54 protein-coding genes and 1 riboswitch (2 of these 55 cut by a window edge) are annotated in these 56,831 nt (G+C 71.8%); of the genes, 47 read left to right on the forward strand and 7 right to left on the reverse strand.

Going from position 1 to position 56,831, the window contains the following annotated elements; all coding sequences use genetic code 11:
* The 8 genes from ACIGW4_RS20895 to mutM form a co-directional block, all read left to right on the forward strand.
* Window positions 1-2,561 carry the 3' portion of a helicase-related protein gene (locus ACIGW4_RS20895; RefSeq protein WP_399582194.1) on the forward strand. It extends 646 nt beyond the left edge of the window, so the window shows 2,561 of its 3,207 coding nt (coding positions 647-3,207); the start codon falls outside the window, past its left edge; it ends in the stop codon at window positions 2,559-2,561.
* A 66-nt stretch (window positions 2,562-2,627) separates the two neighbouring features.
* Window positions 2,628-3,209, forward strand: a complete 582-nt coding sequence (gene rsmD, locus ACIGW4_RS20900) for a 16S rRNA (guanine(966)-N(2))-methyltransferase RsmD (RefSeq protein WP_123455583.1) — start codon at window positions 2,628-2,630, stop codon at window positions 3,207-3,209.
* A gap of 26 nt (window positions 3,210-3,235) precedes the next feature.
* Complete coding sequence (gene coaD / locus ACIGW4_RS20905; RefSeq protein WP_185094788.1) at window positions 3,236-3,715, forward strand: pantetheine-phosphate adenylyltransferase; 480 nt, start codon at window positions 3,236-3,238, stop codon at window positions 3,713-3,715.
* A gap of 110 nt (window positions 3,716-3,825) precedes the next feature.
* Window positions 3,826-4,857, forward strand: a complete 1,032-nt coding sequence (locus tag ACIGW4_RS20910) for an ATP synthase F0 subunit B (RefSeq protein ID WP_359589273.1) — start codon at window positions 3,826-3,828, stop codon at window positions 4,855-4,857.
* A gap of 137 nt (window positions 4,858-4,994) precedes the next feature.
* Window positions 4,995-5,657 (forward strand): DUF177 domain-containing protein, encoded by a 663-nt coding sequence (locus ACIGW4_RS20915; protein ID WP_123457511.1) that lies wholly within the window; start codon window positions 4,995-4,997, stop codon window positions 5,655-5,657.
* Between the two features lie 2 nt (window positions 5,658-5,659).
* Window positions 5,660-5,833, forward strand: a complete 174-nt coding sequence (rpmF, locus tag ACIGW4_RS20920) for a 50S ribosomal protein L32 (protein WP_015036448.1) — start codon at window positions 5,660-5,662, stop codon at window positions 5,831-5,833.
* A 19-nt stretch (window positions 5,834-5,852) separates the two neighbouring features.
* Window positions 5,853-6,647: a ribonuclease III gene (gene rnc, locus ACIGW4_RS20925; RefSeq protein ID WP_123455586.1), complete on the forward strand. Its 795-nt coding sequence runs from the start codon at window positions 5,853-5,855 to the stop codon at window positions 6,645-6,647.
* Window positions 6,648-6,948: 301 nt separating this feature from the next.
* Window positions 6,949-7,824, forward strand: a complete 876-nt coding sequence (gene mutM / locus ACIGW4_RS20930; RefSeq protein WP_123455587.1) for a bifunctional DNA-formamidopyrimidine glycosylase/DNA-(apurinic or apyrimidinic site) lyase — start codon at window positions 6,949-6,951, stop codon at window positions 7,822-7,824.
* Here mutM and ACIGW4_RS20935 read toward each other — a convergent pair.
* Window positions 7,814-8,200: a helix-turn-helix domain-containing protein gene (locus ACIGW4_RS20935; RefSeq protein WP_123455588.1), complete on the reverse strand. Its 387-nt coding sequence runs from the start codon at window positions 8,198-8,200 to the stop codon at window positions 7,814-7,816. The genes mutM and ACIGW4_RS20935 overlap by 11 nt on opposite strands.
* Before the next feature lie 123 nt (window positions 8,201-8,323).
* Between ACIGW4_RS20935 and ACIGW4_RS20940 the strand changes: the two genes are divergently transcribed.
* Entirely contained in the window at window positions 8,324-8,908 is a 585-nt protein-coding gene (locus tag ACIGW4_RS20940) for a flavodoxin family protein (protein WP_123455589.1), read from the forward strand.
* 73 nt (window positions 8,909-8,981) lie between these two features.
* Here the strand turns inward: ACIGW4_RS20940 and ACIGW4_RS20945 are convergent, their stop codons facing one another.
* The gene (locus ACIGW4_RS20945; RefSeq protein ID WP_399582199.1) at window positions 8,982-9,935 is read right to left on the reverse strand and encodes a CAP domain-containing protein; all 954 of its coding nucleotides are present in this window, start codon (window positions 9,933-9,935) and stop codon (window positions 8,982-8,984) included.
* A 201-nt stretch (window positions 9,936-10,136) separates the two neighbouring features.
* Here ACIGW4_RS20945 and ACIGW4_RS20950 point away from each other — a divergent pair, with 201 nt between their 5' ends.
* The 4 genes from ACIGW4_RS20950 (at window position 10,137) to ACIGW4_RS20965 (ending at window position 16,409) form a co-directional block, all read left to right on the forward strand.
* Window positions 10,137-10,418, forward strand: a complete 282-nt coding sequence (locus ACIGW4_RS20950) for an acylphosphatase (protein ID WP_030690661.1) — start codon at window positions 10,137-10,139, stop codon at window positions 10,416-10,418.
* A gap of 389 nt (window positions 10,419-10,807) precedes the next feature.
* Complete coding sequence (locus ACIGW4_RS20955; protein ID WP_030690660.1) at window positions 10,808-11,026, forward strand: hypothetical protein; 219 nt, start codon at window positions 10,808-10,810, stop codon at window positions 11,024-11,026.
* Window positions 11,027-11,258: 232 nt separating this feature from the next.
* Entirely contained in the window at window positions 11,259-14,795 is a 3,537-nt protein-coding gene (gene smc, locus ACIGW4_RS20960; RefSeq protein ID WP_399582203.1) for a chromosome segregation protein SMC, read from the forward strand.
* A 180-nt stretch (window positions 14,796-14,975) separates the two neighbouring features.
* A complete protein-coding gene (locus tag ACIGW4_RS20965) occupies window positions 14,976-16,409 on the forward strand; it encodes a sugar porter family MFS transporter (protein ID WP_398707681.1) in 1,434 nt (477 codons plus the stop codon).
* Window positions 16,410-16,514: 105 nt separating this feature from the next.
* Here ACIGW4_RS20965 and ACIGW4_RS20970 read toward each other — a convergent pair whose 3' ends face one another.
* Together ACIGW4_RS20970 and ACIGW4_RS20975 are read right to left on the reverse strand one after the other, a co-directional pair.
* Window positions 16,515-17,486, reverse strand: a complete 972-nt coding sequence (locus ACIGW4_RS20970; RefSeq protein WP_123455598.1) for an LLM class flavin-dependent oxidoreductase — start codon at window positions 17,484-17,486, stop codon at window positions 16,515-16,517.
* A 52-nt stretch (window positions 17,487-17,538) separates the two neighbouring features.
* Entirely contained in the window at window positions 17,539-18,996 is a 1,458-nt protein-coding gene (locus ACIGW4_RS20975) for a cytosine permease (protein WP_398707683.1), read from the reverse strand.
* 271 nt (window positions 18,997-19,267) lie between these two features.
* On the opposite strand from ACIGW4_RS20975, the gene ftsY reads away from it, so the two are divergent.
* A complete protein-coding gene (gene ftsY, locus ACIGW4_RS20980) occupies window positions 19,268-20,500 on the forward strand; it encodes a signal recognition particle-docking protein FtsY (protein ID WP_123455600.1) in 1,233 nt (410 codons plus the stop codon).
* Between the two features lie 77 nt (window positions 20,501-20,577).
* On the opposite strand, the gene ACIGW4_RS20985 is transcribed toward ftsY, so the two are convergent.
* Window positions 20,578-21,231, reverse strand: a complete 654-nt coding sequence (locus ACIGW4_RS20985; protein ID WP_399582209.1) for a bifunctional DNA primase/polymerase — start codon at window positions 21,229-21,231, stop codon at window positions 20,578-20,580.
* Window positions 21,232-21,657: 426 nt separating this feature from the next.
* On the opposite strand from ACIGW4_RS20985, the gene ACIGW4_RS20990 reads away from it, so the two are divergent.
* The 6 genes from ACIGW4_RS20990 (at window position 21,658) to ftsH (ending at window position 31,483) form a co-directional block, all read left to right on the forward strand.
* The gene (locus tag ACIGW4_RS20990) at window positions 21,658-23,133 is read left to right on the forward strand and encodes a hypothetical protein (RefSeq protein ID WP_123455602.1); all 1,476 of its coding nucleotides are present in this window, start codon (window positions 21,658-21,660) and stop codon (window positions 23,131-23,133) included.
* Between the two features lie 355 nt (window positions 23,134-23,488).
* Window positions 23,489-24,835, forward strand: a complete 1,347-nt coding sequence (locus ACIGW4_RS20995) for an ammonium transporter (RefSeq protein ID WP_123455603.1) — start codon at window positions 23,489-23,491, stop codon at window positions 24,833-24,835.
* Window positions 24,832-25,170 (forward strand): P-II family nitrogen regulator, encoded by a 339-nt coding sequence (locus ACIGW4_RS21000; protein ID WP_015036464.1) that lies wholly within the window; start codon window positions 24,832-24,834, stop codon window positions 25,168-25,170. The genes ACIGW4_RS20995 and ACIGW4_RS21000 overlap by 4 nt, the downstream gene beginning before the upstream one ends.
* 26 nt (window positions 25,171-25,196) lie before the next feature.
* Complete coding sequence (locus ACIGW4_RS21005; RefSeq protein WP_399582214.1) at window positions 25,197-27,644, forward strand: [protein-PII] uridylyltransferase; 2,448 nt, start codon at window positions 25,197-25,199, stop codon at window positions 27,642-27,644.
* A gap of 119 nt (window positions 27,645-27,763) precedes the next feature.
* The gene (gene ffh / locus ACIGW4_RS21010) at window positions 27,764-29,317 is read left to right on the forward strand and encodes a signal recognition particle protein (RefSeq protein ID WP_399582217.1); all 1,554 of its coding nucleotides are present in this window, start codon (window positions 27,764-27,766) and stop codon (window positions 29,315-29,317) included.
* Between the two features lie 237 nt (window positions 29,318-29,554).
* Window positions 29,555-31,483, forward strand: a complete 1,929-nt coding sequence (gene ftsH, locus ACIGW4_RS21015) for an ATP-dependent zinc metalloprotease FtsH (protein WP_123455606.1) — start codon at window positions 29,555-29,557, stop codon at window positions 31,481-31,483.
* A gap of 56 nt (window positions 31,484-31,539) precedes the next feature.
* Here the strand turns inward: ftsH and ACIGW4_RS21020 are convergent, their stop codons facing one another.
* Complete coding sequence (locus ACIGW4_RS21020; protein WP_359589266.1) at window positions 31,540-32,265, reverse strand: methyltransferase domain-containing protein; 726 nt, start codon at window positions 32,263-32,265, stop codon at window positions 31,540-31,542.
* A 376-nt stretch (window positions 32,266-32,641) separates the two neighbouring features.
* On the opposite strand from ACIGW4_RS21020, the gene ACIGW4_RS21025 reads away from it, so the two are divergent.
* From ACIGW4_RS21025 to ACIGW4_RS21105, 17 genes are all read left to right on the forward strand, one after another.
* A complete protein-coding gene (locus ACIGW4_RS21025; RefSeq protein ID WP_030690647.1) occupies window positions 32,642-33,235 on the forward strand; it encodes a hypothetical protein in 594 nt (197 codons plus the stop codon).
* A gap of 154 nt (window positions 33,236-33,389) precedes the next feature.
* Entirely contained in the window at window positions 33,390-33,833 is a 444-nt protein-coding gene (gene rpsP / locus ACIGW4_RS21030) for a 30S ribosomal protein S16 (RefSeq protein ID WP_015036470.1), read from the forward strand.
* 2 nt (window positions 33,834-33,835) lie between these two features.
* Window positions 33,836-34,075, forward strand: coding sequence for an RNA-binding protein (locus ACIGW4_RS21035; protein ID WP_020868149.1), 240 nt, complete (start codon window positions 33,836-33,838; stop codon window positions 34,073-34,075).
* A gap of 111 nt (window positions 34,076-34,186) precedes the next feature.
* On the forward strand, window positions 34,187-34,762 hold the full coding sequence (rimM, locus tag ACIGW4_RS21040; protein WP_399582224.1) for a ribosome maturation factor RimM: 576 nt from the start codon (window positions 34,187-34,189) through the stop codon (window positions 34,760-34,762).
* Window positions 34,759-35,580, forward strand: a complete 822-nt coding sequence (trmD, locus tag ACIGW4_RS21045; protein WP_123455609.1) for a tRNA (guanosine(37)-N1)-methyltransferase TrmD — start codon at window positions 34,759-34,761, stop codon at window positions 35,578-35,580. Before rimM ends, trmD begins: the two co-directional genes overlap by 4 nt.
* 126 nt (window positions 35,581-35,706) lie before the next feature.
* A complete protein-coding gene (rplS, locus tag ACIGW4_RS21050) occupies window positions 35,707-36,057 on the forward strand; it encodes a 50S ribosomal protein L19 (protein ID WP_015036473.1) in 351 nt (116 codons plus the stop codon).
* Between the two features lie 69 nt (window positions 36,058-36,126).
* Window positions 36,127-37,047, forward strand: coding sequence for a signal peptidase I (gene lepB, locus ACIGW4_RS21055; protein ID WP_399582228.1), 921 nt, complete (start codon window positions 36,127-36,129; stop codon window positions 37,045-37,047).
* Window positions 37,040-38,065: a signal peptidase I gene (lepB, locus tag ACIGW4_RS21060; RefSeq protein WP_399582231.1), complete on the forward strand. Its 1,026-nt coding sequence runs from the start codon at window positions 37,040-37,042 to the stop codon at window positions 38,063-38,065. Before lepB (ACIGW4_RS21055) ends, lepB (ACIGW4_RS21060) begins: the two co-directional genes overlap by 8 nt.
* Window positions 37,986-38,921 (forward strand): signal peptidase I, encoded by a 936-nt coding sequence (lepB, locus tag ACIGW4_RS21065; protein WP_123455612.1) that lies wholly within the window; start codon window positions 37,986-37,988, stop codon window positions 38,919-38,921. The genes lepB (ACIGW4_RS21060) and lepB (ACIGW4_RS21065) overlap by 80 nt, the downstream gene beginning before the upstream one ends.
* Before the next feature lie 74 nt (window positions 38,922-38,995).
* The gene (gene lepB / locus ACIGW4_RS21070; protein ID WP_123455613.1) at window positions 38,996-39,763 is read left to right on the forward strand and encodes a signal peptidase I; all 768 of its coding nucleotides are present in this window, start codon (window positions 38,996-38,998) and stop codon (window positions 39,761-39,763) included.
* Window positions 39,764-39,894: 131 nt separating this feature from the next.
* Window positions 39,895-40,398 carry an NUDIX hydrolase gene (locus ACIGW4_RS21075; protein WP_123455614.1) on the forward strand — a complete coding sequence of 168 codons (504 nt, stop codon included), beginning with the start codon at window positions 39,895-39,897 and terminating at the stop codon, window positions 40,396-40,398.
* Between the two features lie 55 nt (window positions 40,399-40,453).
* A complete protein-coding gene (locus tag ACIGW4_RS21080) occupies window positions 40,454-40,762 on the forward strand; it encodes a DUF2469 domain-containing protein (protein WP_005311352.1) in 309 nt (102 codons plus the stop codon).
* A 135-nt stretch (window positions 40,763-40,897) separates the two neighbouring features.
* Window positions 40,898-41,263 (forward strand): YraN family protein, encoded by a 366-nt coding sequence (locus ACIGW4_RS21085; protein WP_123455615.1) that lies wholly within the window; start codon window positions 40,898-40,900, stop codon window positions 41,261-41,263.
* The gene (locus ACIGW4_RS21090; protein WP_359589261.1) at window positions 41,263-42,876 is read left to right on the forward strand and encodes a YifB family Mg chelatase-like AAA ATPase; all 1,614 of its coding nucleotides are present in this window, start codon (window positions 41,263-41,265) and stop codon (window positions 42,874-42,876) included. The genes ACIGW4_RS21085 and ACIGW4_RS21090 overlap by 1 nt, the downstream gene beginning before the upstream one ends.
* On the forward strand, window positions 42,873-44,051 hold the full coding sequence (dprA, locus tag ACIGW4_RS21095; protein ID WP_398707702.1) for a DNA-processing protein DprA: 1,179 nt from the start codon (window positions 42,873-42,875) through the stop codon (window positions 44,049-44,051). The genes ACIGW4_RS21090 and dprA overlap by 4 nt, the downstream gene beginning before the upstream one ends.
* Window positions 44,052-44,290: 239 nt before the next feature.
* Window positions 44,291-45,127, forward strand: coding sequence for an RNA polymerase sigma factor WhiG (whiG, locus tag ACIGW4_RS21100; RefSeq protein WP_030690634.1), 837 nt, complete (start codon window positions 44,291-44,293; stop codon window positions 45,125-45,127).
* Window positions 45,128-45,179: 52 nt separating this feature from the next.
* Window positions 45,180-45,746 (forward strand): helix-turn-helix domain-containing protein, encoded by a 567-nt coding sequence (locus ACIGW4_RS21105; RefSeq protein ID WP_359589286.1) that lies wholly within the window; start codon window positions 45,180-45,182, stop codon window positions 45,744-45,746.
* Window positions 45,747-45,830: 84 nt separating this feature from the next.
* Here ACIGW4_RS21105 and ACIGW4_RS21110 read toward each other — a convergent pair whose 3' ends face one another.
* A complete protein-coding gene (locus ACIGW4_RS21110) occupies window positions 45,831-46,280 on the reverse strand; it encodes a murein hydrolase activator EnvC family protein (RefSeq protein WP_399582238.1) in 450 nt (149 codons plus the stop codon).
* 255 nt (window positions 46,281-46,535) lie between these two features.
* On the opposite strand from ACIGW4_RS21110, the gene rpsB reads away from it, so the two are divergent.
* The 10 genes from rpsB to ACIGW4_RS21160 all read left to right on the forward strand — a co-directional run.
* Entirely contained in the window at window positions 46,536-47,408 is an 873-nt protein-coding gene (gene rpsB / locus ACIGW4_RS21115) for a 30S ribosomal protein S2 (RefSeq protein WP_123455621.1), read from the forward strand.
* 102 nt (window positions 47,409-47,510) lie between these two features.
* Window positions 47,511-48,347 (forward strand): translation elongation factor Ts, encoded by an 837-nt coding sequence (gene tsf, locus ACIGW4_RS21120; RefSeq protein ID WP_123455622.1) that lies wholly within the window; start codon window positions 47,511-47,513, stop codon window positions 48,345-48,347.
* A gap of 164 nt (window positions 48,348-48,511) precedes the next feature.
* Entirely contained in the window at window positions 48,512-49,276 is a 765-nt protein-coding gene (gene pyrH / locus ACIGW4_RS21125) for a UMP kinase (RefSeq protein WP_123457513.1), read from the forward strand.
* A 94-nt stretch (window positions 49,277-49,370) separates the two neighbouring features.
* Complete coding sequence (gene frr, locus ACIGW4_RS21130) at window positions 49,371-49,928, forward strand: ribosome recycling factor (protein ID WP_026057589.1); 558 nt, start codon at window positions 49,371-49,373, stop codon at window positions 49,926-49,928.
* Window positions 49,928-51,019, forward strand: a complete 1,092-nt coding sequence (locus ACIGW4_RS21135; protein ID WP_123455623.1) for a phosphatidate cytidylyltransferase — start codon at window positions 49,928-49,930, stop codon at window positions 51,017-51,019. Before frr ends, ACIGW4_RS21135 begins: the two co-directional genes overlap by 1 nt.
* Window positions 51,020-51,098: 79 nt before the next feature.
* Window positions 51,099-52,205 (forward strand): 23S rRNA (adenine(2503)-C(2))-methyltransferase RlmN, encoded by a 1,107-nt coding sequence (rlmN, locus tag ACIGW4_RS21140; RefSeq protein WP_123455624.1) that lies wholly within the window; start codon window positions 51,099-51,101, stop codon window positions 52,203-52,205.
* Between the two features lie 29 nt (window positions 52,206-52,234).
* A riboswitch (TPP riboswitch) is annotated at window positions 52,235-52,344 on the forward strand.
* Between the two features lie 76 nt (window positions 52,345-52,420).
* A complete protein-coding gene (locus ACIGW4_RS21145) occupies window positions 52,421-53,512 on the forward strand; it encodes a thiamine ABC transporter substrate binding subunit (protein WP_399582244.1) in 1,092 nt (363 codons plus the stop codon).
* A gap of 38 nt (window positions 53,513-53,550) precedes the next feature.
* Window positions 53,551-55,164 (forward strand): ABC transporter permease, encoded by a 1,614-nt coding sequence (locus tag ACIGW4_RS21150; protein WP_399582318.1) that lies wholly within the window; start codon window positions 53,551-53,553, stop codon window positions 55,162-55,164.
* Complete coding sequence (locus ACIGW4_RS21155; protein WP_398707709.1) at window positions 55,164-56,186, forward strand: ABC transporter ATP-binding protein; 1,023 nt, start codon at window positions 55,164-55,166, stop codon at window positions 56,184-56,186. Before ACIGW4_RS21150 ends, ACIGW4_RS21155 begins: the two co-directional genes overlap by 1 nt.
* A 92-nt stretch (window positions 56,187-56,278) precedes the next feature.
* Window positions 56,279-56,831, forward strand: partial view of a dihydrofolate reductase family protein gene (locus tag ACIGW4_RS21160; RefSeq protein WP_399582247.1) — the 5' portion only. It continues 95 nt past the right edge of the window; 553 of the gene's 648 nt are visible here — the first part of the coding sequence; its start codon is at window positions 56,279-56,281; its stop codon lies off the right edge, out of view.

Consider the following 56,831-nt stretch of genomic DNA (forward strand, 5'->3'; position numbering starts at 1 on the left):
CGGACGTCGCCGCCGCCCGCGAGCGGCTCAAGTGGGACGAGGCCTTCGTCCTCCAGGTCGCCCTCGCCCGCCGCCGGCACGCCGACACCCAACTGCCCGCCGTCGCCCGGCGACCGGCCCCCGACGGCATCCTCGACGCCTTCGACGCCAAGCTGCCCTTCACCCTCACCGACGGCCAGACGAAGGTCTCCCAGGAGATCTTCGACGACCTCGCCACCGAGCACCCCATGCACCGGCTCCTCCAGGGCGAGGTCGGATCGGGCAAGGCGCAGCCCCTGGACTCCCTCGTGTTGACCTCTGTGGGATTCCGACGGATGGGCGACATGAGGGTGGGGGACGAGGTGATCGTGCCCACAGGAGAGACCGCAGTCGTCGACGGAGTCTTTCCACAGGGGGAGCGGGAGGTGTGGCGGATCCTTCTCTCGGACGGAACCGCCGTGGAGTGCGACGACGAGCACCTGTGGATCGTAGGAACGAGTTGCGCATGGCACCGCGGCCAGGCCCCCAAGGTGCTGACCACAAGGGAGATCCGCCATGACCTCTTGAAGGCGAACGGCTCCTCGAAGTGGTACATCCCCCCCGCCGCCCCGGTCGACCTCGGAGACGGCGCCACACTGCCGCTCGATCCGTACCTGCTCGGTGTGCTCCTGGGCGACGGCTCGTTTCGGCACAACCTGCGGCTCTCCACAACCGACGCCGAGATCCACGACGCCGTCGCGATGTCGGTGGAGCCGGGCTGCAGGCTCACCCCGGTGGTCGGCTCGCGCTGCGACTACACGATCCAGCTTGTCCGGCGTGCGGGCGGCGTCCGGAATCCGGTGATCCAGGCGCTGCGAGACCTGGAGCTGTGGGGTGTCACATCGCATGACAAGTTCATCCCCGAGCAGTTCAAGAACGCCACGATCAAGGACCGTCTCGCGGTTCTCCAAGGGCTTCTGGACACTGACGGCACGGTGCACCAGGACGGCATGAGTGTGTCGCTGTGCTCCGCTTCCCGCTCGCTCGCGGAGGACGTTGCGTGGCTCGTGCGCTCGCTCGGCGGACGAGCGCGGGTTCTGCCGAAGAAGACCGCCTTCAACGTCTCCGTGGCTCTGCCCGACGAGTACCCTCCGTTCCGGCTCGTCCGCAAGGCCGAGCGGATGCGTCCGAGGCCCAAGTACAACACCTTCCGGCGTGGCATCCGTGCTGTGGAGTACGTCGGCCGGAAGGCCGTGCAGTGCATCAGCGTCGCGCATGCCGACCATGCCTACGTGACGGATCACTTCACCGTGACGCACAACACGATGGTCGCGCTGCGCGCCATGCTCGCCGTCGTCGACTCCGGCGGACAGGCCGCCATGCTCGCCCCCACCGAGGTCCTCGCCCAGCAGCACCACCGCTCCGTCACCGAGATGATGGGCGAGCTCGCCGAAGGAGGCATGCTCGGCGGCGCCGAGCGCGCCACCAAGGTCGTCCTGCTCACCGGCTCCATGGGCGCCGCCGCCCGCCGCCAGGCCCTGCTCGACCTGGTCACCGGCGAGGCCGGCATCGTCATCGGCACGCACGCGCTGATCGAGGACAAGGTCCGGTTCCACGACCTCGGCCTGGTCGTCGTCGACGAGCAGCACCGCTTCGGCGTGGAGCAGCGCGACGCCCTGCGCGGCAAGGGGAAGCAGCCCCCGCACCTCCTCGTCATGACCGCGACGCCCATCCCGCGCACGGTCGCCATGACCGTCTTCGGCGACCTGGAGACCTCCGTCCTCGACCAGCTGCCCGCCGGCCGCTCGCCGATCGCCAGCCACGTCGTCCCCGCCGCCGACAAGCCGCACTTCCTCGCGCGCGCGTGGGAGCGGGTCCGCGAGGAGGTGGAGAACGGGCACCAGGCGTACGTCGTCTGCCCCCGCATCGGCGACGAGGAGGACCAGAAGAAGAAGGCCAAGGCGTCCCCCGAGGACGAGGCCGAGAAGCGCCCGCCGCTCGCCGTCCTCGACGTCGCCGAGAAGCTCGGCGCCGGCCCCCTCGCGGGCCTGCGGATCGCCGTCCTGCACGGCCGCATGCACCCGGACGACAAGGACGACGTCATGCGCCGCTTCGCCGCCGGCGACCTCGACGTCCTCGTCGCCACCACGGTCATCGAGGTCGGCGTCAACGTGCCCAACGCCACCGCCATGGTGATCATGGACGCCGACCGCTTCGGCGTCTCCCAGCTCCACCAGCTCCGCGGCCGCGTCGGCCGCGGCTCCGCCCCCGGCCTCTGCCTCCTCGTCAGCGAGATGCCCGAGGCCAGCCCCGCCCGCCAGCGGCTGAACGCCGTCGCCTCCACCCTCGACGGCTTCGAGCTCTCCCGCATCGACCTCGAACAGCGGCGCGAGGGCGACGTCCTCGGCCAGGCCCAGTCCGGCGTCCGCTCCTCCCTCCGGGTGCTCGCCGTCATCGACGACGAGGAGGTCATCGCCGCCGCCCGCGAGGAGGCCACCGCCCTCGTCCTCGCCGACCCCGACCTCGACGCCCACCCCGGCCTGCGCACCGCGCTCGACGCGCTCCTCAGCGAGGAGCGGGAGGAGTACCTGGAGAAGGGCTGACGCCAGGGTGCCGACGGCGCCATAAGCTATTGCGTACGCAATGGTTTATGGAGAACGAGGACACCGATGACCCGCGTGATCGCCGGCAGCGCCGGCGGACGGCGCCTGGCCGTGCCCCCCGGCAACGGCACCCGCCCCACCTCCGACCGGGCGCGGGAAGGCCTCTTCTCCACCTGGGAGTCGTTCCAGGGCCTGGCCGGGGCCAGGGTCGCCGACCTGTACGCGGGCTCCGGCGCCGTCGCCCTGGAGGCGCTCTCCCGGGGCGCCGCCCACGCCCTCCTCGTGGAGGCCGACCCCCGCGCCGCGAAGACGATCCGGGACAACATCCGCTCGATCGGCCTGCCCGGCGCCGAACTCCGCACCGGCAAGGCCGAGCAGATCGTGACGGGACCGGCCCCGGCCGACCCGTACGACCTGGTCTTCCTCGACCCGCCCTACGCCGTCGGGGACGACGATCTCCGCGAGATTCTCCTCACACTGCGCTCGGGGGGCTGGCTGAGCGAGGATGCCCTCGTCACCGTGGAGCGCAGCACCCGAGGCGGGGAGTTCGGCTGGCCCGAGGGCTTCGACCCCCTGCGGTCCCGTCGTTACGGCGAGGGAACGTTTTGGTACGGTCGCGCCGCCTCTACGTGCGAAGACGCACGATGACCGGACCGGAGAGCGAGGGACCCAAGTTGCGCCGCGCCGTCTGTCCGGGGTCATTCGACCCCATCACCAACGGACACCTCGACATCATCGCCCGCGCCTCCAAGCTGTACGACGTCGTACACGTGGCCGTGATGATCAACCAGTCGAAGAAGGGCCTCTTCACGGTCGACGAGCGGATAGAGCTGATCCGCGAGGTCACCGCCGACTTCGGCAACGTCGAGGTGGAGTCCTTCCACGGCCTCCTCGTCGACTTCTGCAAGCAGCGCGACATCCCCGCGATCGTCAAGGGCCTGCGCGCGGTCAGCGACTTCGACTACGAGCTGCAGATGGCCCAGATGAACAACGGCCTCTCGGGCGTGGAGACCCTCTTCGTCCCCACCAACCCGACGTACAGCTTCCTCTCCTCCTCCCTGGTCAAGGAAGTGGCCGCCTGGGGAGGCGACGTCTCCCACCTGGTCCCGCCGACGGTCCTCCCGCGGCTGACCGAGCGGCTCGCGCAGAAGTGACGCGCGGCCACCGCCGCTGACGCTCCGTCACCTGGTGTCGGACGGGCGCCGACTGCCCTTACAGTCGTCCCGTCCGTCTCCATCCAGCTGTAGAGAGTGGCGAGCACCAGGTGGACGTGCAGAAGAAGCTCGACGAGATCGTCGCGACCGTGCAGGGCGCCCGTTCCATGCCCATGTCGGCATCCTGCGTGGTCAACCGCGCCGAGCTGCTCGCCCTGCTCGAAGAGGTGCGCCAGGCCCTGCCCGGCTCCCTGGCCCAGGCCCAGGAGCTGATCGGCGGCCGCGAGCAGATGGTCGAGCAGGCCCGCCAGGAGGCCGAGCGGATCATCGAGGCCGCCCACGCCGAGCGGGGCTCGATCGTCTCCGACACCCAGGTCGCCCGCGAGTCCCAGGAGGAGGCCGACCGGATCCTCGCCGAGGCCCGCCGCGAGGCCGAGGAGGTGCGGGCCGAGGCCGACGACTACGTGGACTCCAAGCTCGCCAACTTCGAGGTCGTCCTCAACAAGACCATCGGCTCCGTCGACCGCGGGCGCGAGAAGCTCCTCGGCCGCGGTCCGGGCCTCGACCGGGACGGCTACGCCGACGCGGACGCCCCCGAGTACAGCGCCGACCCCCAGACCCTCATCCAGCGGGCCGACGAGTACGTGGACGCGAAGCTGGGCGCCTTCGAGGCCGTCCTCACCAAGACCCTGGAGGCCGTCGGCCGGGGCCGGCAGAAGCTGCACGGCCGGATCGCCACGGACGCCCTCGGCGAGCACATGGCTGCCCAGGACGGCCTCGGCGGCGCGGTCCACACCAGCGACGCGGACTACCTCGCCGGGCTCGCGGAGCTCTCCGACCCCGAGCCCGCGCAGGCCCCGCAGATCCCCGCGCAGCAGCCCGACCCGTACGGCTACCCGCAGCAGCCCCGGCAGGACCCGGCCTACGCGTACCAGCAGCAGACGGACGCGTACGGCTACCAGCAGCAGGATCCGTACGCGTACCAGGGGCAGTACGGCTACGAGCAGCAGCAGTATGACCCCCACGCCCAGGCCCAGGCCCACGCGCAGCCGCAGCAGGCCGCCGCGCTCGACGAGACCAGCTTCTTCGACACGAGCATGATCGACCTGGAGCAGCTGCGCCGGTACGAACAGGGGCAGTGAGGGCGGGGAGCCCGGATTGGGCCCTGAGCGAAGCGTCCAGTATCCTGGCTCTTCGGTCGCGCTATGTCCGCGATCCCCGCTGCCCACGTCCGGCAGCCTCCTCCACGCCGCAGAACGATCCGAAAGCAGGAAGAGCCCTGAGCACGCGCCTCGACCACCGCAACCCCCTCGTGTTCGACACGCACGAGCTGGGGCGGCGTCCTGGCGCCCTGCAGCGGCTCTCGCGTTCGGTCGAGGCGCCCGGCGGCAACGCCGCGTTCGGCGTCGAAGGAGTGATCGGAGTGCCCGAGGGCTCTCCGGTGGAAATCGATCTCCGTCTTGAGTCGGTCATGGAAGGGGTGCTTGTCACAGGCACCGCCCGTGCATCGGCCGAGGGGGAGTGCGTAAGGTGTCTGGAGCCCGTCGAGCTGGAGCTCGACGTGGACTTCCAGGAGATGTTCTCGTACCCCGACTCCGACGACCGGGGCCGCTCCAGGGCGGCCGCGGACGACGAAGCCGAGGACGACGAGGACATGATCCCCCTCGAGGACGGCATGTTCGACCTCGAGCCCGTGCTGCGTGATGCGGTGGTGCTCGCACTGCCGATGCAGCCGGTGTGCCGGGAGGACTGTGCGGGTCTGTGTTCCGAGTGCGGAACCAACCTGAACGAGAACCCGGACCACCACCATGAAGCCGTCGACATCCGTTGGGCGGCACTGCAGGGACTCGCCGGTTCGCTGGGAACCGATGAGAAGGACAACATGAGCGGCAAAGCCTCTGACGGGGACGTCCGAAGCGCCGCCGAGAAGCAGGAGAAGTAGCCGTGGCTGTTCCGAAGCGGAAGATGTCGCGCAGCAACACGCGCCACCGCCGGTCGCAGTGGAAGGCTGCGGTCCCCACCCTGGTTTCGTGTGAGCGTTGCCAGGAGCCGAAGCTGCAGCACATCGCGTGCCCGAGCTGCGGCACCTACAACAAGCGCCAGGTCCTCTCGGTCTGAGTGGCTGGTGAGAGGCACGATGTCTGAGAACATCAGCGCAGCCTCGTCCCACACGCTTCTGGAAGGGCGGCTCGGGTATCAGCTCGAGTCCGCCCTTCTGGTGCGTGCGCTGACCCACCGCTCGTACGCGTACGAGAACGGCGGCCTGCCCACCAACGAGCGCCTGGAGTTCCTCGGGGACTCCGTGCTCGGCCTGGTGGTCACGGACACGCTGTACCGCACCCATCCCGACCTGCCGGAAGGCCAGCTGGCCAAACTGCGGGCCGCGGTGGTCAACTCGCGTGCGCTGGCGGAGGTCGGGCGCGGCCTCGAACTCGGCTCCTTCATCCGGCTCGGCCGGGGCGAAGAGGGCACGGGCGGCCGGGACAAGGCGTCCATCCTCGCCGACACCCTCGAAGCGGTGATCGGCGCGGTCTATCTCGACCAGGGACTCGACGCGGCGTCCGAGCTGGTGCACCGGCTCTTCGACCCGCTGATCGAGAAGTCCTCGAACCTCGGTGCCGGCCTGGACTGGAAGACCAGCCTCCAGGAGCTCACCGCGGCCGAGGGCCTGGGCGTCCCGGAGTACCTCGTCTCCGAGGAGGGCCCGGACCACGAGAAGACCTTCACCGCTGCCGCCCGCGTCGGTGGTGTCTCGTACGGCACCGGCACCGGCCGCAGCAAGAAGGAAGCGGAACAGCAGGCGGCGGAGTCCGCGTGGCGCGCGATCCGCGCGGCCGCGGACGAGCGCCTGGCCGCGGCGAAGGCCGCGGCGGACGCCGGCACGGTCGGCGAGCAGGACCGGAAGGACGGGGCCACCCCGGCCACCGCCTGACCGCGATCCCACGCGCACTCCCGCGCTCCTTCGGCAGAGTCTTCCCGCCCGCCCCCGCCAGGGGCGGGCGGAGCTGTTTTCGAGGCTGTTTCCGGAGCCGTTCCGAGGCTGTTTCCGGAGCCGCTCCAGAGCCGTTTCCGGAGCCGTTCCGGAGTCGTTCCGGAGCCGTTCCGGAGCCGTTCCGGAGTCGTTTCCGGGGGAGCGACGGGCTCTCCCCGGGCGGTAGGCTGGCTGGGCCCGTCCGGCGGACCGGGATCGTCGCACCCCGGGACCGCCACCCGTACCCCTCCGGAGGAATCCCGTGCCCGAGCTGCCCGAGGTCGAGGTCGTACGGCGCGGTCTGGAGCGCTGGGTCGCCGGACGGACCGTGGCCGAGGTCGAGGTGCTGCACCCCAGGGCCGTACGGCGCCATCCGGCGGGCGGCGAGGACTTCGCGGCCCGGCTGAAGGGGCAGCGCTTCGAGGGGGCGCGGCGGCGCGGGAAGTACCTCTGGCTGCCGCTGGCGGAGACCGGGACGTCGGTCCTGGGACACCTCGGCATGAGCGGCCAGCTCCTCGTGCAGCCGGAGGACGCCCCGGACGAGAAGCACCTGCGCATCCGGGTCCGCTTCGACGACTCCCTCGGCACCGAGCTGCGCTTCGTCGACCAGCGCACCTTCGGCGGCCTCTCGCTCCACGACCAGACCCCCGACGGGCTCCCGGACGTCATCGCGCACATCGCCCGCGACCCGCTGGACCCGGCCTTCGACGACGCCGCCTTCCAGGGCGCGCTGCGACTGCGCCGTACGACGATCAAGCGGGCCCTGCTCGACCAGTCGCTGATCAGCGGCGTCGGGAACATCTACGCGGACGAGGCGCTCTGGCGCTCGAAGCTGCACTACGACCGGCCGACGGCCGGTCTGACCCGGCCGCGCTCGGCCGAACTCCTCGGGCACGTCAGGGACGTGATGAACGCGGCGCTCGACGCCGGCGGCACCAGCTTCGACAGCCTGTACGTGAACGTCAACGGCGAGTCCGGCTACTTCGACCGCTCGCTGGACGCCTACGGGCGCGAGGACGAGCCCTGTCGCCGCTGCGGCACGCCGATGCGGCGCCGCGCCTGGATGAACCGGTCCAGCTACTTCTGCCCGAGCTGCCAGCGCCCGCCGCGCGCCACCGTCCGATCCGTCAGGCGGTGACGGTCCCGGCGCGCTCCGCGTCGTAGCTCTCGCGGGCGGTCAGGACCTGGTCCATCCGCCCCTCCACCAGCTCGATCAGGCCGATCAGCCGCTCCGCGACCTCACGGCCGAGCGGGGTGAGCCGGTAGTCGACCCGCGGCGGGTTCGTGGGCCGGGCCTCGCGGTGGACGAGGCCGTCGCGCTCCAGGGCGTGCAGGGTCTGCGACAGCATCTTCTCGCTCACGCCGTCGACCCGGCGCCGCAGCTCGTTGAAGCGGAACGTCCCTTCGTGCAGGGCGCCCAGGGTCAGGCTGCCCCAGCGGCCCGTCACGTGCTCCAGCGTGCCGCGCGAGGGGCAGGCGCGCGCGAACACGTCGTAGGCGAGGTCGTCAGTCATGTCTCCACCGTACTCGGACACAGCGCTTACCACCATGCCTGCGCTAACCACTAGCTTGCGCTATCTAAAAGTTAGTGCTCTACTTCTGGTCATCACCCCGTACACCCCTTCGAGGAGTCTTCTGTGACCAGCCCCGTCGTCTCCATCGCCTACCACTCCGGCTACGGCCACACCGCGGTCCTGGCCGAGGCCGTCCGTGACGGCGCCGCCGACGCGGGCGCCACCGTCCACCTGATCAAGGTCGACGAGATCACCGACGCCGAGTGGGAGCTGCTCGACGCCTCCGACGCGATCGTCTTCGGCTCCCCGACCTACATGGGCACCGCCTCCGGCGCCTTCCACCAGTTCGCCGAGGCCACCTCGAAGCGCTGGTTCACCGACGCCTGGCTGGACAAGCTCGCCGCCGGCTTCACCAACTCCGGCTCCAAGAGCGGCGACAAGCTGCACACCCTGCAGTTCTTCCAGACCCTCGCCGGTCAGCACGGCATGACCTGGGTCAACCTCGGCCTGAAGCCCGGCTGGAACACCAGCGAGGCCTCCGAGAACGACCTCAACCGCCTCGGCTTCTTCGCCGGCGCCGGCGCCCAGACCCACAACGACCTCGGCCCGGAGGGCGTCCACAAGGCCGACGTCGCCACCGCCGAACACCTCGGCCGCCGCGTGGCCCGGACCGCCCGCACCTTCGCGGCCGGCAAGGCCGCGGCCTGACCCTCCCGCGCCCGTACGCGCAAGGGCCCCGTCACCCGGAGGTGACGGGGCCCTTTCCCGTGCGGTGCTCGGCTCAGTAGCCGAAGTCCTGGGTCCACCACGGGCCGCCGTCGCCGAAGACGACGCCCACGCCCATGGTCGTGAAGTCGCAGTTCAGGATGTTGGCGCGGTGGCCGTCGCTGTTCATCCAGGAGGCCATCACCGCCGCCGCGTCCACCTGGCCGCGGGCGATGTTCTCGCCGCCCATGCCCGAGACGCCCGCCTGCTCCGCCCGGACCCACGGGGTGTCGCCGTCCGGGTCCGTGTGGTCGAAGAAGCCGCGGGCCGCCATGTCGGCGCTGAACGCGCCGGCCAGCGCCGCGAGCCGCGCGTCCGCGCGTATCGGCGTGCAGCCCACCTTGGCGCGCTCGGCGTTGACCAGGCGGAAGACCTCGGCCTCGGCGGCCTCGCCCCGGTCGGCGGTGGAGGTGACCGGGGGCTTCTGCGCCGGCGTCGCCGTGGTCGGGGCCGGCCTCGGCGCGGGCGCCTTCGTCGTGGGCGCGGCCGAGGTCCTCGGCGCCTCCGGCTTCGGGGCGGGGGCCTTCGTCTTCGGCGGCGCCTTCGAAGGGGCCTTCGACGGCGTCGGGGTCGGCTTCGGGGTGGCCTTCGGGCTCGGCTTCCTGGAGGGGGCCGCCGAGGGGGAGGTGGGGGCGACGTGCTTCCCGGTGTCGGTGTCCGCGCCCGTCACCCTCCCGTCCGAGCCGCCGGCCGGGGACTGCGCGGAGCCGCCCCGCGTCGTCAGCTCCGGGGCCTGCCGGGACTGGACCTGGTGCTCGCTCGTACCGGCGTTGCCGACGGTGAACGCGTCCCCGCCGGGGAGCAGACCCGAGGCGACGGCGACGGCGCCGACCGCGACGGCCGCGGAGGCGCCGAGCAGGCCGGTGCGCACGGGCCGACGGCGGCGGGCGGCACCCCGGTGCGGGCGGTCCGAACCGGCCGCGTAATCTTCTGCGGCGGGTGCGGCGCCGGAGCGACGGTGGCGTCCCATCTGCTCTGCCTTCCTCTTGCTGGTCTTCGCTGGCTTCGCTGCTTCTTTGCCGGGCTTTGCTGATCTTTGCTGTCGGTACCGTTCCGGAGGGAAGTCGAACGGCGCGCGCCCGAACGGGTGAGGTGTGTTCGGTCGGGACTGTACGCGATGGAAGGCCGGGGCGATGTGCTCATCTGGCAATCCGCCCGTTAGCGTGCAGCCATGAGCGACGACGTACGGATGACCGCCTGGGTGCGCGGCCGGGTACAGGGAGTGGGCTTCCGCTGGTTCACCAGGGCAAACGCCCTGGAGATCGGCGGCCTGGTGGGCTTCGCCCTGAACCTCGACGACGGCCGGGTGCAGGTGGTGGCCGAGGGACCGCGTGAGAATTGCCACCGTCTGCTCGACTGGCTCCACTCCGACGACACACCCGGACGTGTGGACGGCGTCACTGAGATCTGGGACACCCCGCGCGGCGGCTACGACGGCTTCGCCATCCGCTGACGATCACGCTCCGACACCCCGCCCGGTGACCCAGAGCGGCACCGGGCGGACACCCGGTAACAGGGGCGTGACCAGCGAAGCACCTGATGGTTGCCATCTGGCGCCGGTCGTGCCAGGCTGCCCCGTAAGGATGATCGCGACGCCCCTGAGGCACCGAGTTCGAAGGCCCCGCCGCCCGTTGAGCGGCCGTGGACTCCTCGGCAGCCCTTCAAACGGGGCGTGATCGTGTTGACCGTCAAACTTTTTGGTGAGATTCTGGAAGCCCCGCGCACCCCAGCTGTTTGGCAGTGGAACCGGCACGACAAGCAGTACTGCCGAGCACCGCGGGTGCGAATCCCTCACGACCCACACCGCTTCGGTCGGTCACTCATTGTGGAGGACCATCCATCATGGCAAAGGCGCTTCTCGGATACGTCGGCGGCTCCGACCCGCGACTCCTCGCCGAGATGCGACGGCTTCAGCAGCGCGTCCAGGACCTCGAATCCGAGCTGGTACGGATCCAGTCCGAGAACGACACGCTCGCCGCTGCCGCCGCTCAGCACCAGGGAGAGTCGCTGCTCAACAGCATCGACCTCGACGTACCCCAGGCAGAGCCTGCGCTCACCTGACAACCCAGCCCCCCAGGGGCCAGGCGGAAAGCACTCTCGTCGGCGCAGCCGAACACCACACCGCTGATCGTGCGGATCGACGCACGTGCACGACAGCTGGATACGCAAGGGACGCTTCGGCGTCCCTTCTTCCTTTCACCCGCCGTTTCCCCCGCGTCCCACCCCTCCTCATCCGAGGATCTGCCCCACGTCATCACGGGTGAAACGCACGGGCCCCGGTAGAGTCGCATGAGTGCACCTCAAGGCCCTGACCCTCCGCGGATTCAAGTCGTTCGCCTCGGCCACCACGCTGCGGTTCGAACCCGGAATCACCTGCGTCGTGGGGCCCAACGGCTCGGGCAAGTCCAACGTCGTGGACGCACTCTCCTGGGTCATGGGCGAGCAGGGCGCCAAATCGCTGCGCGGCGGCAAGATGGAGGACGTCATCTTCGCCGGCACGACCGGGCGCCCGCCGCTCGGCCGCGCCGAGGTCTCGCTGACCATCGACAACTCCGACGGCGCGCTGCCCATCGACTACGCCGAGGTCACCCTCACCCGGATCATGTTCCGCGGCGGCAGCAGCGAGTACCAGATCAACGGCGACACCTGCCGGCTGCTCGACTTCCAGGACCTGCTCTCCGACTCCGGCATCGGACGCGAGATGCACGTCATCGTCGGCCAGGGCCAGCTCGACTCCGTGCTGCACGCCGACCCGATGGGCCGCCGCGCCTTCATCGAGGAGGCCGCCGGCGTCCTGAAGCACCGCAAGCGGAAAGAGAAGGCGCTGCGGAAGCTGGACGCGATGCAGGCCAACCTCGCGCGCGTGCAGGACCTCACCGACGAACTCCGCCGCCGGCTCAAGCCGCTCGGCCGGCAGGCCGCCGTCGCCCGCCGCGCCGTCGTCATCCAGGCCGACCTGCGCGACGCCCGGCTCCGGCTCCTCGCCGACGACCTCGTCCGGCTCCGCGCGGCCCTGGCCGCCGAGGTCGCCGACGAGGCGGCCCTGCTCGCCCGCAAGGAGGCCACCGAGACCGAGCTGCGCGCCGCCCTCGCCGAGGAGGCCGGCCTCGAAGCGGAGGCCCGCACCCTCGTGCCCCGCCTGGAGCGCGCCCAGCAGAACTGGTACGACCTCTCCCAGCTCGCCGAACGCGTGCGGGGCACCGTCTCCCTGGCCGACGCGCGCGTGAAGAGCGCCACCACCGCGCCCGCCGAGGAACGCCGCGGCCGCGACCCGGAGGACCTGGAGCGCGAGGCCGCCCGCGTCCGCGAACAGGAGGCGGAGCTCGAAGCCGCCCTGGAGGCCGCCGAGCGCGCCCTGGAGGACAGCGTCGCCCACCGGGCCGACCTGGAGCGCACCCTCGCGGCCGAGGAACGCCGTCTCAAGGACGCCGCCCGCGCCCTCGCCGACCGCCGCGAGGGCCTCGCCCGGCTCCACGGCCAGGTCAACGCGGCCCGCTCGCGCGCCGCCTCCGCCCAGGCCGAGATCGACCGGCTCGCCGCCGCCCGCGACGAGGCCGCGGAGCGGGCCGCCGCCGCCCAGGAGGAGTACGAGCAGCTCAAGGCCGAGGTCGACGGACTCGACGCGGAGGACACCGAGCACGCCGAGCGCTACGAGGCCGCCCGCCGCGAACTCGCCGACGCGGAGGCCGCCCTCGGCGCCGCCCGCGAGGCCGCCGCCACCGCCGAACGCCGCCGCGCCGCGACCAAGGCCCGGCACGACACCCTCGCCCTCGGGCTGCGCCGCAAGGACGGCACCGACGCGCTGCTCTCCGCCGGACTCAGCGGACTCCTCGGCCCGGCGGCCGAACTCCTCACCGTCACCCCCGGGTACGAGATCCCCGTCGCCGCCGCCCTCGGCGCCGCCGCCGACGCGCTCGCCGCCGACGGCCCCGCCGCCGCCGCCGAGGCCCTGCGCCTGCTGCGCAAGCAGGACGCGGGCCGGGCCTCGCTGATCCTGGCCGGAGCCCCCGAGCCGGAGCGCCCCACGGAGGCCGGACGCCACCCGCACGCCGCCGACCTGGTCGACGGACCCGCCGAAGTCCTGGCCGCCGTCCGCCGGCTGCTCACCGGAACCGTGGTCGTCGGAGACCTCGACGAGGCCGTCGAACTGCTCAGGTCCCGGCCCGAGCTGACCGCCGTCACCGCCGAAGGCGACCTGCTCGGCGCGCACTTCGCGCACGGCGGCTCCGCCGGTGCGCCCAGCCTCCTCGAAGTCCAGGCCTCGGTCGCCGAGGCCGCCGCCGAGCTCGACGAACTGGGCGTGCGGTGCGAGGAGTTCGCCCGCGCACAGCAGGAGGCCGCCGAACGGCGCCGCCACGCCGCCGCGCTCGTCGAGGAGCTCGACACCCGCCGCCGCGCCGGCGAGCGCGAGAGGTCCGCCGTCGCCCAGCGGCTCGGCCGGCTCGCCGGCCAGGCCAGGGGAGCGGCGGGGGAGGCCGAGCGGACCGCGGCCGCCGCCGCCCGCGCCCAGGAGGCCCTGGAGAAGGCCACCGCCGAAGCCGAGGAACTGGCCGAACGGCTCCTCGCCGCCGAGGAGATGCCGGCCGAGGACGAGCCCGACACCTCCACCCGCGACCGGCTCGCGAGCGACGGCGCCCAGGCGCGCCAGACCGAGATGGAGGCGCGGCTCCAGGTCCGTACCCACGAGGAGCGGGTCAAGGGCCTCGCCGGGCGGGCCGACTCGCTCGAACGGGCCGCCCGCGCCGAACGGGAGGCACGCGCGCGTGCCGAGCAGCGCCGGGCCAGACTGCGCCACGAGGAGCGGGTCGCGGGCGCGGTCGCCGCGGGCGCCCGCACCCTCCTGGCCCATGTCGAGGTCTCCCTGGCGCGTGCCGGGCGGGAGCGGGAGGCGGCCGAGGCGGCGCGGGCGGAACGGGAGCGGGGCCTGACGGCCGCCCGCGCCAGGGGCCGGGACCTCAAGGCCGAGCTCGACAAGCTGACCGACTCCGTGCACCGGGGAGAGGTGCTCGGCGCGGAGAAGCGGCTGCGGATCGAGCAGCTGGAGGCGAAGGCGCTGGAGGAGTTCGGCGTGGAGGCGACCGCCCTGGTCGCCGAGTACGGACCGGACCAGCCCGTGCCCCCGTCGCCGACGGCGGAGGGCGAGGAGGCGGGGGACCCGGAGTCCGAGGAGCCGCGTCCGTTCGTCCGTTCGGAGCAGGAGAAGCGGCTGAAGGCCGCCGAACGGGCGTACCACCAGCTCGGCAAGGTCAACCCGCTGGCACTGGAGGAGTTCGCGGCCCTGGAGGAGCGGCACCGGTTCCTCTCGGAGCAGCTGGAGGACCTGAGGAAGACCCGTGCCGACCTGCTTCAGGTCGTGAAGGAGGTGGACCTGCGGGTCGAGCAGGTCTTCACCGAGGCCTACCGGGACACCGCCCGCGAGTTCGAGGGCGTCTTCTCGCGGCTCTTCCCGGGCGGCGAGGGCCGGCTGGTCCTCACCGACCCGGACAACATGCTCACCACCGGCGTCGAGGTGGAGGCCCGCCCGCCGGGCAAGAAGGTCAAGCGGCTCTCGCTGCTCTCCGGCGGCGAGCGCTCGCTCACCGCCGTGGCGCTGCTCGTCTCGATCTTCAAGGCCCGGCCCAGCCCGTTCTACGTGATGGACGAGGTCGAGGCGGCGCTCGACGACACCAACCTCCAGCGGCTCATCGGGATCATGCGGGAGCTCCAGGAGTCCTCGCAGCTGATCGTGATCACGCACCAGAAGCGGACGATGGAGGTCGCGGACGCGCTGTACGGCGTCTCCATGCAGGGCGACGGCGTCTCGAAGGTGATCAGCCAGCGGCTCCGCTGAAGGAAATCGTTCAAGTCGTGAAACCAGCCAGCTTCGCTGTGCGCTTGAAGTCATACGACATCGGCTATTGACTTCGAAACTTGAAGGCATAGTCTCTGCAACGTTGCTTTTACCTTCACGTGGTGGGCGGCGTGAAGTTGTGCGCCACTGGAAGGGCTTACCCCCCACCGAGGAGTCCATGTGACCGACACCGCTCAGGCGCCCACGCCGCCGCCTTCCGAAGGCCGAGCCGCACACCCGGACCACCTCGGCCACGTCATCTTCATCACGGCCTCCGCCGCGATGGGCGGGTTCCTCTTCGGATACGACAGCTCCGTCATCAACGGCGCCGTCGAGGCGATCCGGGACCGCTACGACATCGGCTCCGGCACCCTCGCCCAGGTCATCGCCATCGCCCTGATCGGCTGCGCCATCGGCGCCGCCACCGCCGGCCGGATCGCCGACCGCATCGGCCGCATCCGCTGCATGCAGATCTCCGCGGTGCTCTTCGCCGTCAGCGCCGTCGGCTCCGCGCTGCCCTTCGCCCTCTGGGACCTCGCCCTCTGGCGGATCATCGGCGGCTTCGCCATCGGCATGGCCTCCGTCATCGGCCCCGCGTACATCGCCGAGGTCGCCCCCGCCGCCTACCGCGGCCGCCTCGGCTCCTTCCAGCAGGCCGCCATCGTCATCGGCATCGCCATCTCCCAGCTGGTCAACTACGGCATCCTCCAGCTCGCCGACGGCGAGCAGCGCGGCGAGATCGGCGGCCTGGAGGCCTGGCAGTGGATGCTCGGCGTGATGGTCGTCCCCGCCTTCCTCTACGGCCTGCTCTCCTTCGCGATCCCCGAGTCCCCCCGCTTCCTCATCTCCGTCGGGAGGATCGACCGGGCCAAGGAGGTCCTCGCCGAGGTCGAGGGCAAGGGCGTCGACCTGGACCACCGGGTGGACGAGATCGAGCAGGCCATGCGCCGCGAGCACAAGTCCACCTTCTGGGACCTGTTCGTCACCGGCAGCCGCTTCAAGCTGCTGCCCATCGTCTGGGTGGGCATCGGACTCTCGGTCTTCCAGCAGCTCGTCGGCATCAACGTCGCCTTCTACTACTCCGCGACGCTCTGGCAGTCCGTCGGCATCGACCCGTCCAGCTCGTTCTTCTACTCGTTCACCACGTCGATCATCAACATCATCGGCACGGTGATCGCGATGGTCCTGGTCGACCGGGTCGGCCGCAGGCCGCTCGCCCTCGTCGGCTCCGCCGGCATGGCGATCGCCCTCGCCTTCGAGGCCTGGGCCTTCTCCGCCGACCTCGTCGACGGCAAGCTCCCCAACACCCAGGGCGTCGTGGCCCTCGTCGCCGCCCACGTCTTCGTGCTCTTCTTCGCCCTCTCCTGGGGCGTGGTGGTCTGGGTCTTCCTCGGCGAGATGTTCCCCAACCGGATCCGCGCCGCGGCCCTCGGCGTCGCCGCCTCCGCCCAGTGGATCGCCAACTGGGCCATCACCGCCAGCTTCCCGTCCCTCGCGGACTGGAACCTCTCCGGCACCTACATCATCTACACGGTCTTCGCCGTGCTCTCGATCCCCTTCGTGCTGCGGTACGTCAAGGAGACGAAGGGCAAGGCGTTGGAGGAGATGGGCTAATCCCCGCTGCCCCTCTCCTCGCGACGACCGCCCCGGTCGCGGGCCCCATGCCCGCGTCCGGGGCGGTGCGCGTCCGGGGCGGCGAGGCCCGTACGGGCCACCGGTTCACGCCGTGAGCCGCGGCAGCACCTCCTCGCAGAACAGCCGCAGGCTCCGCCACCCCTCCTCGACCGGCATCCCGCCGCACAGCGGATGCAGCACCGGACTCTCCAGACCGAGCGCCAGGCACTCCTCCGGGGTGACCACCCGGTACACCCCCTCCGCCCGCAGCTCCGCCACCGTCGTCGCCGTCGACCGCACCGCCGACCGGATGTCCTTCGACTGCCAGGAGGCGTACGTCCGCGCCTCGTGCAGGAAGTGCCCGCCGTGCTCGGCCCAGGTCCGGTCCGGGTCCTCCGACAGGTGCAGCAGCGGGGTCCTCTCGGCCGGCATCATCGTCCAGCCCTCCGTGCCGTACTCCGCGCACCGCTCCCGGTAGTACTCCTCCAGCTCCGGCAGGTGCGCGCTCGGGAAGAACGGCAGCCCCAGCCGGGCCGCCCGCCGCGCCGCCGCCCGCGAGGAGCCCCCCACCAGCAGCATCGGGTGCGGCCGGGTGAAGGGCCGCGGGGTGACCCGTACCGTACGGCCCTGATAGGTGAACGGCTCCCCGGTCCAGGCCGTGAGCAGGGTCTCCAGGAGCAGGTCCTGGAGCCTGCCCCGCCGGCCCCAGTCGACCCCGCGCTCCTCGTACTCCTCCGGCCGGTAGCCGATCCCGGCCACCGTCACCAGCCGGCCCCCGCTCAGCAGGTCCAGGACCGCGATGTCCTCGGCCAGCCGCAGCGGATCGTGCAGCGGGCCGATGATCGCCGAGACGGTGACCGCGATCCGGCGCGTCGCGCCGAAGACCGCGCCCGCGAAGGCGAAGGGGGAGGGCAGCCAGTTGTTCTCGACCCCGTGGTGCTCCTCGGTCTGCACGGTGTCGACGCCGTGCTCGTCGGCGTACGCGGCCATGGCGAGCGCGGCCCGGTAGCGCTCCGAGAGGGAGTCGGGGGTCGCGCGGGGATCGACGAGGTTGAACCGTACGACGCTGAACGGCATGGGAAGTCCCCCTTCGCTGGTGCGCGGAAGGGGGACGTTATCTGACGTGGCGTCAGATGGAAACGGTCTCGCGCACCTCGGCGGGCGCCGCCGGCACCTTCTCCGGGGTGCGCGGCAGCACCGCGTACAGCACGCCGGCAGCCACGATCGTCACCGCCCAGCCCAGACCGTTCTCGCCGATCCAGGACGAGGCGAGCGGACCGGAGAACCAGTCCACCTTCGTGAACAGCAGGCCCACGACCAGCGCCACGGCCCACGCCGTCATCGCCTGCCAGGCGAAACCGCCCCGGTACCAGTAGGCGCTGGTCCTCGTCGTGTCCATCAGCGCCGCCGCGTCGTACGACCTCCGGCGCAGCATGTCCACGCCGAAGACTCCGATCCACGCCGAGAACGCCACCGCCAGCAGCGTCAGGAAGGAGATGAACGAGCCGATGAAGCTGGACGCCACCACCATCAGCAGGAAACCGAAGACCAGGCTGATCACGGCGTTCACGCTCACCGCCGCCGCACGCGGCACCCTGATGCCCAGGGTCTGCGCCGTGAAGCCGGCCGAGTACATCGACATCGAGTTGATCAGCACCATCCCGATCAGCGCGATCACCAGGTACGGCACGGAGATCCACATCGGCAGCAGCTCGCCGATGAAGGAGACCGGGTCCTGCGCCGAGGCCAGGTCCGGCGTGGACACCGCCATCACCGCGCCCATCAGCACCATCGGGAGCACCACGATCCCGGCACCGCCGACCGTCGAGCCGACCATGGCCCGCGAGGAGGCCGTCCGGGGCAGGTAGCGCGTGAAGTCGGGGCCCGAGGGCACCCAGCTGATGCCGCCGGCCGCGATCGTGCCGATGCCCGCGACCGTCATCGCCGTCGAACCGGCCGGCTTGTCGAAGACCGCCGACCAGTCGGTGTCGGCCACCAGATAGGCCAGGACGAGCACCGAGAAGGCGCCGAAGAGGTACGTCGACCACTTGCTGCACACCCGCAGCGCGTTGATCCCGAGGCCCGAGACCAGGAACGTGCTGGTCACGAAGAGAAGCAGCGTCACCACGATCAGGAGCGTGTTCGACTTCACGCCGAAGAGGAGATCGAGGACGGTCAGCACCGCGTACGCGCCGGTGACCGCGTTGATGGTCTCCCAGCCCCAGCGGGCCACCCAGATCAGCGCCCCGGGAAAAAGGTTTCCGCGCTGACCGAACACGGCCCGCGACAGCGCCATGCCGGGCGCCCCGCCGCGCTTCCCCGCGATCGATATCAGACCGACGATCCCGTACGAGAGGACCGGCGCCGCGACCGCCACCGTCAGGACCTGCCAGAAGTTCAGGCCGTTGAAGACGATCAGACCGGCGCCCATCGTGAGCAGCAGCACGCTGATGTTGGCCGCGACCCAGGTCGGGAAGAGCTCGCGGACCCGGCCGGTCCGCTCGGCGTCGGGGACGGGTTCGAGACCGCGGGTCTCCATCGCGCCGTCGTGCGTCGCGCCTGCGGCTTCGGAGGCGTCGTGGGGCATGGGGGTACTCCGTACGGATGTGGGGGATCCGCACATCGTACATTCACGCCCTAACGATCAAAGGGTGCGTCAGCTCACAGAACGGGCCGGCGCACCCTCCGGAGGAGCCTCCCTCTCCCGCACCGGTCCGATGCCGGACGGGTCGTGACCCCGCCCCGGGGGCCTTCCCGCCGGCACACGGCCGAACGGCGGACCGGCCCGGCCCGGAGGGGCGTGCCCCCGCCCGGAGAACGAGGGGGCGCGGGGGAGGCCACGCCATACTGGTGAGGTTATGGAACTCATCCTTGCTGTAGTCATCGCTCTGGTCGTCGCGGTCGCCGTGACGAGCGGGCTCGTGATCAGCGGTCGCAAGAAGAAGCAGCTGCCGCCGGCCGAGCCGCCGTCCACCACGCCGACCATCACCGCTCCGCCCGCCGAACCGCACGTCGGCGAGGAGGCGGAGACACCGCGGGAGGAACCACGCCGCACGGTCGAGGAGGTCGAACTCCCCACCGAGACGCCCTCCGGCGCCACGGTCGTCGAGGAGCCGCTCGCCGAGGAACCCCTCGTCGTGGAGCCCGAGGCTCCCGAGATCGAGGTGCCCGAGCCGACCGCCGGCCGACTCGTACGGCTCCGGGCCCGGCTCGCCCGCTCCCAGAACTCGCTCGGCAAGGGGCTGCTCACGCTCCTGTCCCGCGAGCACCTCGACGAGGACACCTGGGAGGAGATCGAGGAGACCCTCCTCACGGCCGACGTCGGCGTCGCGCCCACCCAGGAGCTCGTCGACCGGCTCCGCGAGCGCGTCAAGGTGCTCGGCACCCGCACCCCCGACGAGCTGCGCGGCCTGCTCCGCGAGGAGCTCGTCGCCCTCCTCGGCGACTTCGACCGCACGGTGAAGACCGAGAGCCCCGAGGACACCCCGGGCGTGGTCATGGTCGTCGGCGTCAACGGCACCGGCAAGACCACCACCACCGGCAAGCTGGCCCGGGTCCTCGTCGCCGACGGCAAGTCCGTCGTCCTCGGCGCCGCCGACACCTTCCGCGCCGCCGCCGCCGACCAGCTCCAGACCTGGGGCGAGCGCGTCGGCGCCCGCACCGTGCGCGGGCCGGAGGGCGGCGACCCGGCGTCGATCGCCTTCGACGCGGTCAAGGAGGGCATCGCCGAGAAGGCCGACGTCGTCCTCATCGACACCGCCGGCCGGCTCCACACCAAGACCGGCCTCATGGACGAGCTCGGCAAGGTCAAGCGCGTCGTCGAGAAGCACGGCCCGCTCGACGAGGTGCTCCTCGTCCTCGACGCCACCACCGGCCAGAACGGCCTGATCCAGGCCCGCGTCTTCGCCGAGGTCGTGGACATCACCGGCATCGTGCTCACCAAGCTCGACGGCACCGCCAAGGGCGGCATCGTCGTCGCCGTCCAGCGCGAGCTGGGCGTCCCGGTCAAGCTGGTCGGCCTGGGCGAGGGCCCCGACGACCTGGCGCCCTTCGAGCCGGGCGCCTTCGTCGACGCCCTGATCGGCGACTGACACCTCGTACGGACGCCGTACGGCACGCGGAAGGGCCCTCACCACCAGGTGGCGAGGGCCCTTCCGCGTACCGGGGATCAGAAGTGCGTCCGATGGCAGATGTACGCCAGGGTGCCGAGCAGCAGCCGGGCCTGCGGGGGCGCGCCCGCCGTGTCCAGCGTCGGGGGCCGCAGCCAGCGCACCGGCCCGAGCCCGCCCAGGTCCGACGGGGGAGCGGTGACGTGGGAGCCGGGCCCCAGACAGTGCAGGTCCAGATCGGCGTCGTCCCAGCCCATCCGGTACAGCAGCTGCGGCAGCTCGGCCGCCGCGCCCGGGGCGACGAAGAACCGCGCCCGGCCGGTCGGGGTCGCGCACACCGGGCCCAGCGGCAGCCCCATGCGCTCCAGCCGCACCAGCGCCCGACGGCCCGCGGCCTCGGCGACCTCGATCACGTCGAAGGCCCGGCCGACCGGGAGCAGCAGCGTCGCGCCCGGGTACTCGGACCACGCCTTGGTGGCGACGTCGAGGCCGGCGCCCGCCGGGACCGGTTCCGCGAAGGGGAGGGGGTGCGCGCCCGGGGCCGCGCAGGCCGGATCCCCGCAGGAGCACCGGCCGGAGACGGCCCGCGTGCCGGGGACGACGTCCCAGCCCCACAGGCCCGTGTACTCGGCCACCGCTGTGCACTCCGTGGTGCGTACGCGGCGGCGTGCGCCGGACCGCATCTCACGAATGCCGCCGATCGTGAAACCCATGCCCCCTCCAACGGGTAGAGCGCGCCGGTGGTTACGACCCGGAGCACCGCCGTCACCCTTCGTCACGGTCCGTCGCCGGGGTGTGGCGCGCGGTCGTGAGCGGGGTGGTGCGGACCCTGGCGCACGCCTCTCCGCGCTTCCGTCCGCCGACTCCGGTTCGTCGCATGTCAAGTGAATCGCGTTCCGCGCGTGGCGAGTTCATTCGAAGGGGTGGCGAATGGTGGCGTTTCTTGAATCGCCCTCGTGGAGGGGTGATCGTAGGATTACTTTCGGTACTCGAAGCTCGGGCCCGGTCGCACGCGTGGGTATGCCGGTGGCAACCCGGTTTCCAGTTCGAAGGAGGACGAACGTCGGACAGGTGCCGCGAGAGGCGGCATTCTGATAGGGGTTCGGACGACAGGTCATCAGGTGGATGGGGGCGTTCCAGTGAGCGGCAACGGCGCAGACGGTACGACTGCCGGCAAGCGCCCGAACGAGCAGCTGGGCTCGTGGTTCGTGCGCAGCGGCTGGTCCAAGGGCGAACTGGCGCGCCAGGTGAACCGCAGGGCCCGCCAGATGGGCGCGCACCACATCTCCACGGACACCTCGCGCGTGCGCCGCTGGCTCGACGGCGAGCAGCCCCGCGAGCCGATCCCGCGGATCCTCTCCGAGCTCTTCTCCGAGCGCTTCGGCTCCGTCGTCGCCATCGAGGACCTCGGACTGCGCACCGCCCACCAGTCGCCCTCCGTCTCCGGCGTCGACCTGCCCTGGGCCGGCCCGCAGACCGTCGCCCTGCTCAGCGAGTTCTCCCGCAGCGACCTCATGCTCGCCCGCCGGGGCTTCCTCGGCTCCTCCCTCCAGCTCGCCGCGGGACCCGCCCTCATCGAACCGATGCAGCGCTGGCTCGTCCCCACCCCCACCGGCGACGTCGAGCGCCCCGAGCCCCTCGTGGACCCCCGCCGCCCCCACCGGCTCTCCGAGGTCGAGCTCGACCTCCTGGAGTCCACCACCGCCATGTTCCGCAAGTGGGACGCCCAGTGCGGCGGCGGACTGCGCCGCAAGGCCGTCGTCGGCCAGCTCCACGAGGTCACCGATCTCCTCCAGGAGCCCCAGCCCGCCGCCACCGCCAAGCGCCTCTTCACCTGCGCCGCCGAGCTCGCCGAACTCGCCGGCTGGATGAGCTACGACGTCGGCCTCCAGCCCACCGCCCAGAAGTACTTCGTGCTCGCCCTGCACGCCGCCAAGGAGGCCGGGGACAAGCCCCTCGGCTCGTACATCCTCTCCTCCATGAGCCGCCAGATGATCCATCTCGGCCGGCCCGACGACGCCCTCGAACTCATCCACCTCGCCCAGTACGGCAGTCGGGACTGCGCCACCGCCCGCACCCAGGCCATGCTGTATGCGATGGAGGCCCGTGCCTACGCCAACATGGGGCAGCCCTCCAAGTGCAAGCGGGCCGTCCGGATGGCCGAGGACACCTTCGCCGACGCCGGCCTCGACGGCGAGCCCGAGCCCGACTGGATCGGCTTCTTCTCCGAGGCCGAGCTCAACGGCGAGAACTCCCACTCCTACCGCGACCTCGCCTACGTCGCCGGCCGCTCCCCGACCTACGCCTCGCTCGCCGAGCCCGTCATGGAGCGGGCCGTCGAACTCTTCGAGAAGGACCCCGACCACCAGCGGTCCTACGCCCTCAACCTGATCGGCATGGCCACCGTCCACCTCCTCAAGCGCGAGCCCGAGCAGTCCGTGGTCCTCGCCGAGAAGGCCCTCGGCGTCGCCCGCAGCATCCGCTCCGAACGGGTCAACACCCGGCTCCGCAAGACCGTCGACCACGCCGCCCGCAACTACAGCGACGTCGCCGAGGTCGTCCAGCTCACCGACCGGCTCACCCAGCTCCTCCCCGAGGCCGCCGAAGCGGTCTGACCCCACCAGGCCCCCTGCGGGGCCCGCCCCGGCCCCCCTGCGGGGCCCGCACAGACCCCGGCCGCGCCGGCCGTCCCGTAAAGCCCGACTCGGCTCCCCCGCCGCAAGGTCACACGGACGCCCGGCGCGGCCGGTTTCGTTTCCCGGGAGACCCCTGGCGTCCCCCCGTACCGACACGGCCGTTCACGGTCGCGTAACACGCCCCACCCCTTCGTCACCGCTGCGAAACATCGAGCGGCATCGGCGGAAACCGCGCTGCGCGAATCTCTGGCCCATAACCGGCCACTCCCTCTCGCGGCCGGACGCTCCCCGGCCCCGCCCCGCACAGGCCGCATTCGACGACGAGGAGACGCCGATGGCACCAGCCATCACGACCCTGGCCGCAGACGCCCCCGCGCTGTCCGCCGCCAACACCGGGTTCATGCTCATCTGCTCCGCCCTGGTCATGCTGATGACCCCGGCGCTCGCCTTCTTCTACGGAGGCATGGTCCGCGTCAAGTCCACCCTCAACATGCTGATGATGAGCTTCATCAGCCTCGGGATCGTCACGATCCTCTGGGTGCTCTTCGGCTTCAGCGTCGCCTTCGGCACCGACTCGGGCTCGCTGATCGGCTGGTCCTCCGAGTACGTCGGCCTCAGCGGCATCGGCATCACCGAGCTGTGGGACGGGTACACCATCCCGGTCTACGTCTTCGCCGTCTTCCAGCTGATGTTCGCGATCATCACGCCCGCCCTCATCAGCGGCGCCCTCGCCGACCGCGTCAAGTTCACCGCCTGGGCCCTCTTCATCACCCTCTGGGTCACGATCGTCTACTTCCCCGTCGCTCACTGGGTCTGGGGCGCGGGCGGCTGGCTCTTCGAGATGGGCGTCATCGACTTCGCCGGCGGCACCGCCGTCCACATCAACGCGGGCGCCGCCGCCCTCGGCGTCATCCTCGTCATCGGCAAGCGCGTCGGCTTCAAGAAGGACCCGATGCGCCCGCACAGCCTCCCGCTGGTCATGCTCGGCGCCGGCCTCCTCTGGTTCGGCTGGTTCGGCTTCAACGCCGGCTCCTGGCTCGGCAACGACGACGGCGTCGGCGCCGTGATGTTCGTCAACACCCAGGTCGCCACCGCCGCCGCCATGCTCGCCTGGCTCGCGTACGAGAAGGTCCGCCACGGCTCCTTCACCACCCTCGGCGCCGCCTCCGGCGCGGTCGCCGGCCTCGTCGCCATCACCCCCTCCGGCGGCTCCTGCTCCCCGCTCGGCGCCATCGCCATCGGCGCGATCGCCGGCCTCCTGTGCGCCATGGCCGTCGGCCTCAAGTACAAGTTCGGCTACGACGACTCCCTCGACGTCGTCGGCGTCCACCTCGTCGGCGGCGTCGTCGGCTCCCTCCTCGTCGGCCTCTTCGCCACCGGCGGCGTCCAGTCCGACGCCAAGGGCCTCCTCTACGGCGGCGGCCTCGAACAGCTCGGCAAGCAGGCCGTCGGAGTCTTCGCGGTCCTCGCCTACTCCCTGATCGCCTCCGCCGTCCTCGCCCTGATCATCGACAAGACGATGGGGATGCGGGTCAGCGAGGACGACGAGGTCTCCGGCATCGACCAGGTCGAGCACGCCGAGACCGCGTACGACTTCAGCGGGGCCGGCGGCGGCGTCACCGGACGCAGCACCGCCCCGGCGACGCCCGTCCCGAGCGAGAACAAGAAGGTGGACGCATGAAGCTCATCACCGCGGTCGTGAAGCCGCACCGGCTCGACGAGATCAAGGAGGCCCTCCAGGCGTTCGGCGTGCACGGCCTCACCGTCACCGAGGCCAGCGGCTACGGCCGCCAGCGCGGCCACACCGAGGTCTACCGGGGCGCCGAGTACACCGTCGACCTGGTCCCCAAGATCCGCATCGAGGTCCTCGTCGAGGACGAGGACGCCGAACAGCTCATCGACGTCGTCGTGAAGGCCGCCAGGACCGGCAAGATCGGAGACGGCAAGGTGTGGAGCGTGCCGGTCGAGACCGCCGTACGGGTCCGCACCGGCGAGCGCGGTCCGGACGCACTGTAAGCGGAAGCACGGATGGGAGCCGCCGGGTGACGAACCTCGACACGAGCGACACGACCGAAGAACCGGGACCCGACGGTTACGCGGCGGCCCGGCTGCTCCTCCTCCAGGAGAAGGAGCGGCCCGGGCCGCCGCGCCGCGCCGCCCTGGCCCGGCTCACCGACGACTGGCTGGCCGGCCTCTTCGCCGCCGCCGCGCCGCCCCGCGGGACCGCCCTCGTCGCCGTCGGCGGCTACGGACGCGCCGAACTCTCCCCGCGCAGCGACCTCGACCTCCTCCTGCTCCACGACGGCACCGCCGGCAAGGCCGCCGTCGCCGCCCTCGCCGACCGGATCTGGTACCCCGTCTGGGACCTCGGGCTCGCCCTCGACCACTCCGTCCGCACCCCCGCCGAGGCCCGCGCCACCGCGGGCGAGGACCTCAAGGCCCACCTCGGCCTCCTCGACGCCCGGACCGTCGCCGGAGACGCCGGACTCGTCGCCGCCCTGCGCACCACCGTCCTCGCCGACTGGCGCAACCAGGCCCCCAGGCGCCTCCCCGAACTCGACGGGCTCTGCCGCGAGCGCGCCGAACGCGCGGGCGAGCTGCAGTACCTCCTCGAACCCGACCTCAAGGAGGCCAGGGGCGGACTCCGCGACGCCCAGGTCCTGCGCGCCGTCGCCGCCTCCTGGCTCGCCGACGCCCCCCGCGAGGGCCTCGACACCGCCCGCCGCCGCCTCCTCGACGCCCGCGACGCCCTCCACCTCGCCACCGGCCGCGCCACCGACCGGCTCGCCCTCCAGGAACAGGACGCCGTCGCCGCCGGGCTCGGCCTCCTCGACGCCGACACCCTGCTCCGCGAGGTGTACGAGGCCGCCCGGACCATCTCGTACGCCGCCGACGTCACCTGGCGCGAGGTCCACCGCGTCCTCAAGGCCCGCTCCGCCCGCCCCCGCCTCCGCACCCTCCTGGGCCGGGGAGGCGGCGCAGGGAAACCCCCCGTCGAACGCACCCCGCTCGCCGAGGGCGTCGTCGAGATGGACGGCGAGGCCGTCCTCGCCCGCAGCGCCCGGCCGGAACGCGACCCCGTCCTGCCCCTGCGGGCCGCCGCCGCGGCCGCCCAGTCCGCCCTCCCCGTCTCCCCGCACGCCGTACGCCGCCTCGCGGCCGCCGCCGGACCCCTCCCGGTGCCCTGGCCCGCCGAGGCCCGCGAGGAACTCGTCACCCTCCTCGGCGCGGGCGAGGCCACCGTCCCGGTCTGGGAGGCCCTGGAGGCCGAAGGGATCATCACCCGGCTCCTGCCCGACTGGGAGCGCGTCCGCTGCCGGCCGCAGCGCAACCCCGTCCACACCTGGACCGTCGACCGGCACCTCGTCGAGACCGCCGTCCGCGCCTCCTCGCTCACCCGCCGCGTCGGCCGCCCCGACCTCCTCCTCGTCGCCGCCCTCCTCCACGACATCGGCAAGGGCTGGCCCGGCGACCACTCCGTCGTCGGCGAGACCATCGCCCGCGACCTCGCCGCCCGCATCGGCTTCGACCGCACCGACACCGCGATCATCGCCACCGTCGTCCGCCACCACCTGCTCCTCGTCGAGACCGCCACCCGGCGCGACCTCGACGACCCCGCCACCGTCCAGTCCGTCGCCACCGCCGTCGGCACCCTCGGCACCCTGGAGCTCCTGCACGCCCTCACCGAGGCCGACGCCCTCGCCACCGGCCCCGCCGCCTGGTCCTCCTGGCGCGCCTCGCTCGTGGCCGACCTGGTCAAACGGGTCGCCGGCGTCCTCGCGGGCGAACCCCTGCCCGACCCCGAGGCCGCCGCCCCCAGCGCCGAACAGGAACGCCTCGCGATCGAGGCCCTGCGCACCGGCGAACCGGTCCTGGCCCTGCGCACCGAGCCGGTCGTCACGGAGCCGGAGGGACCCGAGCCCGTCGGCGTCGAACTCCTCATCGCCCTGCCCGACCGGCCCGGCGTCCTCCCCGCCGCCGCCGGAGTCCTCGCCCTCCACCGGCTCACCGTCCGCGCCGCCGACCTCCGCGCCGTCGACCTGCCCGGCGACCTCGGCCCCGGCTCCGTCCTCGTCCTCGACTGGCGCGTCGCCGCCGAGTACGGCTCCCTGCCCGAGGCCGCCCGGCTCCGCGCCGACCTCGTCCGCGCCCTCGACGGCTCCCTCGACATCGCCGCCCGCCTCGCCGAACGCGAGGCCGCCTACCCCCGCCGCCGGGGCCTGGCCGCCCCGCCGCCCCGCGTCACCGTCGCCGCCGCCGACTCCCGCCTCGCCACCGTGATCGAGGTCCGCGCCCAGGACGCCCCGGGCCTCCTCCACCGCATCGGCCGGGCCCTGGAGGGCGCGGCGGTACGGGTGCGCAGCGCCCACGTCTCCACCCTGGGCGCCAACGCCGTCGACACCCTCTACGTGACCCGCCCGGACGGCAGCCTGCTCCCGGCCGAGGAGGCGAGCGACCTGGCCCGGGCCCTGGAGGAGGCGCTGCGCTGAGACCCCGGCCCGCACCGTCCCCGCGCGCCGGATTCGGCGGGCGGGGGCACACACTTCGAGCGGCCCGATACCCTGGAGGGCAATCCGACCGCCCCCGACACCGAGGATCCGCGACCGCCGTGTTCGATACCCTCTCCGACCGCCTTGCAGCGACCTTCAAGAACCTCCGCGGCAAGGGCCGTCTGTCCGAGGCGGACATCGACGCCACCGCGCGCGAGATCCGTATCGCGCTGCTCGAGGCGGACGTCGCCCTGCCGGTCGTCCGCTCCTTCATCAAGCAGGTCAAGGAGCGCTCGCTGGGCGCGGAGGTCTCCCAGGCCCTCAACCCCGCCCAGCAGGTCATCAAGATCGTCAACGACGAGCTGATCTCGATCCTGGGCGGCGAGACCCGCCGTCTCCGGTTCGCCAAGACCGCGCCGACCGTGATCATGCTCGCCGGTCTCCAGGGTGCCGGTAAGACCACCCTCGCCGGAAAGCTCGGTCTCTGGCTGAAGAGCCAGGGCCACTCCCCGCTGCTCGTCGCCTGTGACCTCCAGCGCCCCAACGCCGTCAACCAGCTCTCCGTGGTCGCCGACCGCGCCGACGTCGCCTTCTACGGCCCGCAGCCCGGCAACGGCGTCGGCGACCCGGTCCAGGTCGCGAAGGACTCGATCGAGTACGCGCGGACCAAGCTCTACGACGTCGTCATCGTCGACACCGCCGGCCGCCTCGGCATCGACCAGGAGCTGATGCAGCAGGCCGCGGACATCCGCGACGCCGTCAGCCCCGACGAGATCCTCTTCGTCGTCGACGCCATGATCGGTCAGGACGCGGTCAACACGGCCGAGGCCTTCCGCGACGGCGTCGGCTTCGACGGCGTCGTGCTCTCCAAGCTCGACGGCGACGCCCGCGGTGGCGCCGCGCTCTCCATCGCGCACGTCACCGGCAAGCAGATCATGTTCGCCTCCAACGGCGAGAAGCTGGACGACTTCGACGCGTTCCACCCGGACCGCATGGCGTCCCGCATCCTCGGCATGGGCGACATGCTCTCCCTCATCGAGAAGGCGCAGCAGACCTTCGACGAGGAAGAGGCCGCCAAGATGGCCTCGAAGCTCGCCTCGAAGAAGGGCGAGGGCTTCACGCTCGACGACTTCCTGGCCCAGATGGAGCAGGTCCGCAAGATGGGCTCCATCTCGAAGCTGCTCGGGATGCTGCCCGGCATGGGCCAGATGCGGGAGCAGATCGCCAACATCGACGAGCGCGAGGTCGACCGCATCGGCGCCATCATCAAGTCGATGACCCCGGCCGAGCGCCAGGACCCGACCATCATCAACGGCTCCCGCCGCGCCCGTATCGCCAAGGGTTCCGGTGTCGAGGTCAGCGCGGTCAAGGGCCTGGTCGAGCGGTTCTTCGAAGCCCGCAAGATGATGTCCCGCATGGCGCAGGGCGGCGGCATGCCGGGGATGCCGGGCATCCCGGGCATGGGCGGCGGCCCCGGCCGGCAGAAGAAGCAGGTCAAGCAGGCCAAGGGCAAGCGCAAGAGCGGCAACCCGATGAAGCGGAAGGCCGAGGAGCAGGCCGCGGCCGCGCGCCGCGAGCAGGCGCAGGCGGGCGGCGCGTTCGGCCTCCCGGCGGCGGGGCAGACCCCCAAGGACTTCGAGCTCCCGGAGGAGTTCAAGAAGTTCATGGGCTGATCGGTCCGTCGCGAGCGGACTGATCGGTCCGGCGTGAGCGGACTGATCGGCGGTCCGTCGTGAACGGGCTGATCGTCGGTCCGGCGTGAACGGGCTGATCGGTCCGGCGTGAGTCGTGAGGGGCCCGGGGCGGTGCGAAACCGCCCCGGGCCCCTTTTCATCCCTCCGGACTGCCCGCGATGCCCGTTTTCTCCCGCTCTTCGATACTGGGGCCACTGCCGCCCCGAGGAGAGCCACGTGGCCAACCCCGTACCCCCGCGCGACCGGACCGATCAGCCCTGGCGCTCGGAAGGGGCCCCGCCGCCCCCGTCGCCGAAGAAGAGGATGCCGGGAGGCTGGGGCGGCCTCGTCCTCACCGCGCTCGTCGTGTACCTGATCGCCAACATCGTGCTGTCGTTCTTCAACGAGGGCGACGGGCCGACGATCTCGTACACCGAGTTCGACAAGCAGGTCGCCGCCGGGAACGTCACCAAGATCTACTCCAAGGGCGACGCGATCCAGGGGCAGCTGAAGAACAAGCAGCCCGTCCCCGACGGCGAGGGCGACTACACCAAGTTCCAGACCCAGCGGCCGGCCTTCGCCGACGACGACCTGTGGGCGCAGCTGACCAAGCAGAACGTCGTCGTCACCGCCCGGCCCGTCGTCCAGGAACGCAGCTTCCTCGCCAACCTCCTGATCTCGCTGGCGCCGATGCTGCTGCTCGTCGTGCTGTGGGTGTTCATCGCCCGCCGGGTGAGCGCGGGCATGGGCGGCGCGGGCGGCATGCTCGGCCGCAAGCAGCCGCCGAAACCGGTCGAGCTGGAGGGCGGCAAGCGCACCACCTTCGAGGACGTCGCCGGCATCGACGAGGTCGAGGGCGAGCTCAACGACGTCGTCGACTTCCTGAAGAACCCGCAGGCCTACCGCGAGATGGGCGCCAAGATGCCCCGCGGCGTGCTCCTCGCGGGCCCTCCCGGCACCGGCAAGACCCTGCTGGCCCGGGCCGTCGCGGGCGAGGCCGGAGTGCCGTTCTTCTCGGCCTCCGCCTCCGAGTTCATCGAGATGATCGTGGGCGTCGGCGCCTCCCGCGTCCGCGAACTGTTCGCCGAGGCCCGCAAGGTCGCCCCCGCGATCATCTTCATCGACGAGATCGACACCATCGGCCGGGCCCGGGGCGGTGGAGCCGGCATGGGCGGGCACGACGAGCGCGAGCAGACCCTCAACCAGATCCTCACCGAGATGGACGGCTTCACCGGCTCCGAAGGAGTCATCGTCCTCGCCGCCACCAACCGCGCCGACGTCCTCGACCCCGCCCTCACCCGGCCGGGCCGCTTCGACCGGATCGTCCACGTCAACCCGCCCGACCGGGGCGGCCGCGAGGCCATCCTGCGGATCCACACGCGGGAGATCCCGCTCGCCCAGGACGTCGACCTGGAGCACGTCGCCCGGACCACCCCCGGCATGACCGGCGCCGAGCTCGCCAACCTCGCCAACGAGGCCGCCCTCCTCGCGGTCAAGCGCGACCAGAAGGCCGTCACCCAGTCCGACCTGTCCGACGCCCTGGAGAAGGTCCAGCTCGGAGCCGAACGACCCCTCGTGATGCCCCTGGAGGAGCGGCGCCGGACCGCGTACCACGAGAGCGGGCACGCCCTGCTCGGCATGCTCCAACCCGGCGCCGACCCGGTCCGCAAGGTCACCATCGTGCCGCGCGGCCGGGCCCTCGGCGTCACCCTGTCGACCCCCGACGCCGACAAGTACGCCTACACCGAGGACTACCTGCGCGGCCGGATCATCGGCGCCCTCGGCGGGATGGCGGCCGAACAGGTCGTCTTCGGCGTCATCACCACCGGCGCCGAGAGCGACCTCGAACAGGTCACCAACATCGCCCGGGGCATGGCGGGCCGCTGGGGCATGAGCGAACGCGTCGGCCGCCTCACCGCCATCCCGAGCGACGCCCAGCAGGCCTACGGGCTCTCCGCCGCCCCCACCACCCTCGACACCGTCGACGAGGAGATGCGCCGCATCGTCGACGAGTGCTACGAGAGCGCCGTACGCCGGCTCCGCGAACACCGCGACAAGCTGGACGCCTTGGCCGAGGCGCTCCTTGCCAACGAGACCCTGGAGGAGGACGCGGCCTACCGCGCGGCGGGGATCGCGCGCCGGAGGGCGGGGGAGGAGACGGGCTGAGGGGACTCCCGGCTCCGGCGTTCCGGATCCGACGTCCCGGATCCGGACCTGACGGACTACGGCACCCTGGCCACCACGTACCGGAAGACATTCGGCATCCACACCGTCCCGTCCGGGCGGACGTACGGGGCGAGTGCCTCCTCGATCTCCTTCTCCACCTGAGAGGGCTCCGTCGCCCGGACCGCCTCGTCGAAGACGCCCGTCGACAGCAGCCCGCGCACCGCGCTGGCCCCGTCCGCGTACCCGAAGGGGCAGGCCACCCGGCCCGAGCCGACCGGCCGCAGCCCCGCCCCGGCCACCAGCGCGTCCAGGTCGGTCCCCGGGGCGGGCCCGCGGTCCGCGAGCCTGGCCGCGACCCGCAGCACCGGTTCCGTGGCGCACCGCTCCGGCGGCCCCCAGCCGGCGAGGACGACGGCCGTGCCCGATTGGGCCGTACGGGTGAGTGCCCGGAGTTCGGGGAGGATCCCGTCCGTCGCGTGGAAGGCCGTGATCACGTCGTACGGCAGCTCCTCCGGGGGCTCCTCCGCGACCGTGACGCCCTCCGGCAGTCGCTCCCTCGCCAGCTCCACGCGCGCGTGGTCCCGGTCCACGCCGGCGACCCGCGCTCCCCGCGCCGCGGCCATCAGGAGGGCCAGGCCGGAGCCGCAGCCCAGGCCGAGCAGCCGGGAACCCGCGCCCACGCCCAGGCGGTCGTACACCGCCTCGTAGAGCGGGACCAGCATCCGTTCCTGGATCTCGGCCCAGTCGCGCGCGGGGTGGTGCGGGACGAGCGTAGGTGTCATGGAAAAGCGCCCCAATCCGTACGTGGACGACAGCCCCCCGTAGTCAGGGAACTGCGCATCCCGGGCCGCGTCCAGTGGTCGCGCCGGACCATTCGCCCGGGGGAGGGCGGTGCGCCGCCTTGCGCGTGGAGCCGGTAGTGTGCTCGCCACGGTTTCCCCGGCCGCCCGGCCCCCTCGAGGGGGCGCGCGCACCGCGAACACGCGCCGGGGCGTATGCGCCACTAAGCACCGGCTTGACGTTCCCTGCGTGACTCCTCCGCAGATCGGGGCACTGGCCCCGCGTCGGGACACATCAAGGGAAACTGACGGGTACGTGCAAAATATTTGGGATGCCCCGGAATGGAACCCGGGGGCACTTCGGCTCGTTGTACGCGACGTGAGCACGACACCACCTGTTCTCGCCGCAGAGCTGGCACAGGCGTGGGCCGACATTCAGCGGCACCACCCCGAGCTGCCCGATCTTGCCGCGCCCGAGTCCCTGATCGGAGAGTCCTCGTCCGCCTGCGGCGCCGAACTCTCCTTCGAAAGACTGCTCCACGAGGCAGTCCACGGCATCGCCGCCGCCCGAGGTGTCCGCGACACCTCCCGCGCCGGCCGCTACCACAACCGCAGATTCCTCGCGATCGCCGAGGAGATGGGCCTCGACCATCCCGAGGAGCCGCACGCCAGCAGCGGCTTCTCCCTGGTCACGCTCAACCCCGAGGCCCGGCGCCGCTACCGGCCCACCATCGAGCGGCTCCAGCGCGCCCTCAAGGCCCACACGGTCGCCACGGCCGCCGACACCAAGCGCTCCTTCCGCGGACCCGCCGCCCGGCACGGCTCCTCGGGCGGCGGCGTACGCGTCAAGGCCGTCTGCGACTGCGGGCGGAACGTGCGCGTGGTGCCGTCGGTGCTCGCCCAGGCCCCGATCGTCTGCGGCGGCTGCGGCAAGCCCTTCCGCATCCCCGAGACAGTGGGCGCCGCCAACTGAGTCGGCGGCGTGTGGCACAATGGCTAGCTGTACTCGACAGTCGCACAGGACCCCTCTCTCCTCCGGCTGACGCGTCCATCGGGCATCCGAGTACCGCAACCCCACGTGGCATCTCAAGTGCCCAACCACGTCAAGACCAGGAGACACCACTCCAGTGGCAGTCAAGATCAAGCTCAAGCGCCTCGGTAAGATCCGCCAGCCGCACTACCGCATCGTCGTCGCCGACTCGCGCACCCGTCGTGACGGTCGCGCGATCGAGGAGATCGGCCTCTACCACCCGACGTACAACCCGTCGCGTATCGAGGTCGACTCCGAGCGTGCGCAGTACTGGCTGTCCGTCGGCGCCCAGCCGACCGAGCCGGTTCTCGCCATCCTGAAGCTCACCGGTGACTGGCAGAAGCACAAGGGTCTGCCGGCCCCCGAGAAGGCTCTGCTCGTCCCCGCCACGAAGGAGGCAAAGCGCGCCTCGTTCGACGAGTTCGCGAAGACCCTCGAGGGCGGCGACGACAAGGGTGAGGCCATCACCCCGAAGGCCAAGAAGGCCGACAAGAAGGCGGACGAGGCCGAGGCCGCGTCCACCGAGTCGACCGAGGCCTGATCATGCTCGAGGAGGCTCTCGAGCACCTCGTGAAGGGCATCGTCGACAACCCCGACGAGGTGCAGGTCGCCTCGCGCAACCTGCGCCGGGGCCGCGTGCTGGAGGTCCGGGTCCACCCCGACGACCTCGGCAAGGTGATCGGCCGGAACGGCCGCACCGCGCGTGCGCTGCGCACCGTCGTGGGCGCCATCGGCGGACGGGGGATCCGCGTCGACCTCGTCGACGTGGACCAGGTCCGCTGAGCAGGTCGGCAGCATCACCTTAGTTGTGCCGGCACGGGCCGGGGAGGGCTGAAGAGCCCGCCCCGGCCCGTTGTCGTACGTACGAGCTGTGTGACAGGAGTGTGTGGAGCAGTGCAGTTGGTAGTCGCGCGGATCGGCCGCGCCCATGGCATCAAGGGCGAGGTCACCGTCGAGGTGCGGACGGACGAGCCCGAGCTCAGGCTCGGTCCCGGTGCCGTGCTGCTCACCGACCCGGCCTCCGCCGGGCCGCTGACCATCGAGACCGGCCGCGTCCACAGCGGCCGGCTGTTGCTGCGCTTCGAGGGCGTCCGCGACCGCAACGCCGCCGAGGCCCTGCGCAACGTCCTCCTCATCGCCGAGGTCGACCCCACGGAGATGCCCGAGGAGGAGGACGAGTACTACGACCACCAGCTGATCGACCTCGACGTCGTCCTCACCGACGGCACCGAGATCGGCCGGATCACCGAGATCTCCCACCTGCCGTCCCAGGACCTCTTCATCGTCGAGCGTCCCGACGGCACCGAGCTGATGATCCCCTTCGTCGAGGAGATCGTCACCGAGATCGACCTGGAGGAGCAGCGGGCCGTGATCGACCCGCCGCCCGGCCTGATCGACGACCGCGCCGAGATCGTCTCCTCCCGGGACGGCGGCGTCTCCTCCGAGGGCGAGGGCGAGGAGTCGGCATGAGGCTCGACGTCGTCACGATCTTCCCCGAGTACCTCGAACCGCTGAACGTCTCCCTCGTCGGCAAGGCACGCGCGCGTGGGCAGCTCGACGTCCACGTGCACCACCTGCGGGACTGGACGTACGACCGGCACAACACGGTCGACGACACCCCCTACGGCGGCGGCCCCGGCATGGTCATGAAGACCGAGCCCTGGGGCGACGCGCTCGACCAGACGCTCGCCGACGGCTACGAGGCCGGCGCCCACGGCCCGGTCCTCGTCGTCCCGACCCCCAGCGGCCGCCCCTTCACCCAGGAACTCGCCGTCGAACTCTCCGAGCGGCCCTGGCTGATCTTCACGCCGGCCCGCTACGAGGGCATCGACCGCCGGGTCATGGACGAGTACGCGACCCGGATGCCGGTCTACGAGGTCTCCATCGGCGACTACGTCCTCGCCGGCGGCGAGGCGGCCGTCCTCGTCGTCACCGAGGCCGTCGCGCGCCTGCTGCCCGGCGTCCTCGGGAACGCCGAGTCCCACCGGGACGACTCCTTCGCCCCCGGCGCCATGGCCAACCTCCTGGAAGGCCCCGTCTACACCAAGCCCCCCGAGTGGCGCGGCCGGACCATCCCCGACGTCCTCCTCAGCGGGCACCACGGCAAGATCGCCCGCTGGCGGCGCGACGAGGCCTTCCGCCGTACGGTCGCCAACCGGCCCGACCTCATCGAGCGCTGCGACCCGTCCGCCTTCGACAAGAAGGACCGCGAGGTCCTCTCCATGCTGGGGTGGGCGCCCGAGCCCGGCGGCCGATTTTGGCGCAAGGTCGAGGGCGTGGAAGAATAGGCCGCTGTCGTCCGTCCGGCGCGCGCCCCTGCCACAGGGGGAACGACGCCGCCGGAGACGTACGACGTCCCCATCATTCGAACGTACCGCTGATGACCTGTGGCATCAGCGAGGAAAGAGACCTCCATGGCCTCCCTGCTCGACCAGGTCAACGCGGGTTCGCTCCGCTCCGACCTCCCCGCCTTCCGCCCGGGCGACACCGTCAACGTGCACGTCCGCGTCATCGAGGGCAACCGCTCCCGCATCCAGCAGTTCAAGGGCGTCGTCATCCGCCGTCAGGGCTCGGGCGTCTCCGAGACCTTCACGGTCCGCAAGGTCTCGTTCTCCGTCGGCGTCGAGCGCACCTTCCCGGTGAACTCCCCGATCTTCGAGAAGATCGAGCTCGTGACCCGCGGTGACGTCCGTCGCGCCAAGCTCTACTACCTGCGCGAGCTGCGCGGCAAGGCCGCCAAGATCAAGGAGAAGCGCGACCGCTGAGCCCCGGCTCCCGGCACGCACCACGCTTCCGACTCCTCGCACGGACAGGCCGGATAGGCTTTGCCGGCGATGGACACCGAAGCACAGCACACGGAGCGCGACCCCTCTTCCGACACGGATTCCTCCGGTCCGGAAGAAGGGTCGCGCTCCGCGCGCGTTCCCGACGACTCCGGGCGCGAAGAGCCCGCGGGGCCCGTGGCGGCCGAAGAGCCCCCGGCATCCACGGCCACCGAAGAACCCCTGGAGCCCGCGGCCGTCGAAGAACCCCCGGAGTCCGCGGCCGTCGAAGACGAAGACCGGAGCCCCGGCCCCTCCTGGCGGCGCACCGCCCTCGTGGGCGGCGCCTGCGTGGCCTTCCTGCTGCTCCTGAGCCACTTCGTCATCCAGCCGTTCCTGATCCCCAGCGGCTCCATGGAGCCGACCCTCCAGGTCGGCGACCGGATCCTCGTGAACAAGCTGGCGTACCGTTTCGGCAACGCGCCCGCCCGCGGAGACGTCGTCGTCTTCGACGGCACCGGCTCCTTCGTGGAGGAGCAGCCCCGGGGCAACCCGGTCACCGGACTCCTGCACGACGGGGCGGCCGCGCTCGGCCTCGCCGAGCCCGACGAGACCGACTTCGTGAAGCGCGTCGTCGGCACCGGCGGCGACCGGGTCGTCTGCTGCGACAAGGACGGCCGGCTCACCGTCAACGGCGTCCCCGTCGAGGAGCGGTACGTGATGCTCGGCGACCGCCCCTCCAGCGTGCCCTTCGACATCGTCGTCCCGCCGGACAGGCTCTGGGTGATGGGCGACCACCGCAGCCAGTCCAGCGACTCCCGCGACCACCTCGGCAGCGCCGGCGGCGGCATGGTCCCCGTCGACAAGGTCGTCGGCCGCGCCGACTGGATCGCCTGGCCCTTCGACCGCTGGTCCACCGTGCCCGGCACCGGCGCCTTCGCCGCCGTACCGGCCCCGCCGGCCGGCGGACACGGAGCGGGAGCCCATGGGTAGCCGCGGCCGACCGCCCGGCGGACCCGCCGCAGGACAGGGCACGGCCCTGCCCGGCCGGGCCGAACGCCGCAGGCTCGCCCGCAAGGTCAGACGTCGCCGGCAGCGCTCCGCGATCCGGGAGATCCCCGTCCTGGTCACGGTGGCCGTGCTCATCGCGCTCGTCCTCAAGACCTTCCTGGTCCAGGCGTTCGTCATCCCCTCCGGCTCCATGGAACAGACGATCCGGATCGACGACCGGGTCCTCGTCGACAAGCTCACGCCCTGGTTCGGCGCGCACCCGCAGCGCGGCGACGTCGTCGTCTTCAAGGACCCCGGCAACTGGCTCCAGCAGGAGGCCGCCCCGGCCGCCGACGACCCGATCGGCGTCAAACAGGCCAAGCAGGCCCTGACCTTCATCGGCCTGCTGCCCTCGGCCGACGACCGGGACCTCATCAAACGGGTCGTCGCCGTCGGCGGCGACACCGTCCGCTGCTGCGGCGCGGACGGGCGGATCAGCGTCAACGGCGTACCGCTCGACGAGCCGTACCTCCACCCCGGCAACCCGCCGTCGAAGATCCCCTTCGAGGTCGAGGTCCCGCAGGGCCGCGTCTTCGTCATGGGCGACCACCGCTCCGACTCGGCCGACTCCCGCTTCCACCTCGACGAGAAGGACCACGGCACCGTCTCCGAGGAACAGGTCGTCGGACGCGCCGTGGTGATCGCCTGGCCCTTCGGACACTGGCGCACCCTGGAGCAGCGGGACACCTTCTCCGCCGTACCGGACGGCGGAGCGGCCACCAAGACCGCCTCAGGTCCGTCGCATAGTGTGTCCCCGCGCAATCTGAACGGATTGCCCGGACTCCCGACCCCTGCGGAACTTCTGCTCGTTATGGGAGTGGTGGGCCTGTCCCTGACCCGGGACCGGCGTTCGCACGGACTGAGGAGTGGATGTGGGGGATTTGGCCGTCGGCGCACGATCCGGACACGATGGGCCCGAGAAGAGGGCCGGCGGGGCCCTCGGCGAGGACACGACGGGTGACGACGTGACGGGTGACGAGCAGGCGCAGCCGCCGGGCGGCGGGACGCCGGGCGACGGCGACGACGAAGCACTCCGCGGGCCCGGCAGGCCCCCGAAGAAGCAGCGTTCCTTCTGGAAGGAACTGCCCCTCCTCGTCGGCATCGCCCTGGTGCTCGCCCTGCTGATCAAGACCTTCCTGGTGCAGGCGTTCTCGATCCCCTCGGAATCGATGATGAACACCCTCCAGAAGGGCGACCGGGTACTCGTCGACAAACTGACCCCCTGGTTCGGCTCCGAACCCGAGCGCGGCGAAGTCGTCGTCTTCCACGACCCGGGCGGCTGGCTCGAGGGCCAGGAAGCCCCCAAGCCGAACGTCGTGCAGAAGTTCCTCAGCTTCATCGGCCTCATGCCCTCCGCCGAGGAGAAGGACCTCATCAAGCGCGTCATCGCGGTCGGCGGCGACACCGTCTCCTGCAAGGAGGGCGGCAAGGTCGTCCTCAACGGCGTGGCGCTGGACGAGAGCGCGTACCTCGCCCCCGGCGCGGTGCCCTGCCAGGACTCCTTCGGCCCGATCAAGGTCCCCAAGGACCGGATCTGGGTCATGGGCGACAACCGGCAGAACTCCCTGGACTCCCGCTTCCACCAGCAGCTCCCCGGCGGCGGCACCGTCTCGAACGACGAGGTCGTGGGCCGCGCCGTCGTGGTCGCCTGGCCGGTCACCCGCTGGGCCACGCTCCCCGTGCCCGACGTCTTCGACCAGCCCGCGCTCAACAAGGCCATGGCCGCCGCCCCCGCCGGAGCGGCCGGTCTCGCCGGAGCACTCCCGCTGGTGCTGTGGCGCCGGAAGAAGCGGGCCGCACGGCATACCGCCGAGTAGCGACCCACGGGTAGGGTGCCGTCCCGGACCGCCGACAGACCCGCGGTCCGCCGACAGACCTACGGGGTGCGCACATGAGCGGAGCCATACGGACCAAGGGCGGCCACGGCCGCCTCGGCAGCGTGCTGTCGGGGCTGGCCGTGGCCGTCGGCTGTGTGCTGTTCCTCGGCGGATTCGTCTGGGGAGCCGTGCTCTACCAGCCGTACACCGTCCCCACCGACTCCATGACCCCGACCCTGGACGTCGGATCCAAGATCCTCGCCCAGCGGATCGACGGCGACGAGGTGCGGCGCGGTGACGTCGTCGTCTTCGACGACCCCCTCTGGGGCTCCTCGCCCATGGTCAAGCGGGTCGCCGCCGTCGGCGGCGACACCGTCGCCTGCTGCGACCGGGACGGACGGCTCACCGTGAACGGCAAGCCCGTCGACGAGCCGTACCTGCGCCCCGGACCCGGCGGCCGCACCGTCGCCTCGGGCCAGGACTTCTCCGTGACCGTCCCCCCGGGCAACCTCTTCCTGCTCGGCGACGACCGGCACACCTCGCTCGACTCCCGCACGCACATGGAGGAGGCAGGCCAGGGCTCCGTGCCCCGCTCCACGGTCGTCGGCAGGGTCGACGCCGTCGTCTGGCCCGCCAAGGGGCTCCTGGAGCCGCCCACGGGCTTCGCCGGCCTCCCCGGCGGCATCTCGCGGCCGGGCCCCTTCAAGGCGCTCCTCACTGCCGTCGTGGCCGGCACCGCCCTGATCCTCGTGGGGGCGGCGTACGGGCCGGTGGCACGCCGCCTGACCCGCGGCCGGTCCGACGGGACGCGGCCGGGCGCGCGCGAGAGGGTGGGGGCATGACGGACACGGAGATTCCGGGACCGGGGGCGGGACCCGGGCCGGCATCGGAGCCGGGGCCGGGATCGGCGTCGGGGGAGGGGCCCACACCGGCATCGGCGTCGGGGGAGGGGCCCGCGGCGGGCCCGGAACCCGTGCCGGAAGCGGGCTCCGGACGGCGACGGGTCGCCCGCGTCGTCCTGCTCGACCCGGACGACCGCATCCTCCTCCTGCACGGCCACGAGCCCGACGACCCGGCCGACGCCTGGTGGTTCACCCCCGGCGGCGGCGTGGAGGGCGACGAGACCCGGGAGGAGGCGGCGCTCCGCGAGCTCGCGGAGGAGACCGGCATCACCGAGGTCGACCTCGGCCCCGTGCTCTGGAAGCGGTACTGCTCCTTCCCCTTCGACGGGCGCCGCTGGGACCAGGACGAGTGGTACTACCTGGCCCGCGTCCGCGGAACGGAGGCCGCACCCCGGCCGCGGGCCCTCACGGAACTGGAGACCCGGAGCCTCGCGGGGCTGAGATGGTGGACCTCCGCCGAACTGTCGGCGGCCCGTGAGACGGTGTACCCGACCAGGCTCGCCGAGCTGCTGCGCACGCTGCTCGACGAGGGACCTCCCAGTGCGCCGGTGGTTCTCGCCCCGGAAATCGTTTAGGGGCGCGTACGACTGGCGCACAATAGGGGGACGCACGGCTGAAGGGGAACATGCCATGAGCGCCGAGGACCTCGAGAAGTACGAGACCGAGATGGAGCTGAAGCTCTACCGGGAGTACCGCGACGTCGTCGGGCTGTTCAAATACGTGATCGAGACCGAGCGACGCTTCTACCTCACCAACGACTACGAGATGCAGGTGCACTCGGTGCAGGGCGAAGTGTTCTTCGAGGTCAGCATGGCCGACGCCTGGGTCTGGGACATGTACAGGCCCGCCAGGTTCGTCAAGCAGGTCCGCGTCCTGACCTTCAAGGACGTGAACATCGAGGAGCTCAACAAGAGCGACCTCGAACTCCCCGGCAGCTGACCCACACCCGGACCCACGCCCCGCCGGCGAAACCACCCCCAGGGGTGAACAGGTTCTCCACAGCCCCCGGCCCGTCCACAACGCCGCACGCGGCCCGCCGCCCCCCGTCACAGTCGGTGACGGAGGTGGTACCGCATGAACAAGACCCAAGCCCTCGGACGGTACGGGGAAGAGCTGGCGACCCGCCGGCTCACCGCGACCGGCATGCACATCCTCGCCCGCAACTGGCGCTGCGGCCGGACCGGCGAGATCGACATCGTCGCCCGCGACGGCGACACCCTCGTCATCTGCGAGGTCAAGACCCGACGCGACGGCCCCTACGAACACCCGATGGCCGCCGTCACACCCCGCAAGGCCGAGCGACTCCGCCGCCTCGCCGCCTGCTGGCTCGACCGCAACGACACCCCGGCCCCCGCCGGCGGCGTCCGCATCGACCTCATCGGCATCGTCCTGCCGCACAAGGGCGCCCCCGTCCTCACCCACGCCCAGGGGGTGGCCTGATGGGATTCGCCCGCACCTGCTCCGTCGCCCTCGTCGGCGTCGAAGGCGTCGTCGTCGAGGTCCAGGCAGACCTCGAACCCGGCGTCGCCGCCTTCACCCTCGTCGGCCTCCCCGACAAGAGCCTCAGCGAGAGCCGCGACCGGGTCCGCGCCGCCGTCGTCAACTCCGGCGCCGAATGGCCCCAGAAAAAACTGACCGTCGGCCTCAGCCCCGCCTCCGTCCCCAAAGGCGGCAGCGGATTCGACCTCGCCGTCGCCGCCGCCGTCCTCGGCGCCGCCGAACGGATCGACCCCCGCACCATCGCCGACCTCGTCCTCATCGGCGAACTCGGCCTCGACGGACGCGTCCGCCCCGTCCGCGGCGTCCTGCCCGCCGTCCTCGCCGCCGCCGAAGCCGGATACCGCCAGGTCGTCGTCCCCGAACAGACCGCCGGCGAGGCCTCGCTCGTCCCCGGCGTCTCCGTCCTCGGCGTCCGCACCCTCCGCCAACTGATCGCCGTCCTCACCGACGAACCCGTCCCCGACGAGGAAGCCGGCGAGGAAGGCCGACCCGACGCCATGCTCGCCGGACTCCTCGTCCCCGGCGCCGGCATCGGCACCGGACTCGCCGCCGAACCCACCGAAGGACCCGACCTCGCCGACGTCGCCGGCCAGCACCGGGCCCGCCTCGCCCTGGAAGTCGCCGCGGCCGGCGGCCACCACCTGCTCCTCTCCGGCCCACCGGGCGCGGGAAAGACCATGCTGGCCGAGCGCCTCCCCGGCATCCTCCCGCCCCTCACCCGACAGGAATCCCTGGAAGTCACCGCCGTCCACTCCGTCGCCGGCATCCTCCCGCCCGGCGAACCCCTCGTCCGCCGAGCCCCCTACTGCGCACCCCACCACTCCGCCACCATGCAGTCCCTCGTCGGCGGCGGCAACGGCCTCCCCAGGCCCGGCGCCGTGTCCCTCGCCCACCGCGGCGTGCTCTTCCTGGACGAAGCCCCGGAGTTCTCCGGCAAAGTCCTCGACGCACTCCGCCAACCCCTCGAATCCGGACACGTCGTCATCGCCCGCGCCGCCGGCGTCGTCCGCCTCCCCGCCCGCTTCCTCCTCGCCCTCGCCGCCAACCCCTGCCCCTGCGGCCGCCACACCCTGTACGGCGCCGGATGCGAATGCCCCGCCTCCCTCGTCCGCCGCTACCAGGCACGGCTCTCCGGCCCCCTGCTCGACCGAGTCGACCTCCGCGTCGAAGTCGAACCCGTCACCCGCGCCGACCTCCTCGGACAGGGCGGCCGGGGCGAGACCACCGCAGCCGTCGCCGCCCGCGTCCACGAAGCCCGGACCAGGGCCGCCGCCCGCCTCGCCGACACCCCCTGGAAGGTGAACAGCGAGATCCCCGGACACGAACTCCGCACCCGCCACCTCGCCGCACCCGGAGCCCTCGCCACCGCCGAGCGCGACGTCGAACGCGGACTCCTCACCGCCCGCGGCCTCGACCGGGTCCTCCGCGTCGCCTGGACCGTCGCCGACCTCGCAGGACACGACCGACCCGACAGCCAGGACATCGCCCTCGCCCTCGAACTGCGCACCGGCGTCACCCGCGGCGTACCCGTCGGAGCAGGAGGGCCCGCATGACCACCGCCCCCCTCCCCACCGCCCCCACCGAAGAGCACCTGGCCCGCGCCACCCTCAGCCGCGCCGTCGAACCCGGCGACGAACACGCCGGCCGATGGCTCCGCCGGTACGGCGCCACCGGCTTCCTCGACCGCCTCCTCCACACCGGGGACGACACCACCCCCTTCCCCGGCACCGGCTCACAACGCATCGCCTCCTGGCGACAACGCGCCACCACCGCCCGCCCCGACCACGACCTCGACACCATCCACGCCCTCGGCGGCCGCTTCCTCGTCCCCGGCGACCCCGAATGGCCCCGTCAACTCGACGACCTCGGAGACGCCCGCCCCCTCGGCCTCTGGGTCCGCGGCCCGGCCGACCTGCGCACCTGGGCCCTGCGCTCCGTCGCCCTCGTCGGCGCCCGCACCTGCACCCCGTACGGCGCCCACACCGCCGCCGACCTCGCCGCCGGCCTCAGCCGACAGGGCTGGGTCGTCGTCTCCGGAGCCGCCTACGGCATCGACGGCGCCGCCCACCGGGGCGCCCTCGCCGCCGACGGCGCCACCGTCGCCGTCCTCGCCTGCGGCGTCGACACCCCGTACCCCCGCGGCCACGACCGACTCATCCGCCGCATCGCGGAACAAGGCCTCGTCATCGGCGAACTGCCACCCGACAGCCACCCCACCCCCAGCCGCTTCATCCTCCGCAACCGCGTCATCGCCGCCCTCACCCGGGGAACGGTCGTCGTCGAAGCCCAGCACCGCAGCGGCTCCCTCGTCACCGCCCGCGCCGCCGGACGCCTCGGCCGCCACACCATGGGCGTCCCCGGCCCCGTCACCAGCGCACTCTCCGCCGGCGTCCACGAACTCCTGCGCGGCGACGCCACCCTCGTCACCGACGCCGACGAGATCGTCGAACTCATCGGAGACATCGGCCAGCTCGCCCCCGCACGCCGAGGCCCCGTCCTCCCCCGCGACCTCCTCGCCCCCGCCACCGCGCACGTCCTCGAAGCGATCCCCGCCCGCGGCCCCACCCCCACCACCGCCATCGCCCGCCGTGCCGGAACCACCCCCGACGACACCCTCGCCAAGCTGTACGAACTCCACTCGCTCGGCTTCGTCGAACGGCACGGAGAGGGATGGCGGTTGACGAACACCGCCACAGAAGCGTCGAACGCGCGGCGAGGCGGTCCTTGACCTGGAGCATTCGGGTGAAAAGGTGATGGAGATGAACAACCGAGTTCTCCCGGCCGCATCCGGAGGGCCGACACGCGCCACGGCCCCGGTTCGAAGATGTGGCCGACGGCGTCCACCCGGAGCGGCGCGATCCGCCGATGTTCGCGCACCGCGACAGTCCACTCACGCTACGCTCACCAGGATTCCCTCCAGGACACCCGCACCGACACACCCGACAGCAGAACGGCTCAAGGCAACGCATGCCCCAGCACACCTCCGGGTCTGACCGCGCTGCGGTGCCCCCAGCAGCCCGGGGCACCGTGCGACCGCCCGCACCGACCTCACTCGACGAGCTGTGGCGCTCGTACAAGGACACCGGCGACGAGCGGCTGCGGGAGCAGCTGATCCTGCACTACTCGCCGCTCGTCAAATACGTCGCCGGACGGGTCAGCGTGGGGCTGCCGTCCAACGTGGAGCAGGCCGACTTCGTCTCCTCCGGAGTCTTCGGCCTCATCGACGCCATCGAGAAGTTCGACGTCGAGCGCGCGATCAAGTTCGAGACGTACGCCATCACCCGCATCCGCGGCGCCATGATCGACGAACTCCGCGCCCTGGACTGGATCCCGCGCTCCGTCCGCCAGAAGGCCCGCAACGTCGAGCGCGCCTACGCCACCCTCGAAGCCCAGCTCCGGCGCACCCCCTCCGAGAGCGAGGTCGCCGCGGAGATGGACATCACGCTGGAGGAACTGCACGCCGTCTTCAGCCAGTTGTCCCTGGCGAACGTCGTCGCCCTGGAAGAACTGCTGCACGTCGGAGGCGAGGGCGGCGACCGCCTCTCCCTCATGGACACCCTCGAGGACACCGCCGCCGACAACCCCGTCGAGGTCGCCGAGGACCGAGAGCTGCGCCGGCTGCTCGCCCGCGCCATCAACACGCTCCCCGAACGGGAGAAGACCGTCGTCACCCTCTACTACTACGAGGGCCTGACCCTCGCCGAGATCGGCCACGTCCTCGGCGTCACCGAGAGCCGCGTCAGCCAGATCCACACCAAGTCCGTCCTGCAGCTCCGCGCCAAGCTGGCCGACGTCGGCCGCTGACCTTGCGGGCCGGTCGTACAGTGGAGCCGTGCCCAGGATTCGAGCGGCCTCGGTGGCCGAGCACCGGACGATGCAGCGCGGCGCCCTCCTGGACGCCGCGCGTTCCCTGCTGTCCGAGGGGGGTACGGAGGCGCTGACCTTCCCCGCCCTCGCCGAGCGCACGGGCCTGGCCCGCTCGTCGGTCTACGAGTACTTCCGGTCCCGCGCCGCCGTCGTCGAAGAGCTCTGCGCCGTCGACTTCCCCGTCTGGGCCGCCGAGGTCGAGGCCGCCATGGCCGGTGCCGAGACGCCGCGCGGCAAGGTCGAGGCGTACGTCCGCACCCAGCTCGACCTCGTCGGGGACCGCCGCCACCGGGCCGTCGTCGCCATCTCGGCGAGCGAACTCGACGACGGCGCCCGCGAGAAGATCCGCGCGGCCCACGGCGGACTCGTCGCCATGATCGTCGAGGCCCTCGCCGCCCTGGGCCAGCCCCAGCCCCGCCTGGGCGCCATGCTCCTCCAGGGCGTCGTCGACGCCGCGGTCCGCCGCATCGAGCTCGGCGCGGCCGAAGACCCCACGGACATCGCCGAGGCGGCGGTCGCGATGGCCCTCCACGGTGTCGCCGGCCCCCAGGCCTGACCGATTCGATTCAATCGGCGGAGGGGGGCTCCCCCCCCCGCCCCCCCACCCCTCCCTCCCCCCCCGGTCCCCTCCCGTTCGTGGTCAGTTCCTGAGGGGAAGCAGGCGTGACGGGGGCCTCCTCGTCAGGAGGAGGGGGTTCAGGTACTCCTCGCCCCTGAGGAGGCCCCAGTGGAGGCAGGTCACCGGGCAGTGTGTGCTCTCCGCGACCCGGGCGATCGGTGTGCCCGGGGAGACCCGGCTGCCGGGCGGTACCAGGGGGGTCACCGGGGTGAAGGTCGTGCGCAGCGGGGGAGTGGCCGTGCCCGGGAGGGTGAGGGTGACGGCGCCGCGGCCGCCCACCGGGCCCGCGAAGGTGACCGTGCCCGCGGCCGGGGCGAGCACCGGGGCGCCCGGGGGCGCGGCGAGGTCGACGCCGCGGTGACCGGCGGCGTACGGGCCGGGCGGGGGCTGCCAGCCGCGGAGGATCTCCGGCGGGGGCGGGCCCACCGGCCACAGGAGCGTCAGGGCGAGGAACACGGTCGTCAGATGCATGGGGGAAGGCTCTCCCGGCGGTGCGGGCCGGGAGGGGCACGGGCGGTATCTGTGGATCGCTCGCCCGTTGTGGACAGCTCCGTCACCCGGTGCTCCCGGGGTCCCGTACACTTCCTATGGCGACTCGGGTCACCGGGTCGACTTCGCACGCCCCGCCACCTGTCCTCGCGGCGGGCGGCAGCGCCTTTCGGTCCTTCGTGGCACGGCGCGCCGGGGCGTCAGGAACATAACCGAGAAACCCAAGGAGATACGGCCATGGCCGTCGTCACGATGCGGGAGCTGCTGGAGAGCGGCGTCCACTTCGGTCACCAGACCCGTCGCTGGAACCCGAAGATGAAGCGCTTCATCTTCACCGAGCGCAACGGCATCTACATCATCGACCTGCTCCAGTCGCTGTCGTACATCGACCGCGCCTACGAGTTCGTCAAGGAGACCGTCGCGCACGGCGGTTCCATCATGTTCGTCGGTACGAAGAAGCAGGCCCAGGAGGCCATCGCCGAGCAGGCGACGCGTGTCGGCATGCCGTACGTCAACCAGCGTTGGCTCGGTGGCATGCTCACCAACTTCTCCACCGTCTACAAGCGTCTGCAGCGCCTCAAGGAGCTCGAGCAGATCGACTTCGAGGACGTCGCCGCCTCGGGTCTCACCAAGAAGGAGCTCCTGGTCCTCTCCCGCGAGAAGGCCAAGCTGGAGAAGACCCTCGGTGGTATCCGCGAGATGCAGAAGGTGCCGAGCGCCGTCTGGATCGTCGACACCAAGAAGGAGCACATCGCCGTCGGTGAGGCGCGCAAGCTCCACATCCCGGTCGTCGCGATCCTCGACACCAACTGCGACCCCGACGAGGTCGACTACAAGATCCCGGGCAACGACGACGCGATCCGCTCCGTCACCCTGCTCACCCGCGTGATCGCCGACGCCGTCGCCGAGGGCCTCATCGCCCGCTCCGGCGCCGCGACCGGCGACTCGAAGCCGGGCGAGAAGGCCCAGGGCGAGCCGCTCGCCGAGTGGGAGCGCGACCTGCTCGAGGGTGAGAAGAAGGCCGACGAGGCCGTCGAGGCCCCCGCCGCCGAGGCCGCCCCGGCCGAGGCCGCCGCCGAGGCTCCGGCCGCGGACGCCGAGCAGGCCTGACCCTCCAGGACCTTCGGGTGACGACGGCGGGGGCCCACGAAGCCCCCGCCGTCCACCCGTGGACCCGCCCGATCTTTCAGACTTCGAGAGAGAAACAGACTCATGGCGAACTACACCGCCGCTGACGTCAAGAAGCTCCGCGAGCTCACCGGCGCCGGCATGATGGACTGCAAGAAGGCCCTGGACGAGGCCGACGGCAACGTCGACAAGGCCGTCGAGGCGCTCCGTATCAAGGGTCAGAAGGGCGTCGCCAAGCGCGAGGGCCGCTCTGCCGAGAACGGCGCCGTGGTCTCCCTCATCGCCGACGACAACACCTCCGGCGTCCTCGTCGAGCTGAAGTGCGAGACGGACTTCGTCGCCAAGGGTGACAAGTTCCAGGCCGTCGCCGCCCAGCTGGCCGAGCACGTCGCCGCCACCAAGCCGGCCGACATCGAGGCGCTGCTCGCCTCCGAGATCGAGCCCGGCAAGACCGTGCAGGCGTTCGTCGACGAGGCCAACGCCAACCTCGGCGAGAAGATCGTCCTGGACCGCTTCGCGCAGTACGCCGACGGCTTCGTCTACGCGTACATGCACCGCACGATGCCGGACCTCCCGCCGCAGATCGGTGTCCTCGTCGAGTTCGACAAGGCCGACGCCGACGTCGCCAAGGGTGTCGCCCAGCACATCGCCGCCTTCGCGCCGAAGTACCTCACCAAGGAGGACATCCCGGCCGAGGTCATCGAGTCCGAGCGCCGCATCGCCGAGGAGACCACCCGCGCCGAGGGCAAGCCCGAGGCCGCGATCGCCAAGATCGTCGAGGGTCGCGTCAACGGCTTCTTCAAGGACGCCACGCTGCTCGGCCAGCCGTACGCCCTGGACAACAAGAAGTCCGTCCAGAAGGTCCTGGACGAGGCCGGTGTCACCCTGAAGCGCTTCACCCGCATCAAGGTCGGCATCTGAGTCCGTACGCGAACAGCGACGGACACCGGACCCCGGTAGGGTCTGAAGCAGTCGGCCGCGCACGCGCAGGACGACCGCAGATCTGACGAGGAGGCCATTGCCGTACGGGATACCGAGAGGACCCAAGGCAATGGCCTCCTTCGTATGTGCACGAGGAGATCTCCATGAACCAGGGCGCCGTACAGGGCGACGACACCAACGGCAAAAAGGCCGGCCGCTACATGCTGAAGCTGTCCGGAGAGGCCTTCTCCGGCGGCACCGGCCTCGGGGTCGACCCGGACGTCGTGCACGCCATCGCGCGTGAGATCGCCGCCGTCGTCCGCGACGGCGCGGAGATCGCGATCGTGATCGGCGGCGGCAACTTCTTCCGCGGCGCCGAGCTCCAGCAGCGCGGCATGGACCGGGCCCGCTCCGACTACATGGGCATGCTCGGCACGGTGATGAACTGCCTCGCCCTCCAGGACTTCCTGGAGAAGGAGGGCATCGACTCCCGCGTCCAGACCGCCATCACCATGGGCCAGGTCGCCGAGCCGTACATCCCGCTGCGCGCCGTGCGCCACCTGGAGAAGGGCCGCGTGGTCATCTTCGGTGCGGGCATGGGCATGCCGTACTTCTCCACGGACACCACCGCCGCCCAGCGCGCCCTGGAGATCGACGCCGAGGCCCTCCTCATGGGCAAGAACGGCGTGGACGGCGTCTACGACTCCGACCCGAAGAGCAACCCCGACGCGGTCAAGTTCGACGCCCTCGAGTACGGCGAGGTGCTCTCCCGCGACCTCAAGGTCGCCGACGCCACCGCCATCACCCTGTGCCGGGACAACAACCTCCCGATCCTCGTCTTCGAACTGCTCGCCGAGGGCAATATCGCTCGCGCGGTGAAGGGTGAGAAGATCGGCACGCTCGTGAGCGACCAGGGCACCCGGGCCTGACCCGAACCGGGGAACCGCCCCGCAAGGGGATGGACAGAGCCCTGCCGGTCGTACACCGTGCAGGACACAACGCGACGACACGCAGGAGCAAGTGGTGATCGAAGAGACCCTCCTCGAGGCCGAGGAGAAGATGGAGAAGGCCGTCGTGGTCGCCAAGGAGGACTTCGCCGCGATCCGCACCGGCCGTGCGCACCCGGCGATGTTCAACAAGATCGTGGCCGACTACTACGGTGCCATCACCCCCATCAACCAGCTGGCGTCCTTCTCCGTCCCGGAGCCGCGCATGGCCGTGGTGACGCCGTTCGACAAGAGCGCGCTGCGCAACATCGAGCAGGCGATCCGGGACTCGGACCTCGGGGTCAACCCGAGCAACGACGGCAACATCATCCGGGTGGTGTTCCCCGAGCTGACCGAGGAGCGCCGCCGGGAGTACATCAAGGTCGCCAAGGGCAAGGCCGAGGACTCGAAGATCTCGATCCGCTCGGTCCGCCGCAAGGCCAAGGAGACCATCGACAAGCTCGTCAAGGACGGCGAGGTCGGCGAGGACGAGGGCCGCCGCGCCGAGAAGGAGCTCGACGACACCACCGCGAAGTACGTCGCGCAGGTGGACGAGCTGCTCAAGCACAAGGAAGCCGAGCTGCTCGAGGTCTGATGAACGACTCTTCCTGGGGGGCCCCGGCCGGTTCCGGCGGTGGGGGACCCTACCAGGGGCCTGCCCCGGCGGGTCCCGCATACGATCGGCATCAGGCGGCGCAGACTCGGCCCATGCCCATCGTGCCCGACGTTCCCGCCGGCGGATTCCAGGACGGTCACGGCCGGGGGGCCGCTCGCCCGAGCGGTCCCCTGTTCCGTGACGAGACGCCGCACGAGCACCCGCAGGAGCCCATGTCCAGCCCCACCCCGCCTCCGCCGGCGCCGCGGCAGAAGAAGAGCGCGGGCCGCGACCTGGGCGCGGCCATAGGCGTCGGGGTCGGACTCGGTGCCGTCATCATCGCGTCGCTGTTCATCTGGAAGCCGGCGTTCGTCGGCGTGATAGCGGTCGCCGTGGTCGTCGGCCTGTGGGAGCTGACCTCCCGCCTCCAGGAGCGCAAGGCGATCAAGGCTCCGCTGGTCCCGCTCGCGGTCGGCGGCGCGGCGATGGTCGTCGCCGGCTACGTCCGGGGCCCCGAGGGCGCCTGGGTGGCGATGGCCCTGACGGCGCTGGCGGTGCTCGTCTGGCGGATGACGGAGCCGCCCGAGGGGTATCTGAAGGACGTCACGGCGGGGGTCTTCGCCGCGTTCTACGTGCCGTTCCTGGCGACCTTCGTGGCGCTGCTGCTGACCGCGGACGACGGGCCGCAGCGGGTGCTGACCTTCCTGATCCTGACGGTGGTCAGCGACACCGGGGCGTACGCGATCGGCTGGCGCTTCGGCAAGCACAAGCTGGCCCCGCGGATCAGCCCCGGCAAGACCCGGGAGGGCCTGGTCGGCGCGGTGACGTTCGCGATGGCGGCGGGCGCGCTGTGCATGGAGTTCATGATCGACGAGGGTGCCTGGTGGCAGGGTCTGGTCCTCGGCCTGGCGGTGGCGGCGAGCGCGACGCTCGGCGACCTCGGCGAGTCCATGATCAAGCGGGACCTGGGCATCAAGGACATGGGCACGCTGCTGCCGGGCCACGGCGGCATCATGGACCGGCTGGACTCGCTGCTGCCGACGGCGCCGGTGGTGTGGCTGCTGCTGGCGTTGTTCGTCGGTACGGGCTGAGCAGGGGTTTCGTACGGAGGGGCTCGTTGTCCACAGGGCGGCGGGCCCTTCCTCTTATCTCTGCGACACTGGTATCACCATGCCGAAGCCCGGAGAACTCACTTTCGTCGCCCCCCGCGGAGCCAAGAAGCCGCCGCGGCACCTGGCCGACCTCTCGCCCGCCGAGCGGAAGGAGGCCGTCGCCGCGATCGGCGAGAAGCCCTTCCGCGCCAAGCAGCTGTCCACGCACTACTTCGCGCGATACGCGCACGACCCCGCCGAGTGGACCGACATCCCGGCCGCCTCGCGGGAGAAGCTGGCCGGGGAGCTGCTGCCCGACCTGATGTCCGTGGTGCGGCACATCTCGTGCGACGACGACACCACCCGCAAGACGCTGTGGCGGCTGCACGACGGCACGCTCGTGGAGTCGGTGCTCATGCGCTACCCGGACCGGGTGACCATGTGCATCTCCTCGCAGGCCGGCTGCGGCATGAACTGTCCGTTCTGCGCGACCGGGCAGGCGGGGCTCGACCGGAACCTGTCGACCGCCGAGATCGTGCACCAGATCGTGGACGGGATGCGGGCCCTGCGGGACGGGGAGGTGCCCGGGGGACCGGCGCGGCTGTCCAACATCGTGTTCATGGGCATGGGTGAGCCGCTCGCCAACTACAAGCGGGTCGTCGGCGCCATCCGGCGGCTCACCGACCCCGAGCCGGACGGGCTGGGGCTCTCGCAGCGCGGCATCACCGTCTCCACCGTCGGTCTCGTGCCCGCGATGCTGCGCTTCGCCGACGAGGGCTTCAAGTGCCGGCTCGCGGTGTCGCTGCACGCGCCCGACGACGAGCTGCGGGACACGCTGGTACCGGTGAACACGCGCTGGAAGGTCCGGGAGGTCCTCGACGCGGCCTGGGAGTACGCGGAGAAGTCGGGGCGCCGGATCTCCATCGAGTACGCCCTCATCCGGGACATCAACGACCAGGCCTGGCGTGGCGACCTGCTGGGCCGGCTGCTCAAGGGCAAGCGGGTGCACGTCAACCTGATCCCGCTGAACCCGACGCCCGGGTCCAAGTGGACGGCGTCCCGTCCCGAGGACGAGAAGGCCTTCGTGGAGGCGATCGCCCGCCACGGCGTGCCGGTGACCGTGCGGGACACCCGCGGTCAGGAGATCGACGGCGCCTGTGGACAGCTCGCGGCCGCCGAGCGCTGACCTTGTAGTCTGAGCTCGAACACATCTGCATATTCCGACAGGGGAGCGCCACAGCGCTGAGAGTGCGGTAACCGTAGACCGCAGACCCTCTGAACCTCGCCCAGGTCATTCTGGGTAGGGAGTTCGGTCGTAACTCGAGCTGTTGCGCCCTGCCCGCGTCCCCCGGACGCGGGCGGGGCCGCGTCTCTTCCTGGTCACACCCAGGAGGAATCTCAGTGAGCATCAAGAAGGCCGCTGCCGTCGCGATCGTCGTGGCGCTCGGCGTCACCGGTCTGGCCGCGTGCGGCGGCGAGGACACCCCGGCGGCGGGCAGGAGCGGCACGCCCGCGCCCAAGACCGTCACCCTCGTGAGCCACGACTCGTTCAACGCCTCCAAGGAGGTGCTGGCGGACTTCACCAAGCGGACCGGCTTCACCGTCAAGGTGCTGAAGAGCGGCGACGCCGGTGAGGCCGTCAACAAGGAGATCCTGACGAAGGGCTCCCCGCAGGGCGACGTCTTCTTCGGCGTCGACAACACGCTGCTGTCCCGCGCCCTCGACAACGGGATCTTCGTCCCGTACGAGGCGAAGGGACTGGACCGCGTCCCGGCCGCGTACCAGCTCGACAAGGAGCACCGGGTCACCCCGATCGACTCCGGCGACATCTGCGTCAACTACGACAAGAAGTACTTCGCGGACAAGAAGCTGGCGCCGCCGGTCACCTTCGACGACCTCGCGAAGCCGGCGTACAAGGACCTGCTGGTGGTGGAGAACCCCGAGCGATCCTCCCCGGGTCTCGGTTTCCTCCTCGGCACGGCCGCGAAGTACGGCGACGACGGCTGGCAGGACTACTGGAAGAAGCTCAGGGCGAACGGCGTGAAGACCGTCGACAGCTGGGAGCTCGCCTACAACCAGGAGTTCTCCGGTTCGGCCGGAGGCAAGCAGGCCAAGGGCGACCGGCCGCTGGTCGTGTCGTACGCCTCCAGCCCGCCGGTCGAGGTGCTGTACGGCGAGCCGCAGCCGAAGGTGGCGCCCACCGGCGTCTCCACGGGCACCTGCTTCCGGCAGACCGAGTTCGCGGGCCTGCTGAACGGCGCGAAGAACCCCGAGGGCGGCAAGGCGCTGATCGACTTCCTGATCTCCAAGGAGTTCCAGGAGGACATGCCGCTGCAGATGTTCGTCAACCCGGTGGCGAAGGACGCGGCCCTGCCGGAGCTGTTCACCAAGCACGGCGTGGTGATCGAGAAGCCGGAGACCATGGCGCCCGAGAAGATCGCAGAGAAGCGTGACCCGTGGATCCAGCAGTGGTCGTCGCTCGTCCTGAAGTGACCCGCGACCTCCGGGGGAGCGCGACGCGGCTGGGGCTGATGGCCCTGCCCGTCGCGTTCTTCGGGGTCTTCTTCGCCTGGCCCGTCGTGTCCATCGTGGACCGGGGGCTCCGCCCGGACGGCGCCTGGCGGTTCGGCCGGATCGGCGAGACGCTGACCCGGCCGGACATCCTCGACGTGCTCGGCTTCACCGTCTGGCAGGCGCTCGCCTCCACCGGCCTCACCCTGCTGGTGGCGCTGCCCGGGGCGTACGTCTTCGCCCGCTTCGACTTCCCCGGCAAGAGCGTGCTGCGGGCCGTCGTCACGGTGCCGTTCGTGCTGCCGACCGTCCTCGTCGGCACGGCGTTCCTGGCGCTCGTCGGCCGGGGCGGGCTCACCGACGAGCTGTGGGGGGTGCGGCTCGACACCAGCGTGTGGGCGATCCTCCTCGCGCACGTCTTCTTCAACTACGCGGTCGTCGTCCGGACCGTCGGCGGTCTCTGGTCGCAGCTCGACCCGCGCCAGGAGGAGGCCGCCCGGGTCCTCGGCGCCTCGCGCTGGACGGCCTGGCGGACGGTGACGCTGCCCGCGCTCGTGCCGGCGGTGGCGGCGGCGGCCCTGATGGTCTTCCTCTTCACCTTCACCTCCTTCGGCGTCGTGCAGATCCTCGGCGGGGAGGCGTACTCCACGCTGGAGTCCGAGATCTACCGGCAGACCGCCCGGCTGCTCGACCTGCCGACGGCGGCCGTGCTCACGCTCGTCCAGTTCGTGGCGGTCGGCGCGATCCTGGGCGTGCACGCCCGGACGGTACGGCGGCGGGAGACCGCCCTGCGGCTCGTGGCGCCGGAGCGGACCGCGCGGCGGCCGCGCGGCGCAGGGCAGTGGGTGCTGCTCGTGGGTGTGCTGCTCTCCGTGGGGCTGCTGATCCTGCTGCCGCTCGGTGTGCTCGTGGAGCGTTCCTTCGCCGGGCCGCACGGGTACGGGCTCGGCTACTACCGGGCGCTCGGCTCGCTCGACGAGTCCGGGACCTTCCTCGTGCCGCCGTTGGAGGCGATCGGTAACTCGCTGCGGTACGCGGTGGCCGCCACCGCCATCGCGGTGCTGGTCGGCGGGCTCGCGGCGGCGGCCCTGACCCGGCGTGCGGGGCGGCTCGTGCGGGGCTTCGACGCGCTGCTGATGCTGCCGCTCGGGGTGTCCGCCGTCACCGTCGGCTTCGGCTTCCTCATCACCCTCGACGAACCGCCGCTGGACCTGCGGGCCAGCTGGATCCTCGTGCCGCTCGCCCAGGCCCTGGTCGGCGTGCCCTTCGTCGTACGGACGATGCTGCCGGTCCTGCGGGCGGTGGACGAGCGGCTGCGGGAGGCGGCGGCCGTGCTCGGCGCCTCGCCGTGGCGGGCCTGGCGGGAGGTGGACCTGCCGATGGTGCGGCGGGCGCTGCTCGTCGCGGCCGGGTTCGCGTTCGCGGTGTCGCTCGGCGAGTTCGGGGCGACCGTGTTCATCGCCCGGCCCGACAGCCCGACGCTGCCGGTGGCGGTGGCCCGGCTGCTCGGCCGGCCCGGTGAGCTCAACTACGGCCAGGCGATGGCCCTCTCGACGATTCTGATGGTGGTGTGCGCGGTGTCCCTGCTGCTGCTCGAACGGCTCCGCACCGACCGGACCTCCGGGGAGTTCTGATGCTGTCGATCGAGGAAGCGACCGTACGGTTCGGGGAGCGGGCCGTGCTCGACGCCGTGGACCTGGACGTCGCCGAGCACGAGATCGTGTGCGTGCTCGGCCCGAGCGGCAGCGGCAAGTCCACGCTGCTGCGGGCCGTCGCCGGGCTCCAGTCGCTCGACGGCGGCCGGGTGCTGCTCGGCGGCGCCGATCAGGCCGGGGTGCCGGTGCACCGGCGGGGCGTCGGCCTGATGTTCCAGGACCACCAGCTCTTCCCGCAGCGGGACGTCGGCGGCAACGTCGCCTTCGGCCTCCGCATGCGGGGCGCCGGGAAGGCCGAACGGGCGGAGCGCGTGCGGGAGCTGCTCGACCTCGTCGGCCTCCCCGGCGCCGAGCGGCGGTCCGTCGCCGCGCTGTCCGGCGGCGAGCAGCAGCGGGTGGCGCTCGCCCGCGCGCTCGCGCCCCGCCCCCGGCTCCTGATGCTCGACGAACCGCTCGGCCAGCTCGACCGGGGCCTGCGGGAGCGGCTCGTCGTGGAGCTGCGGCAGCTCTTCGGGCGGCTCGGGACGACGGTCCTCGCCGTCACCCACGACCAGGGCGAGGCCTTCGCGCTCGCCGACCGGCTCGTGGTCATGCGGGACGGGCGGATTGCCCAGTCGGGCCCGCCGGCCGAGGTGTGGCGGCGGCCCGCGTCGGAGTTCGTGGCACGGTTCCTGGGCTTCGACAACGTGGTGGCGGCGCGGGTGACGGGTGCCGTCGCGCAGACGGTGTGGGGGAAGGTCCCGGTCCCGGACGGCTCGCCGGAGGGCGAGCGGCGGCTCCTCGTCCGCCCGGGCGGGGTGCGGCTCGTGGAGGACGGGCCCGGCTGGACGGTGGAGTCCCGGACCTTCCGGGGCAGCCAGGTCGTCGTACGGCTCCGCCCGGTCGAGGGGCCCGCCCTGGAGGCCGAGGTTCCGCTCCGGGAGGCGCCGGAGGAGGGGGCCGCGGTGGGCGTGGAGTTCCGGGTGGAGGACGTGGTGGTGCTGGGGGACGGGGTTCCGTAGCGCGGGGCGATGAGTTTCCCCGGTCGGGGGAGTCTCCTGTGCGTGCGGCGTCCCACCGTCGTCGCACTGTCGACCACGCGGGAGGAACAGCCATGGGCCAGTTGCTCAGGGTGCAGAACTTCATGGTCTCGTCCGACGGATTCGGTACGGGGGAGGGCCAGAGCCTTGAACGGCCTTTCGGGCACGCGGATCCCGCGGCCATGTTCTCGTGGGCGGGGGCCACGGCGAGCTGGCCGAACCGCACCGACCCCGGGGGCAGCCGGGGCCTCGACGACTATCTGACGCGGGACTTCCACCGGAACATCGGGGCCGAGATCATGGGCCGCAACAAGTTCGGGCCCCAGCGCGGGCCCTGGGAGAACGAGGAGTGGAAGGGCTGGTGGGGCGACGAGCCGCCCTTCCACACGCCGGTGTTCGTGCTGACCCACCACCCGCGTCCGTCGTTCACGCTCTCCGACACCACGTTCCACTTCGTCGACGCGGACCCGGCGACGGCGCTCGCGCGGGCGAAGGAGGCGGCCCAGGGGAAGGACGTCCGCCTCGGTGGCGGGGCCACCACCATCCGGGAGTTCCTCGACGCGGACCTCGTCGACACCCTGCACGTCGCGGTGTCGCCGGTGAAGCTCGGGGCGGGGGTGAAGCTCT

Origin of the sequence: Streptomyces sp. NPDC053513, from assembly GCF_044544765.1 — a bacterium.
Taxonomy (GTDB): domain Bacteria; phylum Actinomycetota; class Actinomycetes; order Streptomycetales; family Streptomycetaceae; genus Streptomyces; species Streptomyces litmocidini.

Excerpts from the sequence above, each read along its gene's own strand:
- rplS (WP_015036473.1), top strand. The coding sequence starts at position 35,707 with ATGGCCTCCCTGCTCGACCAGGTCAACGCGGGTTCGCTCCGCTCCGAC.
- ACIGW4_RS21085 (WP_123455615.1), top strand. The coding sequence starts at position 40,898 with ATGAACAAGACCCAAGCCCTCGGACGGTACGGGGAAGAGCTGGCGACC.
- ACIGW4_RS21080 (WP_005311352.1), top strand. The coding sequence starts at position 40,454 with ATGAGCGCCGAGGACCTCGAGAAGTACGAGACCGAGATGGAGCTGAAG.
- tsf (WP_123455622.1), top strand. The coding sequence starts at position 47,511 with ATGGCGAACTACACCGCCGCTGACGTCAAGAAGCTCCGCGAGCTCACC.
- ACIGW4_RS20995 (WP_123455603.1), top strand. The coding sequence starts at position 23,489 with ATGGCACCAGCCATCACGACCCTGGCCGCAGACGCCCCCGCGCTGTCC.
- ftsY (WP_123455600.1), top strand. The coding sequence starts at position 19,268 with ATGGAACTCATCCTTGCTGTAGTCATCGCTCTGGTCGTCGCGGTCGCC.
- pyrH (WP_123457513.1), top strand. The coding sequence starts at position 48,512 with ATGAACCAGGGCGCCGTACAGGGCGACGACACCAACGGCAAAAAGGCC.
- ACIGW4_RS21035 (WP_020868149.1), top strand. The coding sequence starts at position 33,836 with ATGCTCGAGGAGGCTCTCGAGCACCTCGTGAAGGGCATCGTCGACAAC.
- ACIGW4_RS20985 (WP_399582209.1), bottom strand. The coding sequence starts at position 21,231 with ATGGGTTTCACGATCGGCGGCATTCGTGAGATGCGGTCCGGCGCACGC.
- ACIGW4_RS21020 (WP_359589266.1), bottom strand. The coding sequence starts at position 32,265 with ATGACACCTACGCTCGTCCCGCACCACCCCGCGCGCGACTGGGCCGAG.
- ACIGW4_RS21135 (WP_123455623.1), top strand. The coding sequence starts at position 49,928 with ATGAACGACTCTTCCTGGGGGGCCCCGGCCGGTTCCGGCGGTGGGGGA.
- lepB (WP_399582228.1), top strand. The coding sequence starts at position 36,127 with ATGGACACCGAAGCACAGCACACGGAGCGCGACCCCTCTTCCGACACG.
- ACIGW4_RS21150 (WP_399582318.1), top strand. The coding sequence starts at position 53,551 with ATGGCCCTGCCCGTCGCGTTCTTCGGGGTCTTCTTCGCCTGGCCCGTC.
- lepB (WP_123455613.1), top strand. The coding sequence starts at position 38,996 with ATGAGCGGAGCCATACGGACCAAGGGCGGCCACGGCCGCCTCGGCAGC.
- ACIGW4_RS21090 (WP_359589261.1), top strand. The coding sequence starts at position 41,263 with ATGGGATTCGCCCGCACCTGCTCCGTCGCCCTCGTCGGCGTCGAAGGC.
- ACIGW4_RS21000 (WP_015036464.1), top strand. The coding sequence starts at position 24,832 with ATGAAGCTCATCACCGCGGTCGTGAAGCCGCACCGGCTCGACGAGATC.
- ACIGW4_RS20975 (WP_398707683.1), bottom strand. The coding sequence starts at position 18,996 with ATGCCCCACGACGCCTCCGAAGCCGCAGGCGCGACGCACGACGGCGCG.
- trmD (WP_123455609.1), top strand. The coding sequence starts at position 34,759 with ATGAGGCTCGACGTCGTCACGATCTTCCCCGAGTACCTCGAACCGCTG.
- dprA (WP_398707702.1), top strand. The coding sequence starts at position 42,873 with ATGACCACCGCCCCCCTCCCCACCGCCCCCACCGAAGAGCACCTGGCC.
- lepB (WP_399582231.1), top strand. The coding sequence starts at position 37,040 with ATGGGTAGCCGCGGCCGACCGCCCGGCGGACCCGCCGCAGGACAGGGC.
- ACIGW4_RS20955 (WP_030690660.1), top strand. The coding sequence starts at position 10,808 with ATGGCAAAGGCGCTTCTCGGATACGTCGGCGGCTCCGACCCGCGACTC.
- rlmN (WP_123455624.1), top strand. The coding sequence starts at position 51,099 with ATGCCGAAGCCCGGAGAACTCACTTTCGTCGCCCCCCGCGGAGCCAAG.
- ACIGW4_RS20950 (WP_030690661.1), top strand. The coding sequence starts at position 10,137 with ATGAGCGACGACGTACGGATGACCGCCTGGGTGCGCGGCCGGGTACAG.
- ACIGW4_RS20935 (WP_123455588.1), bottom strand. The coding sequence starts at position 8,200 with ATGACTGACGACCTCGCCTACGACGTGTTCGCGCGCGCCTGCCCCTCG.
- rnc (WP_123455586.1), top strand. The coding sequence starts at position 5,853 with ATGTCTGAGAACATCAGCGCAGCCTCGTCCCACACGCTTCTGGAAGGG.
- whiG (WP_030690634.1), top strand. The coding sequence starts at position 44,291 with ATGCCCCAGCACACCTCCGGGTCTGACCGCGCTGCGGTGCCCCCAGCA.
- ACIGW4_RS20970 (WP_123455598.1), bottom strand. The coding sequence starts at position 17,486 with ATGCCGTTCAGCGTCGTACGGTTCAACCTCGTCGATCCCCGCGCGACC.
- ACIGW4_RS21110 (WP_399582238.1), bottom strand. The coding sequence starts at position 46,280 with ATGCATCTGACGACCGTGTTCCTCGCCCTGACGCTCCTGTGGCCGGTG.
- ACIGW4_RS20945 (WP_399582199.1), bottom strand. The coding sequence starts at position 9,935 with ATGGGACGCCACCGTCGCTCCGGCGCCGCACCCGCCGCAGAAGATTAC.
- rsmD (WP_123455583.1), top strand. The coding sequence starts at position 2,628 with ATGACCCGCGTGATCGCCGGCAGCGCCGGCGGACGGCGCCTGGCCGTG.
- rpsB (WP_123455621.1), top strand. The coding sequence starts at position 46,536 with ATGGCCGTCGTCACGATGCGGGAGCTGCTGGAGAGCGGCGTCCACTTC.
- ACIGW4_RS21155 (WP_398707709.1), top strand. The coding sequence starts at position 55,164 with ATGCTGTCGATCGAGGAAGCGACCGTACGGTTCGGGGAGCGGGCCGTG.